This window comes from Dyadobacter beijingensis DSM 21582 (assembly GCF_000382205.1).
Classification (GTDB): Bacteria; Bacteroidota; Bacteroidia; order Cytophagales; family Spirosomataceae; genus Dyadobacter; species Dyadobacter beijingensis.
The window spans coordinates 865,074-922,744 of record NZ_KB907786.1 but is presented as its reverse complement, the minus strand read 5'-3'; the positions used below and the strand labels follow the sequence as shown (position 1 = coordinate 922,744).

Genomic DNA, 57,671 nt, shown 5'->3' with positions numbered 1-57,671 from the left:
GCCTGCATCGAAGCTTCGAGTTCCCGGCGGTTGGCGTAAGCCGAGCCGTGGTCCTCGTCGATCATCGCGAAATACTGGTCGATCCGGTTGCGCAGCACGAGCTCGCCCGGGTCCATCGCGCCCGATCCGAACTGTTTCAGGCTTTCCTCCTTGAAATGCAGCAGAAATGGGTGCGCTTCGTTTTCGAGGAAATCGCGGATTTTCATTTCGTCGTTATCCGTGCTTTCGTCGGAGATTTCCGCGATCCATTTCCGGCATTTGAAAATCATCTCGTCGGCCAGGCCGAACCCGAGCTTTTGTTTAAGAACAGTAAAGGTTTCTATCAATACATTGAATTGGAGGCGAAGGTCTTCCCGGAGTGCTGCATTCCTTTCGATGGTCGAATTCCGGATGTCGACCGCGCCGTAGAGCGGGTACACGTTCCTGAACTGAATGCCTTCGATTTCGGCCGTTTGCGGATTGAGTGCCTTGTCGCGGATGTAATGCCAGGCCGTTTCGCGAAAACGCCATTGAACGGCGGGCTGCAACGACGTAAACTTGTCGCGTATCACATTGTCGATCTGCACATTGAATTCATCGATGTAGTTGGTCATCATCTGCGCGATCCACGGCAATGCGATATCCAGCTTGGCCAGCAGCCGCTCATCGATCGATTTCTGCTCTTTGGAATACACTTCCAGCACGCCTACCACCTTGTTGTCGTGGTACACGGGCAGCAATGCATAAGCTTCCACGCCGTCGTTTTGCAGAATGCGGATAAAATCCTGCTTATTGGGATCTTCCACGCCCAGGTTACGGAGCAGCAGCGTTTTCGGCGACTCGAAATACTGGGTCGCCATATCGAGGTATGTCTGCTCGGCGAGGTCGTTTTCCGTCGCGGCGGTCATGAGCTTGCTGAACAGGATCGAGCTGCGGTCGAACACGAGCTTGTTGTTCACGCGCAGCACGGCCATGAGACCGAAATCGATCCGCGGGTTTTCCACGAGCATTTTCAATGCACCTGCCACGTAGTTGAAATACGTTTTGTGATCGTAGGAAGCCCGGTCGAGAATGGTATTCTTGATATTTTCCACCGCATGCTCGGCCGTTACGTCGTTCAGCGTGATTACCGAAAAGCCTTCGAAATGGAAGAGGCTATGCGGGAGCAGGGTGGAAAAAGTGTTGATATCGAAATTCTCCTGCAAGTCGGACCGCAGCGAATCCAGGTCGAGCTCGGGCAGGCTGCCTTTGGCATACACCTCGCAGAAGCGGTTGTCGATATGGGCACGGTAATATTTTTGCAGGCCGGATTTATCGTCTTTCAACGTAATGATCATATCCGGATGGTGCAGGGGCGGGAAATTGTAGAGCTTTTCCAGAATGAAGGAATAAAGCATCTGCATTTTCTGCTTGTAATTCACGCCCCGGTCCTCTATGAGTTCGCAGCGGATGTTGCCGTCCTGCTGGAATAGCAAACTGTAAAATCCCGATGTGCCGTAGAATACCACGGGACTGACGGGGGCACTCAACGCCCAGAAAACTTCCTTTTCGTTGGCGATAGGTGGCATGAGCATGCCATAGATCAAACTCAGTTCCTCCTTGTAGTTGGTGACTTCCGAGAGCGGAATATCCTGGCTGAAACCGGGATTGGCTTTCAACTTGTCAAGAACCAGCGAGAAAAATGTCTTTTTGACCGTTTCTTCCTGATCGATCTTACTTTCCAAAAAGCTGATGAAGCCTCGGAAAGAAATGGAAGAGTCAAGTTTCTGGAGACCGTATGGTGTGTTTTGAGTTACATCAATCGTGATCGGTTCCATTATTCGGTTTTTTGCACACTGAATGAATGCTCTATCGGCTTTCTGTACTAAAATTCAGTGTTTTTTGTCAAACTGCCAACGATAAACGTTGAATTACGGTTCCATCAGACCGATTCGACCTTTTCCTGCGTTACCGAGGGCTTAATGATCATTCGCAGGGACTGATCTTTGGTGAAATAAGCGATCATCCAGTTGTAAAGCGTTTTCATGCGGTTACGATGGTTGATCAAAGAGATAAGGTGGATGAAAAGCCACGCCAGCCAGGCGATGACGCCTTTGAAATGCACTTTCGGAGACGGCAGGTCCACCACTGCCTTGGCCCGGCCGATGATCGCCATAGAGCCTTTGTCGTTGTATTTGAATGCGTGCGGCGGCTGGTGCTCGGCAATGAGCCCGAAATTGCGGGCCAGGTTCTTGCCTTGCTGGATCGCCACCTGCGCTACCTGCGGGTGGCCGTTCGGGAAATGCTCATCGGCGGTTTGCAGGCAGCAGTCGCCGATGGCGTAGATATTGTAGGTACTGTTGACTTTGTTGTAGGCGTCCACGAGCATCCGGCGCCCGCGCCCGTAAGCTTCCGCGGGTATGCCGTCGAACACGCGTCCCGTCACGCCGGCCGCCCAGATGAGCGTTTTGGCTTCAATGCTATCCCCTTCCGAGAAGTAAACCTTGTCGTCGACGAAATCGGAGACGTGGGTATTCAGGCGAATTTTCACGCCGAGCTTGCTCAATGCGTCGTAAGTATCCTGCTGCGAATCCTTGCTCATGGGCGAGAGCAGTGCCTCGCTGCCGTCGACAAGGTAAATTTCGCTGCCTTTGCCGGCCAGTTCGGGGTATTCCTTTCGGAGGATGCCGTTGCGCATTTCGGCGAACATCCCGGAGATCTCCACGCCCGTAGGGCCGCCGCCGGCGATCACGACCGTCAGTAGCTTCTTGATCTCCGCCGGGTCGTTGCTGAGCGTGGCCTGTTCCATTTGCATGAGCAGCTTGTTGCGCATACTGATCGCATCTTCGAGGGTCTTCATGGGCGTCGAGTTGCGCTTCACATTCTCCATGCCGAAGAAATTGGTTTCCGCGCCCGTCGCGAACACGAGGAAATCGTAAGAAAGCTCTCCGTTATGCAGGATGATCTTATTTTCACCGGGCACCACTTTTTGTAACTCCCCTAACCGGAAGTGAAGGTTTCCTTTTCCCGAAAAAAGCTTTCTGAACGGGTAACTGATGCTGGATGGTTCCAGAAAGGCCGTAGCCACCTGGTAGATCAGCGGCGGAAAGAAGTTATAGTTGTTCTTATCGACCAGCGTTACCTCGAATGTCTTACTTTTTGCAAGGTCCAGCGCCAGGTTTACCCCGGCAAATCCTCCTCCTACGATTACAATGTTCATGGTGCTATTATTAGGGGGTTATTAAATGTGTGATCCGGTTCAGGAGGGTGCAACCAATAGCATGCCAAAACGGGTCGGCAGCGGTATTAAGCCATGCTGTCCGTCATCTTGCCGGATTTTTTCAGGTACCTCACGTAGGCGTACAATGCGCCGAGGATCAGCACGATCACCGCGAAGACGACAATGCGGCTGTCGGGCTGCGGTACGATTTGCGGGTATCTGAAAATCAGTATGGCTACGATGCCTATCAGCCACACCAGCAATGTGTTATATTCTTTCAAAAGCCAGCGCTTGTAGTTGAAACGCATGCCGCTCAGGGTTTCCGAAATGCCGGCCGGATTGATCAGCCAGCGGCTAACCCTGCTGCAATACGCATCGAACTGTGCGCCGAATTTGTTCCTTAAAAAATTCTCTTCTGCCAGCACGATCGCCTGATATATAAACAAAAATGCGGGCATTACGATTCCGACATAGATCAGCGAATTGGCCAGTACGCCCACACCGAGCAACATCAGGATATTGCCTACATACAGCGGGTTGCGGCAATGCCGGAATATGCCTTCCGTCACCAGCTGTTCGGCGTACACCTTCTTGTCGCGGCCGCCGCGGATAATGTACGCAAGCCCGATGGTAATGCCCCGGATGATCTCGCCCGAGAACGTGATCAGCAGGCCGAGTATGACAGGGTACAGGTAATAGTCCGGCCCGAACCGCTCCGGTGAAAACAGCTGCGGCGACGGCAAAAACAGCAGCAGGTACAGGACGATAAACAGGTTATTTCTGTATTTGAAAAAGAAGTTACCGATCGCGATCATGATTTTTTATAAGCTATCATTCCTGAAAAATTGTACCACTTGAAGAAAATTTCGCAGTCCGCGAAACCGGCCTCTTTCAGCAGAAGCATGTTTTCAGACAACTTGTAAGGGATCAGCACATTTTCGAGCGCTTCCCGTTTCTGGGAAATTTCGAGCTCGCTGTAATGGTTGCGCCGCTTGTAGTTGTAATAGTATTTGATAAAATCACGATTGAATACGCTGCTTTCCGCCAGCACTTTCTCCACCAGCAGCAGCACGCCGCCGGGGTTCAATCCGTCATATATGTTTTTCAGAAGCCGCTCGCGGTACAATGGCCTCACGAATTGCAGCGTCAGGCAAAGTATCACGACAGAACCGTTGGTAATGGGAAGCTGCTGGTGCAGGTCCCCGGCGACGAGGTCATAAGGCCTTACAAAACCCGCCTCTTTCAGCTTCAAGTCGCATTTGTCGAGCATTTCCTGCGACTCGTCGATGCCGATAAACCGGATGTCCGAGGGAATGAGCTGGTCCAGACCAATCATGGTAGTACCGGTTGAACACCCCAGGTCGTACACGAATCCCCCTTCTTTCACATGGTCGGCAGCGATCTCGGCGAGCATCCGCTGCATTTCATTGTAATAGGGTACTGACCTGCTGACCATGTCGTCAAAGACGCTGACCACCTTCGTCCCGAATTTGAAGTCGGATACCTTCGTGATTTCATCCTTGAAGACCTGGTCTGAATTCTCATTTCCAAGGTTCTTCATAAGTTAAAGTTACAGTTAGATTGAGTTAGATTTTGGGGCGCGATTTGCGTTCGAGTCAAAAACCCTGTCCCAAATATCTGAACTTACACCGTAACCTTTACTAGCATCTGAATAATGATGTTGCATATGATGCTTTTTTAATTTCTTCCAGAATGCGGATTTGAAATTAGCATGATGCAACGCGTAATGGCTCATATCATAAAAAAGATACCCCGCCATAAACCCCGAATAGAAGGCTGCCACATAGTATTCACTTAAAAAAACGGTGAACAGGAAGTAGAAGCCCGTCGCCAGCGGAATGCTCACCGAGGGTGGCATCACCAGTCTTTTGGCGTCGTTGGGGTAGTCATGATGCACGCCGTGGAAGATAAAATGGATACGCTCCATCAACTTGCCGCGGGGTGTAAAATGAAACACAAACCGGTGCATAAAGTATTCGGTGAATGTCCAGAAGAACAGTCCCGCGAATACTACGCCAACAAAAGTATACCAGGCCATCGCCCCCGGACCAAGCGCTTTCCAGGAGAAATAGGTGATAACCGGTACGAAAATAAAAAGGGGCACTGAGTAATGTACCTTCGAGAATGCTTCAAGGAAGCTGCTTTTAAACATCCTTGATGATTCCGTGGAATTGGAGACATAGTTCTTAGGCATGTCAGGATGGTTTTATTCGCTGAATAATCGTTTTACCGGTGGCGATCTCGGTGCCTTTCAACTCGATATAGAGCACATTCGGCGACCAGAACGTGCCGCCGTCGATGCGGATGAACACTCTTTTGAGAATGCACTCGCGCCGGTCTATGCTCGTGTACACATGGTATTCGTTGCGGTTGTCCCTGCGAAGGTAGAGCGGTAATTTGGAGTACGCTACCGACCGCAGTTCATAGCTTGCATTACCGATCGCCTTTGAATTGATACCGTATGCAAATTTACGCTGCAAATAATTTAAATCTTTCTTCACCCCGCCTTCCGGATACCTGATCCAGAATGTGTTAACGGGATTTTTCTCACTAAGTCTTCCCTGTTTGTCGACGTTAAGCTGATAACAAATTGTATTCGTATTCGGATCACGCTGAATGTAAAAAAGCAGATCGGGCACCTCGTTGGGGACCGGGAAATCGTCGGGGTCCGTGGCGGTCGTGCCGGCCTTTTTGCCGGTTAATCCTGCTGCATACGAAACAAGCGTCAGGCTGATCGCCATCAGAATGCTGAGTATGTATTTCATGACTTTGGTAAAAAAGGTACTATAACAAAATGGCCTGTGCGATCACTTCGCGGTCGCATTCGCCGTACTGCAACACTTCCTGCACGTTGTCGGCTTTGCCCGAGAACGGTCCGGAAGACTGGATTTTCAGGGTGGCCATCGCTGCCCCGAACTCCCCTGCTTCCTGCACGCCTGCGCCTTTGACGCGCTGGCTCAGGTAGCCGGCCATGTATGTATCCCCGCAGCCGGTAGCGTCCACGACGTCGGTGGGGCGGTAGGCCGGGATCTGGTAAAAATGATCATCCTTATAAATCAGTGAGCCTTTGCTGCCCAGGGTAATGATGACTTCTTTTACACCCAGATTGGCGAGATATTTCGCACCTTCGATGATGTCGCTCGTACCTGCCACCACTTCCATTTCGAATTCGTTGGCTTTGAGAATGTCGATGTAAGGCAATGCCTCTTTCTTGTCTTCCCAATCCTTGTACAGCACTTTCTGGTCTTTCACGTAACGCAGGTAACCCTGGATATCGAGGGAAACTTTGCCTTTCGCGGCCAGCGACTTGATCAGGTCTACGGTAATGTCGTCCGATAGCAAAGGTCCCAGGTGGAAATACCTGGCTTCGATGGCGGGCATTTGCGATACGGTGAACGGCGCTGCCTTATGCAGCACATTCTGCTCGCGGTGGTCCTGGTTGGCGCTGTAAATGTTTTCGAAATAGACTGTGTAGGGACTGTTCTGGGAAAATACTTCGATGTTCTCTTCCCGCAGGCCGGCAACGATATGGGCCTCCTTTTCAGCCAATGCCGTTACGAGCATATAGCGGACGTCGAACTGCCGCAGCGCCTTCGAAAAATAGAACGAAGTGCCTCCGGGCATATACTTGACAGACTGGGCAGTAACTACTTTATCCAAAGTGATATGCCCGATGGTACAAATGTCGTACATGGTACTTTTCATTTATTTTCACCCGGCATTTAAATGCCTGGCCAAAAGTTAATATTAGCCCAGGTTTTTAATGGTGTCAGCCACCTGGGCGAAATCTGTAATTTCCGCGTCGGCTACCGACGCGTGCGTTTTGGCTTCCTCTTCGAATCCCGCCACATTCAGCCAGATCGCCTTCGCGCCTGTCGCCTTTGCAGGCAGAATGTCTTTGGAATACGAATCGCCTACCGCCACGCATTCATGGGGAAGAAAGCCCTGCGCCTCTACGCCCAGCTGCCATATGGCGGGGTCGGGCTTCCGGACGCCGACCACTGCCGATTCGACGACAGACTGGAAATAATGCGCTATGCCAAATTCCTTTAAAACGCTGTTCAGGTTTCCGTAAAAGTTGGATACCATCACGAGGGGGTATTCGGCGGCCAGTTTTTCGAGAACGGGCGCGGCCTTTTCAACACTAGTGCGTGCGACGCGGTCACATTCGCGGGCGATGGCCTCGATGGCCTGGCCGTCCAGCTCGTATCCGTTTTCTTTCAGGTAGCCAAACTGCTGCTCTGCTTTGAGAAACAGCACATCATAAAACACATGATGCGGCTGGATGATCGGATGGATGGCCAATGCCCTCTCGCCAAACTTGTATGCACTCGCAAATGCTTCTTTGTCAACCTTTACCTGATTATTTTGATAAGCATCCCACAGCACATTGGCCCAATGCAAGCCATTGGTGTCGATTGTACCGCCATAATCAAATAATATTCCTTTAATCATTTTTCTATATCTGTTTCCAGGGATTGAAATCCCTGGCTGTTTGACAATGCTCCGTGCCTCCGGTACGCTTAGATCTTCCAGTGCCGGAGGCACGTCCGTCCCATCGCCCCGGATTTTAATCCAGGGAAGGAAGGATCAATTAATTAGTTTGATCTGACAGGAACTGGTTCCAGTTTTGGATCTGTATTGTCTATTTGATTGTCTTTTGTTTTTCTGTTAATCAAGGCCAATCCAATGATAATCCAGACTATCTCCCTGATCCTCAAAACCACTCCTATAAAAATCCCCTGCGCGGCGGGCAATCCTACACTTCTTAAAGCCAGCGCGAGGCCGCCTTCGCGGGTACCGAGCTGCATCGGGAAGAAGAAGATCAGGTTCGCGAAAAGCGACGAGCCGGAGCTCACGATCAGCGACTCCGCCAATGTCATTTCCATGCCGATGGCGTGGGCCGTGAAATAGATTTCCAGGCAGCCGATCACCCTGCCCGCAAATTCATAGAACAGCGAGGCATAGAATGCATTCCGGCGGTCGGAATACAGGACGCGGATCTGATCGTCTACCTCATACAGCGTTTCGGCATTCTTCAATGCGAACTCGCGGGCTTTATGTTTGATAAAAGGCACTTTTTCCAGCAAGCGGAACGTGCTTACCGTAAATCCTTTTTTATATACATTGATAAACCAATATCCCAGCACCAGCCCGACTACCAGCAATATCCCGCAACCAGCCAGCATGACATCGCTCAATGGAACCACCGCAACAATGAGTACAATGGACGCCAGCCAGAACAGCACGTGCGAAAACATGTGCATCAGACTGTACAGCAGCACCGAGGAAGTGGCCTTCTGGATGCCGAGCGTGGGTTTCAGCTCCATAATGCGGTATGGCTCTCCGCCCAGCGCCACGAATGGGGTAATGTAGTTGATCGCATAGCCCGAGATCGTCAACCGCAGGACGGCCCAGAACGACATGTTCGTTTCCGGCAATTGCGGCTCGCGGATGATCGCACGGAATGCAAGGGCATTCAGGATGTAAATCACCAGCCAGCTCCCGATCACCGGCGCGAACCAGATGCCCGTACGGTTGATATTCTCCCAAATCACAAGCAGCCCTGTGCCATAGATCATATAGCCCAGCGAAAAAATGCCGATTGCCATGAAAAGGGCCTTGTACAACTTGCTACCCATTGTATTTGCCGGAGGTTATCTCCTTGTAAAAATGATTGCTCACCTGCTCCTGCTTCACGATCATGTAGATCAGGATCGGGTTGAGAACGAAAATGTCGAAAAAGAAATAGATCCACGACTGGTCGAGGAACAGCCAGAGGAAGAGGAATATCACCCGTGTGTTGAACTGCACGATATTGGTATACTTCATCAAAGGCTTATTCTGCGCGCGGAAGTCGGTAATGAGCCTCGCAGGCAGGCCGTTCTGATACTTTTCCTTCACCACGGCCAGCAGTTTTTGCAGCTTAGGCGAAAAGAATTCCTGCTCTTTGGTATAATTCAAATAGAGCCGCGCCACGATTTTCATGCCAAACTGCCGCGTCCAGCTCATTTCATCGTATTCCTTTTGCAAATCGCGGCTGTTGTCGAGCTCGCTGCCGTTGGTGCCTTTGATGAAAAACAAATGCACGTTGCGGTAGTAATCCGCCATCGCCGACTGGATCATATGCGACACGCCCGCTACCACGCCCGGCACCCAAATCCACGCCGTCCAGCCCTCTTCCATACTGCGCAAACAGATCGCGATGTGAATGGCGATGAACCAGAAGTCACCGGCGACACCGTCGAGAATGCGGCCGAAGCGGCTTTTGTCGTTCGTCATGCGCGCGAGCTGGCCGTCGGCGCTGTCGAGCGAGTTGGCGAACATGAGCGACAGCATTCCGAGCACATTAATCCAGAGCTGCTGCGGGTAGAACAATATCCCCGCGGCCACCCCGAAGAAAATGCTGATGATCGTCACCGGGTTCGGGCGAAGGCCTACTTTGGCGCAAAACAATGCGATTTGGTAGCCGATCGGCCGGTAAAACCAGATATCGATCTTTTCCTCGGTATCGTTCGATTTCAACGAGTTTTCGAATGCCGAGGTCTTTTCAGGTTCTTCTGCCAATGGGCGGGGTGTGGTGGTTGTCTCCATTAATTGTTGTTCAAAAATCTTTCGTAAAGCCGGCCGGCAATGTGCCCGGCCGCCTGGTCACGGCACGGTGCGAAACTGGGCCAGTCGTTCAGGTCGATGATGCGGAAATCGCCGTCCTTCCCGATAATGGCATCGCCCCCGTAAATATCGATCCCCACTACCCCTGCCGCTTCATTCGCCGTGTTCTGCAAACCTTCCGCGCTGAACGGGTAATACACCGAGTTGCCGTTGATCTGCTGGTATTCCGCATATTTGTGGTGATTAGCATCGTACGGGTAGAACCAGAAAAAGAAATCCGTGCCCCTTACCCCGTAAAACTTCACCAGATCACCTACCAAATGCTGCGAGATCACCGCGTCGGGAATCTCGCGCAATGCGTACTCCCGCAAAATCTCCTTGGCTTCCTCGCGCGATGCGGCAAAAGACACATCTTCCTTATGGATGGCGTGGAAATCGCCGCGTTTGATCCAGTAACCCTTTCCTTTTATTTTGTCAAAAACTTCATCTCCCTGGTAATCGGTCGGTACGATGTAGCTATCCGCGACCGGGATATGGGCATTGTTCAATGCATTGGTCAGGTTGGTGCGGAAGCAGTTTTCGATGCCGAATGCAGAGTTCAAAACCTGCGTGCCGTTCCTTTCCAGTTCCTGTAACCGGGCCACGACCTGCTTTTGGCGTGCCATGGTAAAAATCTTGTCGTAATCCACTGTTTCCATCGCCAGGAACTCATCTTCGCAACAGATGGTAATGCGGCATCCCAGTTTTTCCAGCTCTTTGGCCGTCTGGGAAAAAATAGCATCGTCGTTCCCGATATGGTTGGGCGAAAACTTTTTGTTTCGGTGCACGCCCAGAATTTTCAATTCGTTCATCTATGGTGTTGACCGGCAAAACGCCCCGGTCTGTTAGTAAAAAATTGGTGTCAGTTCAGTGTGTGCTTGTGCTAGCAGACCGCCTCGCCGCTCAAAAACAGCTCCGCCGTCTGGATATCGCTCACATGGTCCACGTCCACGATCTTGGTAAATGGATATGCTTTCAAATGCAAGCCATCCGTCACGAGCTGCCGCTGGAAGTTCCGCATCCGGCTCACGCCGTTTTCCACCGCCACATTCACGATGTCGATCGCTTTCCTCCTGAGACAATAAATCCCGCCTGAAACAAACGGGGTGTCGGTGCTATTCTCATCGGTGAATGCGGTAATGCGATCGTCGTCGTCAACTGCCACGTAAAGAGGACTTTCGTCGTCAATGAATGCCGTCACGGCCATTTGCCCTTCCAAATCCTTGCTTTCGGCGAATTCGGAAATGAATGCGCTGAATTCCTCTTCCCGGAAAACGGTATCGGTCGTGGTAAGGCAAACTTCGCTTAACCCCGGTTCGCTTTTGAACAGCTCGTACACGCTGTGCAGCGAGCTCGGCGTCGATTTCTTCACGATCTGAATGGGCAGGTTTTCGCTCAGGCCCATCAAATGCATTTCCAGCAATGGTGATTCTTCGTTGATGATCACCAGGATCTTCTCCGCATTATTCCGAATGAAAATCCCGATCAGCCGGTCGATCAGCATTTCGCCATGCAGGCTTACCATTGGTTTGGGAAGTGTAAAACCTTCCTTAGCCAGTCGTGAACCCTCTCCTGCTGCTATGATTGCGTAATTCATGTCAATGTCTGTGTTAAACTAAAAATCCAGTCTGAACCGCGCCCGGATGCCCCATTCGGCCACATTCGGATTGTCGAGGTAAGTGAAACGTTTTACCAGGTCTACGCGCAACAGTTTGAAAATATTGGCGATCCCAACCGAACCTTCGATATAAGGCTCGCGCGACAACGTGTACGTGATCGGCCGGCCCTGGTCGTCGGTCGCGAAGCGGTACAGCGACGGGTTGAATGCCGGGTTGTTCTCATCGCGCAAGCCGCCCATTAAGCCTTTGAAACTCAAAACTTCACGAAGTTTCAGGCGTTTCAGCAATGGTATCTTATTGAAAATAAACCCATTGAGATAATACTGCACGTCCAGGCTCGCGTAGTGGTCGCTCGCGAATTCCAGGAAGTTCATGAGGTTGTATGAATTCAGCTGGTAAGCGTAGGTCTGGTTGGCGCGGTGAATCGTCAGCAGCGGAAACACGATTTGTTTACCAAAAATATAACCGCCTTCCGCCGTTATGTCCGCAAAGCCGAATTGCGACAGGTAAAAGCGTTTCTGAATGTTCAGCGCCAGGTTATGGTAGTTGTTCTCGCCTTCGAACACGCCTTTCAGACCTGCATTGTAGCGCAGCGTGAAAATCGGGTACTTGTTGATGATCGGCGTACGGTACAATTTGCCCTGGTAATACTGCTCGTGCGGTGCATAACGCAGCTCGATGTTTGCTTCGGTGTTATTCAATGTGAACGCGTTTTCGAGTTCGCCCCCTTCGTTCAGGCGCTCGTAACGGAGCACGCCCGCAGGGGTTTGCTTCCATTGGGTAAACCCGATTTTGTAGGAAAAGCGGCTTTCGAACTCGCGGACGTATTCCAGCTTGTAAATGTCGTTGTACAGCCAGCGGTTGTTATCCCCACGCTTGAACGACAACAGGAAGTTATCCTCCTGTACAAATTGCAATTCCTGGCCCGGGATCTTGGTGTCGCGCTGGAAACTCGCCCGGATGTAATGCAGCGGGAAGTGGTACACCGATTTGTTATTAAATGAATAGGTACCGCTCAAAAAGTACTTCCATTTCCGGTCTTTGAAACCATAAGCCGCGTAGGTTTCGAAATACACCCGCTTGCTCAAATCGGTCGTAGTACGGCCGCCGAACCGGAGGCGGAAACCTTCGACGGGGTTGAAGCTGTAAAATGTATTCACCGGGCCTACTTCTACGGCGCCGAACGATTTGTAGCCCGAGAGGAAGAGCGTCGCAATGTCCATCGTCCGCTTGAAAGACGGGATCGTTTGCAGCGTGTCGATATTATGGTAAATGTCCTGCTCGGTGCGTTCCAGGGGGATATGCCGCGCACTGGCCCAGAACGACTCCCCGGTTTTGACCTCCGGATTATACACGATCTCTTCTCCCGGACCGCGGTAAGTGCTGTCTGGCTGGGCCTTATTAATGGTATAATCCTTAAAATTCACCGTCCGCTGACCATACAACCCACCGTTCTTTTCGCCTAATGCGAACTCCATGGCGAGGGTCGATTTGTTCATGAAATAGCGGCCGTCGGCGCCTTTCTCAAATTCCAGGCGTGCTTCGAGGTCACGCATGAAGTTGAGGTTAATGTCCTTGTTGACGGTCAGGTAGGCGTTCTGCACACCGTATTTACCGTCGAGGGTAACGAAGAGTTTCCCTTCAAAAAGCATATCCGTTTTGTTCCGCGGAACGAAGCCCAGCTCTATCAGCCACGGCGTGCTCGTCTTCACGGTGTCCCGGATGAAGAATTTATAGAATGTCGGTGCGGCGTTCGCGATCGGGCTTAGCAGCAGGTTGGTGGCAATGGAAATATCGTTGTCATAAATGTTGATATCTTCATACAACCGGTTGAAATAGGCGCTCAAACCATCGTTATCGACAAACTTCGCGTCGAATTCCGCGCGGCGGTTCGCCAGTACGTATTGTTTCTTGTTGTAGGGGCTTTTGCGGAAATATACTTTCGAGAGTTTTTCCTGAATGTAGGCCGGCAGCATATTCTTGCCGCCCATCGAAGCCGAATCCTGGCTTTTAAACAAAAACTGGTAATTCCTGAAAATACGCTTCTCCTTGAACTGGTCGGAAAGATTGCTCAATGCGAGCGAGATCTTCTCGTATTGCTCGTATTCCAGGTAGTCGTTGCTGGAAGGCTTGTTTTCGTCTTTGTGCGCGATCACCTCGCGGATCAGCTGCACAGCAGGATTGTCCTTGTTGCGGTAACGCGCCTTCGTTTTCACGGTCACCTCTTTCAGCATCGAGGCGTCCACGGCCATTTTCACGTCGATCGTCTGGCTCACGCCCGGCTTGATCGGCTTTTCAATGGCCATATACCCTACGTAGGTAAATTTGATCGTGGCGTGGTCCTCGCGCAAAGTAAGCGCGTAGCGGCCTTCCGCGTCGGAAGCGGTCCCCATCGTTGTTCCCGGGATCAGGATCGACACGAACGGCAGGGTTTCACCTGTCCGGGCGTCGGTAACGGTACCTTTTATCGTGGTAGTATTCTGCGCTATGGCCAGACCCGCGCCGATCTGCACAAGGCTGATCACCAGGAGTAATTGTAACCATATCGACTTGCTGATTGCTTTCATGTTGGAACGTTCGAACGTGTTTTGGCTGCCCTCTGCTTGTGTTCAGTCATGTACGCTGCATACTTACCGCCGGATGTGAAGCCGGCGACAGCGCATGATCAAGCGGGTTAGATAGTTAAAGCCACTTATTCTCCTTATACCAGGTCAATGTTTCTGCCAGGCCTCGGTGCAGATTATATTGCGGTTGGTAGTGCAGGCGACTTCGGGCCGCATCTATGCTACAGATCCAGTTAGGGGCGGTGAGTTCTTTTAGTTTTTCTTGGTTTAAAACCGGTGTTGTTGATGAATTTGCATAAACAAGATCCAGGAACCGGGCAATCGTTTCGACGAGCACCAGCGGCAGATGCGTGCGGAAAATGTGCTTCCCGCTGATCTCCCTGAACTGGTCTGCCAATGCGTAACGGTCGTATGCCTGTCCGTCCGAGATATTGTAAACCGTCATTTCCTTCTCCGTTTCCCTCAATGCGGCCATGGTAGCCGTCACGAGGTCTGTTACATATACGAAACTCAACCGTTGCGGTCCTTTGCCAATGTAGGCATCGAGGCCTTTGCTGAGTGTCTTAAAAAGGACGAACAAGTCCTTTTCGCCGGGGCCATACACTGCTGTCGGGCGGATAATGCTCAGCGGCAGGCCATTTACTTGTTTCAGGTATTGCTCGGCCAGCAGCTTGCTTCTTCCGTAATCCGTCACCGGAACAGGCAAGGTTTCTTCCGTAATCGGCTGGGCCGCATGGTACGCCGCGGGGCCTAATGCCGCGAGGCTACTCAAAAACACGAACCGCTTCAACGGAATATCCGCGGCTATCGCGGCCTGCGCCAGGTTCAGCGCGTATTCCGCATTCACCGTATTATAGGCGGCGGCGGTTTTGGCTTTGGTCACTCCCGCCGCGTGGATGATATAGGAATATCCCCCATCTTCCAGCAGCTTCGTCAATTTATCTTTTGAAGTAAAATCCGCATTCACATACACCAGGTCCTTTGGGTCGGCATTCAGCTTTTTAAGGAACCCCAGGTCGCTGCTCGGCCTCACCGCCGCATGGATCTCCATGCCTGCTTCGAGTGCCGCCGCTACCAGGTGGTAACCTATAAATCCGCTGGCCCCGGTGATGAATACTTTTTCCTTCATATCGGTTTCTCAAACAATCTGTACCGTTTGTACAGCTTCCCGTTGATCTGCTCGATGGCGTGGTTCATCAGATAATTATCTTCGAGCATCCACGAGCATTCCCCGCCGGTCACTTTGGTGCCGTAGGTGTTCTTGATAATACGGCCATATAAACAGGCTTCGATACCCATTTTCCGGTACCCGTCGATCACCCCGAGCGTGAGCACGCGGATGCGTGTGATGTTCTTTTTGCCAAACAGCAATTTGAAAATCCCGGTAGGCAACAAACGTCCGCGCTTGATTTTGATCAGAATCTGGTTGATATCCGGAATACCGAGTATAAATCCGACCAGTTCGTTATCTTTTTCAGCGACCAGGCAGTACCTCGGATCAAGGATCATTTTCAGGTCTTTGGCCAGGTATTCAAATTCCGCCTCGGTTGTCGGTACAAAACCCAGGTTCTTGTCCCAGGCCTTGTTGTACACTTCCCGGATCTTCACAACCTCGTTTTTGAAGTCTTTCAGATTCACCTGCCGGATGGTGATACCGCTCCGCTGAAGCCTCCCTTCCAATGCGTCGATCATCCGTACCGATTTGTCATTCGAATCCGCCACATTGATTTCGTAGGCCAGCAAATCGGTTTTCTTCGTCAAACCGGCCTTTTCCAGCAATGGCAGATAGTACGGCGCATTGTAGGGCATCATGGCCATCGGCGGGCGGTCATACCCTTCGATCAGCAGCCCGCAGGTTTCGTTGGTCGACAAATTGACCGGCCCTACGAGCGTGTCTGCCCCTTTTTGCTTTACCCAGGCAGTGGCTTCCTTCAAAAGCGCATCCACCACCTGCTGGTCATTTACCGTATCGAAAAAGCCGAAAAAGCCGTCCTTCCGATTGGTAAATTCGTTATGGTTCGTATTATAAATCGCCGCTATCCTTCCGTTCACTTTCTCCCCATCGTAGGAAAGAAACAATTTCACCTCCGAATGCTCGTGAAACGGGTGCTTACCCGGTGAGAGCATGTCTTTTTGAGCAATGAACAATTCCGGTACATAATTCGGATCGTGCTGATACAGATCATGCGGAAAATCAATGAACTTGCCCAATTCCTTCGGAGAGCTTACGGGGGCTATGCGGGTCATAGTCTTTGTCTTTCGATAATTGCGTCAGGACAAACCTCACGGTAAATGCGGGACATTTTATCCACTGCCTCCTCGATCTGGCTGAATGTATGCGTAGCCATCAGCGAGAAACGGATCAGCGATTGTTCCGGGCGTACACCTGGTGAAACCACCGGGTTCACGAAAATCCCCTCGTCCTGCAATCTGCGTGTCATGATGAAAGTCTTCTCGTTGTCGCGGATATACAGCGGCAGGATCGGGCTTTCCGTTGCGCCCAGGTCGAAACCGTTTACGAGCAGCAACTCTTTGGCGTATCTTGTATTGGCCCAAAGACGCTCCATGTGGTGCGGCTCGGTTTCGATGATATCCAAAGCGGCCAATGTACTTCCTACGGATGCGGGCGTCATGCTCGCGCTGAACATGAGCGAACGCGCGCGGTGTTTCAGGTAATCGATCGTGGCGGCATCGCCGGCGATGAACCCGCCCAGGGAAGCCAGCGATTTGCTGAATGTTCCCATAATGAGATCGGTCGTTTCGGTCAGGCCGAAATAGGAAGCAGTTCCCGCTCCTTTATCACCAATCACCCCAAGACTGTGCGCGTCGTCCACGAGCACGGTCGCATCAAATTCCTGTGCGATGGCATTCAGTTCAGGGAGTTTGACAATATCCCCTTCCATACTAAAAATACCGTCGGTCGCGATCAGTTTCACGGCTTCCTCAGGCAGCAGGGCCAGCTTTTTGCGCAGGTCCTCCATGTCGTTGTGCTTGTACTTGATCACTTTCGAGAACGACAGGCGGCTTCCGTCTATAATGGAAGCGTGATCGCTTTCGTCGAGGATCAGGTAGTCGTTACGACCTGTGAGGCACGACAATGCGCCGAGGTTGGCCTGGTAACCGGTGCTGAACAGCACCGCGCCTTCTTTGCCTACATATTTGGCCAGGCGGCGTTCCAGTTCTTCGTGGATGTCGAGGGTCCCGTTCAGGAAGCGCGAACCGGCGCAGCCTGTTCCATATTTCTGCGCTGCTTTCTGCGACGCTTCGATGATGTAAGGATGGGATGTTAAACCCAGATAGGAGTTGGACCCGAACATCAGGACCGGCTTCCCGTTAATGATAACCTCTGTGTCCTGTCCGGACTCGATCGGTCTGAAAAAAGGATATACACCTTTTGCTCTTGCAATCGCCGGGTCTTTGAATTCAGCGATGCGATTATTTAAGATTTTACCCATAGATAATTTGTGTCAGAATCAACAGCTTGTTTTAGTGGGGTGCCTACCGGCATCAGGCTGCGGCCTGATAGAGACATCAGGCAAGTCAGTTGGTATTGTAGCTTTTATTTCCCATGTTTCGTACAATTAGATCGTGAGTCTGGATATTGATTTTTTCGCTTGTTGACCCGTCATCTATTGCCTTTGAATAATCAGTTTCTACCATTGAGAAACTACTATTTTGATTCGGCAATAATTCGGGTTAAGAGGTAAACCCAATACCGGGCGGACTAGTTCATTAAAATACCCGTTCATTTTGTATTTTTCGGGTAAAAAGAAAAAAAATGTTTTGTCCCGTTTCCGTGCCCGGACCTGTAACCACCAAGCTCTGACCGACTTTGCGTTTGCAGGACGAATTTAAAGTAGCCGGACAAAACATTAATTTTTTCATGTTACCAGACTCAGTTTCCTTAAAATTCTTCCGCTACAACGCTTTCCTGCACCCTGCCGGACTTCGTGCGCCAGGTATTCCATTTTTCACCGAGGCGGTCTACCAAATAGTATGCCATCGGCACGAGGTAGATCGTGAGGAGCATCGAGCTCGTCAAACCGCCGATCAGCACCCAGGCCAGCGAGTTCTTCCATTCAGCCCCGGCACCCGTCGCCGTAGCGATCGGCACCATCCCGATCACCATCGCGATGGTCGTCATCAGGATCGGCCGGAGACGCTCTTCGCCGGCAATAAGGATCGCCTTGCGGAACGGTACCCCGTCGGCTTTTTGCTGGTTGGCGAAGTCGACGATCAGGATCGCATTCTTGACCACCAGGCCGATCAGCATCAGCATCCCGAGCATCGCGAATATCCCGATGTTCGACGAGGATAATGCCAGCGCGAGCAACGCCCCGATCACCGCTACCGGGATCGAGAAAAGCACCACGAACGGATACACAAAGCTGTCGTAGAGCAATACCATGATGAAATACACCAGCATGAGCCCCGCCAGCATCGCCAGCCCGAGTGAACCGAAGCCTTCGCTCTGGTTCTTCGCGTCGCCGCCCCAGGTGAGTATAATGTCGTCCGGGAGCGGATTTTCCTTTAAACCGGCCTGAATATTACTCACCAAAGTTCCCGATCCAATCCCTAATGTATTGGCGGTGACTGTGACGGATGAACGACGGTTCTTGCGCTCTACAATACTTGGGCCATTGCTCAGTGTTACATCGGCAAATTGTGCCAGCTGCACGGGCTGCTTGGCCAGCGGGCTGTAAAATGTGATCGCCTTTACGTCTTCAGGGTTTTTGCGGTCGAATGCATCCAGCATAATGCGGATATCGTAATCTTCTCCCCCGTCGCGGAATTTGGAGTCGTCGTTCCCGGCAAATGCGTTCTGCATCGTCGCGCCCACCGTTTGAATGTCCAGGCCGAGTTTTGCCATTTTTTCACGGTCGATATCCACGCGCACTTCGGGGTTACCTGCTTCTACGGACACATTCACGTCATTCGCGCCGGGTGTCTTCCGGAGGCGGTTCGCGAGGTCGTTGGCGGCTGCGAGGATTTTGTCGAGATTGTCGCCGCTAAGGAATACCTCGATGGGCGCCGTGCCCGAGTTCACCATCCCGATAGCTGCCGAGTTGAATTCGACGCCTGCGAATTTTTGTTCCAGCTCCTTGCGTACCGAAAGCATATAATCTTCCGTCGGCTGTGCATTCTTCCGTTCTTCCACGGGAATGAGTTCTACGGTCAATTCGGTACGGTTGGTTTCGCCCCGGCCCGAGCTGTTCAGGCCCGTGCTGGCGCCGCCCACGTTCGCGAAAATCGTTTTCACTTCCGGTTTTTTACGTAAATAGTCTTCGATGCTCCGCGCCGTCAGGTTGTTCTGCTGCAACGAGGCACTTTTGTCGAGCTTCATGGTGAGCAGGAATTTACCCTGATCCCCCTCGGCTACAAACTCCGATCCGATAATGCCCAGGCCCATTACCCAGCCCGTCATGACGACGATCGCCACCAGTATCCCCGAGAATGCCAGTTTGTGCCCCAGCACCCATTCCAGGGAGCCGTGGTACCATTTTGTGATTGCCGTCAAACCTTTTTCAAACCAGATCAGGAATGCCTGCGCCGGACTTTTAGGGTCAAGGTGTTCGACCTTCGCCATTTTGGACGTCATCCAGGGAGTTAATGTAAAACTCACGAGCAAACTGACCATCGTGGCAAATGCGACCGTGAGCGAAAACTGTCGCAGCAAGTCGGCAATCACCGAGTTCACCATCGTAATAGGCACGAAAACGACCACGATCACGAGCGTAATGGCCAATGCGGCGAAACCGATTTCTGTGACACCGTCCACCGTCGCGCGCCAGCGGTCCTTACCCATTTCCAAATGCCGCTGGATGTTTTCCAGGATCACAATGGAGTCGTCGACAAGGATACCAATCACGAGCGAGAGCGCGAGGAGTGTCATCAGGTTGAGCGAATAGCCCATAACGTACATAAACAGGAATGCGGCAATGAGCGACGCCGGTACCGACACCATGACGATGAATGCATTCCGGAAGCTGTGCAGGAAGAGCAGCATTACCACGGCCACGAGGATTACCGCAATCACCAAATCGTGCGTCACCGCTTCCACAGATTCCAGCGTGAATATCGAACTGTCGTACGCGATCGCAAATTTGATATGGTCCTTTGCATTGGCTTTCTCAATCGAAGCCAGTTTCTGCTGGACGATCTTACTGATCTCGACGGCATTCGCGTCGGACTGTTTTTTGATAAACAAACCAATACCATTCACGCCGTTGTACCGGCTGATGCTCTCGGCGTCGGTCAGGCCGTCGGTGATTTCGGCCACATCCCCCACGCGGATGGAGCTGCCGGTGACCGGCGAGGCGATCACCAGGTTACGGATATCGTCCAGCGAGGCAAATTTACCCGCCAGCCGCAGCGTCATGTTTTCGGACGTGTTTTTCACTTTCCCGGTCGGGAAATCGAGGTTCGCCTGGTTGATAGCCTGGGTTACCTGCAAAAGCGACAAACCGTAGAACCGGAGTTTATCATTATTGACATTAATACGGATCTCGCGCTGGTCGCCGCCGGTCATCGTAATCTCGGCCACGCCTTCGATCTGCTGCAACATGGGCAGGTACTTGTCTTCCACCTGCTGGTAAAAAACTTCATTAGGCAGGCTCGAAGTCGCCAGGAGCTGCATAATAGGCTGGTCACTCGGCGAAATCTTGGACAACGACGGCGTTTCCGCATCGTCGGGCAGGTCGCTCAGCATATTGTTCACATCGCGCTGCGCGTCTTCCAATGCCTTGTCAATGTCGGTACCGGCTTTAAACTGCACGATCACGAGCGACGCGCTCTCCATCGACTTGGAAGTCACGTCTTCAATATTATCCAGGCCGGACACCGCATCCTCGATCTTCTTGCTGACCTCCGCCTCTACCTCCGTGGGCGCCGCGCCTGGATATAATGTTGTAATGGTAATGGTGGGAACCGAAAACTCCGGCAGCAGCACATAGCTGAGCTGGTTATAGGAAGCCAAACCGCCGATGAACAGGATCGCGAACAGCACGATGATCATCGAAGGGCGCTTCAATATGGTTTCAATGAATTTCATGAGTTTGTTGATGAAGTGTTACTGCGCTACTACCGATGTGCCGTCCTGCAAATTGATCTGCCCGCTGGTCACGACGCGGTCGCCGGCTTTGAGGCCTTTCGTGATCTCGTAATATTCGTTGGTCGTCGAGCCGATGGCCACGTCGCGCAATGCGGCCTTGCCATTTTCGACGACATACAATTGCGGCTGCTTCGCTGAACCCATGATGGCCTGGCGCGGTACCGCCAGTGCCTCGCCTTTCACTTTCGAAGCGCTTGCAATGGAGCCGTACATGCCTGCTTTCAATGGGTTGGCAGTTGAATTCTGCACGGTAATTTCCACCGGGTAGTTATGCGCCTCGTCGCCCTGCGCGGCCACCATCGTCACACGGCCGCTGAAATTCGCGTGCGGGTACACATCCGTATGCACGGGAATGCTTTTCCCGTTTTTAAACTCGTTCACCGATTTCTCAGGGATATTGACCACGAGTTTCAGCGAAGAAATATCGGTAATCTCGGCGATCGGCGTTCCCTGACTTACTACCGAGCCTTTTTCCACCATTTTGGCCGTGATAATGCCGCCGAATGGCGCGATAATGCTCGTAGTTTTAATCTGTTTGTTCAATTGTTTGATCTGGGCCTGCGTGCTGCGAATGCTCAGCTGCGTACGCTCGACATTCACTGCCGGTACCGCGTCGCCTTTGACCAATGCTTCGTAACGTTTCAAGTCGTTTTGGTAACCTTCCAATGTTACTTGTAATGCTTCCACCTGGTAATGCAGTTGCTCGTCGTCGATCTTCGCGATCAGCTGCCCGGCCGCTACGTACTGGCCTACTTCCACATTCAGTTTCACGATCTCGCCGCCGGCCTGCGGGCGGATTTCCACTTTGCGATTTGGATTAAAAGATCCCAGGAAGCCCGATTCCTGCGACAAATCGCGCACTTCCGCTACCGCTACCTTCACCCCCACTTTCGGGTCAGGATCGGGGATGTATACTTTCTGCTCCGTTTTTTCCTTGTTGCTCAGCAACTTCGCCGCCGTAAGCCCCAGCGCGGCAATGATTCCCAGGAAGATGAATAGTCGTTTCATAATGGTTATGGTGTTGAAAAGTGTTGTCGGAAATGGTCAGGGGTGGTCATTGGTTGTCAGGAGTGGTCAGGCATTGTCAAGTGTTGTCAGGCATTGTCAAGTGTGGTCAGGCATTGTCAAGTGTCGTCAGGCATTGTCAAGTGTGGTCAGGCATTGTCATATGCGGTCAGGTATTGGAGTGAAAACGATAAGTAACTACACCGGACCACGAATGACTACACCTGACAATACCTGACTTACTTGTTTTTAGTTGTTGATGAATATGGCAAGATTGATGAAGTATAACGTTATTTCTGAACCAGTTGCCCGGTTGCTTTTTTCCATTCCAGCTCGGCTTTCAGGAGTTGGACGAGCGAGGTGAGGTAGTTGCTCTGGGCGTCGAGGAGGCTGTTTTCTGCCTGGATCACGTCCGTAAGCGAGACGGTACCTTCCTTGAATTGCAGCTGGATCTGCTTGTAAACCTTTTCGGCCAATGCTACCTGGTCCTTCCGCGCACTAATGTTCTTCTGCTCCACGCCAAACTTGTTCCGCGCATTGTTTTCTTCCATTTGAATGGCTTCCTTCACCTGTTTCAGCTGGACATCGAGCTTCTGCTTGTCGATCATATTCTGACTGCGTTTCGCCCTTCGCGCCAGGCCGTCGAAGACATTCCAGTTGAGCTGCAAACCCGCCCAGTAACCCGGCACATCCTGAAACGTGGAGTTCTCGCCGCCTTGCGCATAGAAGGCCATATTCGCCACCCCGTAGGCATTTACCGTAGGAATAACTCCCGACCGTATATTCCTGTCCTGCAATTCGTTAAGATCCTTTTGCTTTTGCAGCAATGCCACATCCGTGCGCCGCGTTTTGTCCCAATCGGCGTAGACAGGCAGCGCCACATCTCTAACGCTTAATGATATACGTACCGAATCGGTTTGCGGAATGCCCGCGTAGTATTTCAACAGGTTAACCAACTGATTATAATTGTCTTTCAAAGTAGCCTGCTGCGTTTCGGTGCTCGTTTTGTTGATCAATATCCTGTCCACATCCACGCGCTGGCCCAGTTTGTTCTGGTAAAGGAGGTCCGAAACCTTGTAAAGCCTATCCAGGGAAATGAGGTTACTATCCAGAAACGCCATTTGCTGCGACACCGTCACGAGGCTGTAATAGGCGTCGGTCACGCTGTATGCAACATCCTCCTTTGTTTTCGTCGTGCTGAGCGAGGTCAGCTCGCGGTTCAGGCCGGCGGCTTTCAAGGCATATTTCAGCGACGGATTGTACAGTGCCTGCGTCACCTGCGCTGTCGTGGACAAATTATACGGCAACCCGAATGCGAGTGTGGTAAACTGTCCCTCCGGCCCGCCGAACGCGCTTGCAGGCACTACCTGGCCGGGAATTTTGAAATACCGCTTATAATCGCCCGACACATTCAGCGTCGGCAGCATGCCTGCTTTCACCTCGCTGAGCTGCGCATTCACCCGGGCCTCGTCGAGCCGTGCCGCCTGCACGCTGAAATCGTTTTTCATGGCCAGATCGAGCAATTGATTAAGGTCGTATTCCTGCGCCTGTGCTCGCTGAAAAAGCATGAGGCATAGCAATCCCGTGACATGGAACAGGTGTTTCATGGCTTGAACAAATGTTTATTTTAAATGTTTGTTTAATGAAGCGGCAAAAAAAAATGACTATCCGATCACGAGGTAGTTGCACACCATTGCCTTAATGTGCTCTTTCTGCTCCTGTGCGTAGTTTGCAAACTCCGCGTCGCTCATCTGGAACAGTTCCTTGTGAATTTCTCTGCCCATGAAAATGAATTCCACCCCGCATTTGATCAACGGAAGGATGTTTTCGAGCTGCATCGGCCGCAATGTGCCGTTCGCTACGCCTTCTTCCAGCTGCTTTTTGAGGTAGGTCTCGCGAACCTGCCGGAAAATCGACATATCCGGAAACAACCGCTGCGGCGACTTGTGGATTTCGTTCATGATGAAAATGATGAGATCCGGCTCTCTTTTCATCATCTCGAAGTCATGATCGATGAGCTCCGAGATCTTGGCTTTTATATCAATATCCTTGTTCAGGATGGCGAGCATGTTCTGGAAATACTCTTCCAGCACATCTTTGAAAATTTCAAGAAACAACTTCTCCTTGCTTCTGAAATAGTAGTTGGTCAACGCAATATTCATATCGGCCTCCTTGGCGATATCACGCGAGGTAGTGCCGTCAAACCCCTTTTTCAGAAAAACACGCTTCGCCGCTTCCCTTATCTTATCCTCACTTTTTTCTGAAACGCACTTCACGGTGTGTTAGGTTTTGTTAATGATTGCAGCTGCCTGTTGAATCAACGGTTCAAAGTTGAACAATTGAAATAACAATGCCAAATGTTTTAAATGATAAATTTAAACAAGCATTTAAAATATACATTTGAAACTAATATTTATCGGATTTGTGCAAATTCGGAGCTGCGGTCCTATTTCAGCATATTCCACTCCGCCACGCGGTCGCCCTGCTTTTCGACGAGCCACACACGGCTTCCCTTGAAGCTTTTCAGGTACTTTTTACTCTTTTCGATCCCGGCCACGCTAAATGCAGTGGCTAAGGCATCTGCTACCGTGCCGTCCGGCGAAATGACCGTCGTGCGCACGTGAAAAAGCAGGCCGATGCCGGTTTTCGGGTCGACGATGTGCGAATACCGCACGCCATTGTGCTCCATGTAGCGGTAGGTGGGCCCGGAGGTCGCCAGCGATACGTTCGAGAGCTGCATCGCCTTGAGCGAATCGCTGCCGTTGGAGACATTGATATTCCAGCCTGCGGTACCCGGAGGCGGGTTGGTAAGCACGATTTTACCACCCGCGTCCATCATCGCCGAAGTAATGCCGAGCTTCCTGACCTCCTTAATGGCCTCTTCGGCCGCATAGCCCTTGCCCAAACCGCCGATGTCCAGCCGCATTCCTTTTTGCGTGAGCAGTATGCTTTGTGTTTTGGCATTCATTTTCAGCTTCGCGTAACCCGTGCGGGCCAGCGTTTCCCGGATTTCTTCTTCGGGCGGAAATATGCCTTTGCGCGTGGCATGGCGCCACATTTGCACGACCGGGCCCAGGGTAGCATCGAAAACGCCGCCGGTTTTGGCGCTGATATCCTGCGAAACGGCCAGTATATCGAACAAATCCTTGCTCACTTTCACCCATTGCCCGCTCCCCGACGTCGCCGAGAGGCGGTTGATTTCACTGCCGTCGCGGTAGTCGCTCATGATCTCGTTCAGTTGCTCCACCCTTTTGAATGCATTGTCGGCGGCCACTTTGGCCACCGAATCGTTCGGGGCGTACAGCACCAGCTTGAACGGCGAGCCCATCATGCCTTTCTCGTACGTGTAGCGCTTGTCCTGTGCGCGGACAGGCAGGAATGATAAAGCGAGGCAGCAGCAAAGGAAAGTTCGGGCGGTATTTGAAAATGAGGTCATTGCAAAATTACATGGGTAATCGGGCGGCAAATTACGCGATTGCCGGCAAACGAGAGGCAGCGTTTCCGACATTATTTGTGATGATAATTATAAACACAACGAGGGTACGGACATCCCGTCCATACCCTCGCCGCTTCCGGAAGTCATATATTTAGTATTCGCTATACTCGTCTATCAAACTATTGTCCTCAGCGTGATGATGATGTGCATTAATAACATCTTTGATCATTCCTGCACCTATAAACGGCAGGGAAACGACAGTCGAAATAATCATTGCGAAAAACATAATAGTTGCAAAAAATAACTTCCCGGAATATCCAACTACGTTCGATAAGAAGTTCATACTAATGCAATTATTTATATAATAAATTTCACTATTAAAGTTAGGCAAATAACCGTGCCACTCCAATAAAATGTGCTTACTTTTGGATGCAATTCAATGATTTATAGACATTTATCGACACAACCGAAATCAGATAGTAGCATCGGTTCTACAAAACCTAGAATCTTTTTCCACTATTTGTAACCCTTAGTAAAAATTATTTTACACGACCTCTCCTCTCCGTTTTCATGAATAATTTTTTTACCTCTTTTTTACGAATTGTCTTTGCCGGCATTCTCGGGATCGCGACCGTACTTACCACGCTGATCATGTCGCCGCTGCTCTTGCTGATGTGGATCTGGAAAAAACTCAGCGGTCCGCCGCCCCGGAAGTAACAGCGGAGTTTTTATATTGCAGGTAATCCCAACCTGTACATTCACTCCCATGAACCGCAGAACCTTCATCCGCCTGAATGCAGCCGGCGGGCTGTTTACCGTACTGCCTGCATTCGGCGAAACCCGCCGCCGTACGGTCGTCGGCGAATACGCGGAAATGACGGTCGCCGAAATGCAGCAGCGCATGAAAGCGGGCCGCCTCACTTCCACGGCACTCACCCAATATTACCTCAACGAAATCGCCCGGATCGACAAGGCCGGGCCTAAGCTCTCGTCCGTCATCGAACTCAATCCCGACGCGCTCCGCATTGCCGCAGCGCTCGATAAAGAGCGCAAAGCCGGCAGGGTACGCGGGCCGATGCACGGCATTCCGGTCCTGCTCAAAGATAATATCGACACCGGCGACAAAATGAAAACCACCGCAGGCTCGTTGGCACTGGCCGATAATGTGGCTTCCAAAGATGCATTTCTCGTGGAACGTCTGCGCGAGGCCGGCGCGGTGATCCTCGGCAAAACCAACCTGAGCGAATGGGCGAATTTCCGGTCGACCAGGTCGTCGAGTGGGTGGAGCAGCCGGGGCGGGCAAACGCGCAACCCCTACGTACTGGATCGCTCTCCGTGCGGGTCGAGCTCCGGCTCGGCGGTGGCCGTCGCGGCCAACCTGTGCGCCGTAGCCGTGGGCACCGAAACGAATGGCTCCATTGCCTGCCCGGCGTCGATGAACGGCATTGTGGGCATTAAGCCGACGGTCGGGCTCGTGAGCCGGAGCGGCGTCATACCCATTTCCAAAACGCAGGATACCGCCGGCCCTTTCGGCCGCACCGTGGCCGATGCCGCCGCATTACTCGGCGCGATTGCCAGCCCGGACCCGGCCGATCCGCCCTACCATAAAGCGCCGCAGCTTCCGGCCGATTATACCCGGTTCCTGGATGCCAATGGCTTGAAAGGCAAACGCATCGGCGTGGAAAAGAGCCTGTTGAAAGTGCATGAAGGCATTGACCAGCTGTTGGGCAAGGCACTGGAACAGCTCAAAGCGGCCGGTGCGGAGATCGTCGAAGTGGAATATATGAAAACGCAGCGGCTGCCGGGCGCGGAATCGCTCGTGCTGCAATATGAGTTCAAAGATGGCCTGAACCGCTACCTGGGCACTTCCAATGCGAAAATCAAGTCGCTGGAAGGGCTCATTGCATTCAATAAGGCGAACAAGGAGAAAACGATGCCCTACTTCGGGCAGGAGCTTTTCGAAACCTCGCAGGCGAAAGGCGATCTGGATTCGAAGGAATATAAGGAGGCATTGGAAAAAATCACCGGCGTGGCCGGTTCGCTGAACGACCTGTTCGAAAAGCACAACCTCGACGCATTATGCGGCCCATCCACGGGCCCATCCTGGTGCATTGACCTCGTAAACGGGGATTTCTGGACGGGTTACGGCTCCTACGGCCCGGCCGCATTGTCGGGCTTCCCGTCGATTACCATGCCGATGGGCTTGCAAAACGGCCTCCCGATCGGCATTTCGTTTCTGGGAAAAGCATTTCAGGAACCCGGGCTCATACGCATTGCCTACGCATACGAGCAGGTATCCAAGAACCGGACAGCACCGAAGTTTATTAAGAGTGTGGGGATTTGATGGCTGACCGCCGACCGATGACCGCCGAACGTCATAGATGATTCGGCGGTCACCCGTCGGCAGTCGGCGGTCGTCGCCCCCCCCTTACGGCTGGCTCCCCACCGTAGCCTTGCTTCCTGCCATTGCCGAGCCGTCGTTGTCGGTCGGGCGTGCGAGGTAGAGCTCGTAGAACGATCCTTTCTGGCCGACAAATTGGTTGGCTTCCTGCTGGGAGTAAATGGCTTTACCCAGTTGGTAAAAATCCTCGTACTGATCGTATGGATACGGCGTAAACTTCACCTTGTCGGGAAACAGGCTGTGCGTGACCACGTTTTCGCTCAATGCACGTTTGATGTGCGAGATCGGGACGACGAGGCCAAGCAGGAGAAAAATGACGATCGGGTACGCCACGCGCATTTTGTACCAGCCGGGATGCTCCTTCACCCATGCGGCGAAGCGGTGCAGAATAAACAGCGACAGCAGCGTGAGTACGGGCGTGCTCCCGCGCAGGAACCAGTCGTTCCATTTGCCCATGCGAAAAAGCGAAATGGCGATCAGGAGCAGAAACAGGCTATGAATGACGCCCGAATACTGGCTTCTGTGCAATTTGAGAATGAGTACAATGCCGTAAAGCACCGCGAGGTCGATCACGACGCCGAAAAAGTAATGGAAGGCGATCTCGTTCAGCGGGTTAAACTGCCAGATAAAGCCGGATACCACCGAATTTTTCCCCTGTAAGAAGAAGAAAAACGTCGGAATAAACAGCAACCCGGGCACGAAAAGGTCGAGCATCGGCCGGGGTTTGAGAAAGTATTGCGGCTCCCTGTAATACCGCAGGATAATGAGCAATCCGAAAATGACTACGAAGACAATGGACGGAAAAATGCCCCAGATGAATATCGAAATGACTGCCAGAAAGCTCTTTTCTGGCTTTTTGATGTACACATAGTCATTGAAAAGAATACAGGAGACGATGATGATCGGAATGAGCTGGTTGGGCGCCCATTGTGTCTGGTACAGCACCGGCCATATTTCCGTGAAGAACGGCGGGACGTGGTAATTCAGCCCGATCGCCCTCAGGAACAGCACTTTGGTAACGTGGCCGATCCCGCCCAGCGACAGGAAGAAGATCAGCGACAGGTAACTTTTTTGGGTAAAAATAAATATCCAGCAAATGCCGATGAACAGCCCCACCGAAGCCCACAAATACAACGCAATGCCCGACGGCTGCCCCAATCCCTTCGAAATCAACGCAGGAACGAGGAAAAAACCGAAGTAATGGCAGGCATAGCGGCCATTTTCCTTGAAAAGCACCGGCCACGACTGGTTGTACAGCGTGTAATATTTAGAGTTATGCGCCCAGAAATCGAAGGCCTGGAAGCAGAACCCTCCGATACCCGAAAATGCGATGATAGCCAGTGAAATGAATGCGATTTCAACCATATGACGCGTCGCGAGGTCGGTGCGAAGCGTTTTTTCGCGCTGGTAACTGATGCCGTACATAAACAGCAGCCCGATCACCAGACACAATGAAATAGGCATTCTGAACCAGCTGATCGAGAAAATCAGGTTTGGCAGCAGCAAATAACCCAGACTTAAATTACGAAGTACAGTTGTTTTCATTCAATAACCGGCATTCCGTTAATCTCCTCTCAAAACGTGTTCCCCAAAAATCCGACAAAAATAGCAGAAATATTTCGCCTCTTATTACCGGACAATCACTCGGATGTAACCGTTGCAAACCTGGTGTCATTTTATGATTGAATATACGAAAATCCCCAAAATGACGCGCAATGCATTGTACAAACGGATATGAATGCCTAGGCAACATTCGGGTCCCTGCAAGTAACCCGCGGCGGTTTGCTCCTTTTTTGCCCAAAGTACCTAACCCGACCTTCATGGACAGAAGACATTTCGTCAAAACTGGCGCGCTTGCATTGTGTGCCGCGCCCGTAATGCCGGCGGCAGGCCTCGGCCTCGTTCGCCAATCCGCCGATCAAATGCCCGAATGGCTCAGAGCGATGGTGGGCCAGGCCGACAAAGGCATCGAATCATTGCGGACTTTCCAGGTAAAGGACGCGAAAAGCCCCGATCTGGGCGGCGTACGTGACGGTTTCGATCTGCTCAACCCGCACAGTACGGCGGCATTGATCCAGTACGGCGCCTGCGGGCTGGCCTCGCCGTCGTCGAAGTTTTACAAATCGAAGGACCTGCTCGCGGACATGGACCTGGCGGCATTATACCTGGTAAAAACCCAGCACCCGGATGGCACGATCGACCTCCTTTCGACGAATTTCCATTCCACGCCGGACACGGGCTTTTTGGTCAAAAGGCTGACCATGTCGTACAAACTGATCCGGCAATCGGGCACAGAAGGTACCGAGAAAATGCTCGCGAACCTGAAAACTTTCCTCCTGCGCGCGGGCGACGCGCTGAGCGTGGGAGGCATTCATACCCCGAACCACCGGTGGGTGGTATCGGCCGCGTTGACCAAACTGAACGAACTTTGGCCTAACCCCAAATACATGGCCCGCGCCGAACAATGGTTGGGCGAGCACATCGACATAGACCGCGACGGTCAGTTCAACGAAAAAAGTACGTTCATTTACTCCTCCCTCACCGACCGCCTGCTCATTACCATCGGCAAGGGGCTCAACAAACCCGAGCTTTTCGACGCCGTCCGCAAAAACCTCGACATGACGATGTACTACGTGCACCCGAACGGCGAAATCGTCACCGACGCGTCGGGCAGGCAGGACAAGGCCATTGTCGGCACGCTGGAAAACTACTATTATCCCTACCGATATTTCGCGATCAAGGACGGGAACGGGCAGTATGCCGCCATATGCAAGCTGATCGAAAAGACCGCCGGCCTGAAAACGGCGGGATTCCTGGATTACTTCCTCACCGATCCTTCGCTATGGGTGGAGTTGCCGACGGAGAAGCCGGTTCCGGTCGATTATGTAAAAACCTTCCCGAACTCGGGCCTCGTGCGCATTCGCAGGGACCGCCGGGATAGCACACTGATCGCCAATAACCCGGTCTGGTTTACATTCATGAAGGGCAACGCGGTGCTGCAAGGTGTGCGGTTTGCTTCTTCTTTTTTTGGAAAAGGACAATTTCAATCAGAGAAGATCGGCGAGAACGGAAAGGAATGGGTGCTCACGCAAAAGCTCGACGGCCCCTATTTTCAGCCTTATCCCAAAGAATCCATCGCGCCGGACGGCGATTGGGAGAAAATGCCGCGCACTTTCCGCCCGCAGAGCGAAGTGCAGCTATTGGAAACCAAAGTCATGATCCGCGAAACCTCCGGCGGCATGGAAATCGAAGTGGTAACGAACGGTACCGAACGGGTACCAGCCGCAATGGAACTGATCTTCAGGCCGGGCGGAACGCTCAAAGGTGTTTCCAAAATTGAAAACACCAAAGATGCGTGGCTGTTGAAAGAGGCCACGGGCTCTTATGAATTGGGCGGAGATACGATCACGTTCGGTCCGGGGCTTGCGCTGCACAAGAACATTGCATTGCGGGGCGCCTTGCCGGCGATGGAAGCGCCTACTGTGTTCCTGACGGGCTTCACGCCATTCAGGCATGTGATCCGCTTTTCGTAACGGCGCCTTTTAGTGTTTGCTGATCCATTCGAGAATGTAATCGGCGTCTTCTTTCCAGGTCGGCTGGCCCAGCACGAAGTGGTTGCGACCTGGAAACTCTTTATAGTCCGTCACGGAGCCGTTTTGTTTGTAGGCTTTGAAATTGCGCAGGTTCAGCGAGGCGGGGATAATGTTATCGAACTCGCCCGAAGTGATCAGCAATGGCGCATGTGCTTTTTTGAAATCCACGGCTGCCGCGGATGTGATACCGCCGCGTGCTACGGTTTTGGATTCGGGAATCACGTTTTCTTCCCAGGTCTTCATCTGTTCTTCCAGCGTCATGCCGTTGGTGAAGGCGTACTGCCAGTCGGCGAGCGACATCAGGTAAGTTTTTTTCAATGAAGTAAACAACCCGAACACTTTGTAACCCGCTTTCAGGAACGAGAATTCGTAAGGGATCACGCCTTGCGGTGGTACGGGGTGGATAGCGATACCGGCAACGCCCAGGTCGCGGTTAATCAAAATCTGGGTGATCAATCCACCCAGCGAGTGGCCGATGATGATCGGTTTTTCAGGTAATGATTTGACAAAATCGGCATAATGGTCGATCAGCTCTTTGAACGTCAGGCCGGCCAGGGCGGTATCGTTGGGTTGCCTGTCTCTCAGCTCTGCCGCAGGGGCGTCCTTGTGGGGCCAGGCAGGTGCGTAAGTGGTGTAGCCCTTATTTTCGAAATAGGTTTTCCATTGGTCCCAGCCATTGTGGCTTACGAATGCACCTGTTACAAATACGACGGTTTTGGTGTTATTGGCTTTCATGATTTCTATCGGTTAAAAGTTGATTTTTGGTCTCGTTCAATCTTTGAACATGACAAAATTCAGCACGTTAGCCGACTATATTCTTAACTCAGGTTAAGATCGTCATTTACCCACCATTCTTTTTCTGATCCGGCTCAAAGAAGGTGCCTGAATGCCTAAATATGAGGCGATATGGTACAACGGGACATTGTTAAAAATGTCGGGATGGTTCTGGATCAGTTCCAGGTAGCGCTGCTCGGGCGTGCGGAACATGAACTCTTCGGCACGGTTCATCGCGAGGTTAAATGCCGTCTCCGCCACCAGCCGCCCGAAGCGCTCCCAATGATGCGATTTGGCATATAATTCGTTCAAATGATTGACATGGATGTATAACACCGTCGATTCCGTCATGGATTCGGTGTAATAGCTGCACGGCGTTTGCGTCACAAAACTTTTGTAAGCCACCACGACCTGGTTTTTGGAAAAGAAAAAGACATTCTTTTCCTCGGCCGACACGTCGTCGATGTAATACGTGCGGAACACGCCGTCGATGATAAAGCCCAGGTATTTGCATACATTCTTGTATTCGTTATAAAACTCGCCTTTGCCGTAGGTTTTCCGCTGCCAGTACGACGACGATAATTCGAACGCGTCGGCATCGATCCCCGCGAACTGGTTCAGGGCGTAGTTCAGGATTTGTGTTTCGGTCATGGGAAGCAGTGAGTAGAGGTATGTTCCAAAAATAGGCAGTGACCCCACAAAAACCTCATTTCCAGCTATCTAAATTGATGTTATTTATTTAAATTTGATACACCTCCCCTGACGATGCAGCTTCGGACCTCAAACGTATCTTACTATGCCGAGAAAGATTCTACCGCTCCTGATGGTTTTCCTGTGCCAAATCTGCCTCGCAAACCAGATCCTGATCCCGATGGACAACACCCAGACGAACCATTTGAAGGCTTACGGACTGGCCTATATGCTGCTGAAAGGGGATATTGAAGTGGAATGGCTGCTCAATTACCGGGGCGGGAGTTTCAAGGTACAGTATTCCAAATCCATCGAAAATGAATGCAAGCTCCGGGCGGTTTCCTATGAGGTACTGTCGGAAGCGGCCTCGGCCCAGATCGTCGCCGAAATCAGCAATCCGAATGTGAATATGGACGTGGTGAAGCTGTTTAAAGCGGCCAAAATCGCCGTTTATTCGCCGATCAAGATCAGTCCGGCCGAATTCGAGAATACCGACGCCGTGCTGCTGGTGTTGAAATATGCCGAAATCCCTTTCGAAGTGATTTACGACGAAGAAATCATGCGCGGCGACCTGCCGAAATACGACTGGCTGCATTTGCACCACGAGGATTTCACGGGGCAATTCGGCAAAAACCTGCGGCGAACCAGCGAAGCCGATATCAAGGCCCAGGAGGCCATTGCCAGCCGGTTTGGATTCGCCAAGGTGCCGCAGCTGAAACTGGCCGTGGCGAAGGCGATCAAGGAATTTTGTGCCGGCGGCGGCTTTCTGTTTGCGATGTGCTCGGGCGCGGAAACATTCGACATTGCATTGGCCGCCGAGGGTGTGGACATTGTCGATAACCTCGACGGCGACGGCATCGACCCGGAAGCGCAGTCGAAGCTCGATTTCGACAAGACATTCGCATTTTACAATTTCAAACTGCAACTCGACGAATACGACGGGATGAATTTCTCGGACATCAATTCTTCTGCCGGCCGGTACCGCGGCTGGGGCGAGAACGATGCCTACTTCTCCCTTTTCGACTTTTCGGCCAAATGGGACGTCATCCCGGCCATGCTCGTACAAAACCATGAAAACCTGATCCGCGAATTTTTCGGGCAGACGACGGCTTTCTCCAAATACACCGTCAAACCCAGCTCGCTCATCATGGGTACCAGCGCCAGCTCCGACCGTTACATTTACGGCGAACTCGGCCGCGGGCAATGGACCTTCTACGGCGGCCACGACCCCGAAGGTCGCGGCGGAGGCGGCCGCCGCATGCCCACCGACCTGAACCTCTACCCCAATTCGCCGGGATACAGGCTGATTTTAAACAATGTGCTGTTTCCTTCAGCGCGTAAGAAGAAGCGGAAGACTTGATTAGCTCAAACCGGGTTGCCCCTATTCGTTTTGCACTGCATTGCAAAGCAAGTCGTTGACTTGCGGCAGGATTTTGGGTAGATTTACTCAAAACTGAAAGCCATGTCCGCAATTATCACCGACATCAACGACCTGGACCCAAACGGCACATACACTTATGCCGATTATTTACTTTGGCAATTTGAGGAACGTCTTGAACTGATTAAGGGAAAGATTTTTAAGATGTCGCCGGCACCAAATACGCGGCATCAACTCATTTCAACGAATTTGCAAGGCAACCTTTTTATTTATTTAATGGACCATCCCTGCAAATTGTTCAGCGCACCATTTGACGTAAGATTGTTTGACAGCAAAAGATCTGCCATTGCGAATCGTGATATTTATACTGTGGTCCAACCCGACCTTTGTGTCATATGCGACAGAAACAAGCTCGACGAAAAAGGTTGTCTTGGAGCTCCCGATCTTGTGATTGAAATTCTTTCGCCTGGAAATTCCCAGAAAGAGATGTACAATAAATTTTTGTTGTATCAAGAATGCGGAGTTCGCGAATATTGGCTTGTAGATTCAGATCGCGATGCTGTTTTCCCTTATGTCTTGAATGATACCGGCAAATATGTCGGATTACAACCGGCTGTAAAGACGCTGCAATCCAACATATTTCCTGAATTGACCATACATTTGGAAAAGGTATTCACCTAGCTCAATCCCAATTCCATCTTGATATCAGCCCGCTTGAAGTTATGTCCCGTCAAGGGTACTTCTTCAAAGCCTAGCTTCTTATACAGGTTAATGCCCGCAGCCGAGCCTTTCCGGTTGGAATAGAGGATGACTTTTGATGCGCCGAGTTCCCGTGCCTTTTCGATGACCGCATTCCCCAGCAAATCGCCGATCCTCTTGCCCCGCATGCTTTTTGAAACGGTCATTTTGCTCATTTCTACAATGTCGCCGTCGCGTTTCAATGCGCAGGTACCCACGGGCTCGTCGCCATACAATGCGATGAGGATCGCGCCGCCGTCTTTGAGATAATAGGTCTCGGGATCGGACAATGTCTTTTCGTCTTCGGGCTCGACCTCGTAAGTCTCGGAAATCCAGGCGTAGTTCAGGTCGTAAAATGCTTTTGCATAAGCCGGCTGGTAATCCACAATGCGGATCGCAGCATTTGTTTCTTCTTGCTCCATTCTTTTGTAGCGTTCAAAAAAACCTTCTTTTTTCAATTGATATTCCGTCTCGTCCATAGCTTGCAGCAGGTTATTGGCGTTATCGATAATGTCCTCGGCTGTTTTCCGGATCTTCTCCCATACGGGCTGCATTTGCGCTACCAGCTCCGTCGCTTTGGGCGAAAGCCGCACCATCCGTTTCCGCTCGTCGCGCTGGTCCTTGAACGACTCCACGAGCCCTTCCTTTTCCAGCTCCTTCAACAGGCTGATCGTCGAAGGATGCGCATATCCGATTTCTTCCGAGAGTTCCATGATGCCCAGCGCCTGCTTCAAATGCAAAGCATAAATCACCGGAAACCATTTTGGCTCGAAACTGATCCCGTTGTGCTGGTAAATGAGCACGCCATCCTTCCTGAATTGGTCGCTCAGCCGCTGCAACCGCGTCGAAATCGCAAGGGCACCTACGTCGTTGAAAATGTTCATAGCGCTTTCATATTGTATTTAAGTTCAAATATACGTAGATGACTACATATATTTTTCAGAGAACGGGGTATTTAGCTAAACTTTTTTGTTTTTTGTAAATGTCAATACCCTACGATTCCGTACGCAACGATTTGGCAAGACTTCGCATGGAAATGATTCCCATTAAGTTTATCAAACCGCATTTGTGAAGAAGCTCCCCCATTACCACAAAGACCCGCTCGATCGCATGATTGTATCTCAGGCAGTTTGTGAAAGCCTCGATTTGCTCAATTGTGAAGACCAGTTCGATGCATACCTGTCTGTCAGCAATCAGAAACGGTTTTGGTGAATCAGCGTAAATACTTAACTATCAAGCCCCCCGTCCTTTCAGAAGCTCCCGCGCCGCCCACCAGCTCTGCGAGGTGGTTGTAGTCCTGCATTTGCCGATCGTGCTTGGTACCGCCGGGAAGGATTTGCTTCAATTCGGCGACCAGGTTACCCTCATTCAATTCATGCTGGATCAGCTCCCGCACCGCTTCTTTTTCCAAAATTAAGTTCACAAGCGAAATGAAGGGAATACGGATGAGCCGCCTGGCCAATGCATAGGAAATCGCGCTCGTGCGGTAGCACACCACCTCAGGAACTTTCAGTAACGCCGTTTCCAGGGTGGCCGTACCCGAAGTAACGAGCGCGGCTTCGGCGACGGAGAGCAGGTCGTAGGTGCTCTCGTACACTATTTTAGCCTGGCCGCTGGATAAATACTGTTCGTACAGTGCGGCAGGTAGATTCTTCACGCCTGCAATCACATATTGATGATCGGGGAAATGCTTTTGGGTAGTGAGCATCGTATCGAGCATGCCGATGATTTCCTGCTTGCGGCTGCCGGGAAGTAATGCGATAATCGGGCGGTCGTCGAGGCTGTGTTTGGCGCGGAAACCCGGATCGGGGCGGAATGCGGCGATGGCGTCCATGAGCGGGTTGCCCACGTAATCGACGGGGTAGTCGTATTTTTTGTAAAAATCTACTTCAAATGGGAAGATCACGAACATGTGATCGACGTTGGCCTTGATCTTCCAGGCGCGCTTCTGGTTCCAGGCCCACACTTTCGGTGAAATGTAGTAGAACACTTTCAAGCCTTTGGCCTTCGCAAACGAGGCCATGCGGAGGTTGAAACCCGGATAATCGATGAGGATCAATGCATCCGGCTGATAATGTGTGATGTCGGCCTTGCATTTTTTGAGAAAGCCAGTGATGGTGCGCAGGTTCATCACTACTTCCAGGAAGCCCATAAAAGCCGTGTCCTTGTAGTGCGTCACGAGCTGCATTCCTTCCGCCTCCATCATATCGCCGCCCCAGCCACGAAACTCCGCGTCCGGATCATTCGCCCGAATCCCCTTAATCAGATTAGAGCCATGCAAATCCCCCGAGCGTTCGCCCGCGATCAAGTAGTATTTCATAAGCAATCGGTGGCCGGCAATCCGGCGGTCAGCGGTCGGCCGTCGGCGGTCAACCTATTCCCCATAATACTCCACGAAGTTCTTGGGCGTTTCTATCAGCTTGATATAATGCAGTTTTGCGTGCGGAGCGGCATGGGCGATGGCCGGCGCCAGAATGTTCCAGATTTCCATCACGAATATCTCGCAGGAAGCCATTTTGCCTTGCATGAAATCCACGTCAAGGTTCAGGTTTTTATGATCGACCTTATCCACCACCTCTTTTTTCACAATATCCCCCAGCACTTTCAGATCGATCACGAAACCGGTGTCGGGGTCCGGCTTGCCTTTTACCGTAACAATCAGCTCAAAATTATGCCCATGCCAGTTGTTGTTGGCGCACGGGCCAAACACCTCCTGGTTTTTCTCGTCACTCCACGCCGGGTTGTAAAGCCGGTGCGCCGCATTGAAATGCTCTTTTCTTGTTACGTAAATCATAAAACTTCCTGCCACTTGATAATTCTGGTGCAAAATTACACCTTGTATCCGTAGTTTTGCTTTACAACAAGAGGATAACTAAAAAAAATCCTATTTCGCCCTTTAAATTTAAGAGTAGATCGGCACAGTCCGCTGCTCTTATCTGGCATTCTTTTTACAGTTAAACATATAATCTCCATGATTATCGTAACAGGAGCAGCCGGCTTCATCGGCAGCGGGCTCATTGGCCGGCTCAATCAGGACGGCTTTAAAAACATTATCGCAGTAGATGATTTTTCCAAAATCGAGAAGGCTGAAAACCTCGAAGGAAAGACCATCAAGGAAAAAGTAGAAAGGAATGCACTTTTTGAATGGCTGGACGCCAACAGCCGCGATGTCGAATTCATTTTTCACATCGGCGCGCGCACCGACACGACGGAGTTCGATAAGGAAATTTTCGATGAACTGAATGTAAATTATTCCAAAGCGATCTGGGAGAAATGCGTGGCATACCAGATTCCCCTCGTGTACGCGTCGTCCGCGGCAACGTACGGGCTGGGCGAGTACGGGTACGACGACAATGAGAGCACCCTCGGCCAGCTGAAACCGCTCAATCCTTACGGCGATTCCAAAAACGAATTCGATAAATGGGCATTGGCGCAGGAGAAAAAGCCGTTTTTCTGGGCCGGATTGAAGTTTTTCAATGTGTATGGCCCCAACGAATACCACAAAGGCCGCATGGCATCGGTAATTTTCCATGCCTATAACCAGATCAAAGCGACGGAAAAAATGAAGCTTTTCCGCTCACATAACCCCGACTTCAAGGACGGCGAGCAAATGCGCGACTTCATTTATGTCAAAGACCTGATCGACGTTTGCATTTACTTCATGCACCACCGCAAGAACTCGGGCATCTACAATCTTGGCAGCGGTAAAGCGCGCACATTCAAAGACCTGGTAACGAACACGTTCCATGCGATGGGCAAAACGCCGGACATTTCGTTCATCGACACGCCGGAGGACATTCGCGACAAATACCAATACTTTACCCAGGCCAATATGAGCAAGTTACGCGCCATCGGATATACCCGTCCGTTCAGCACGCTGGAAGAGGGTATTGATGATTATGTCAAAAATTACCTTTCCGCAAAGGCTTACCTGTAAAGTTTTTGTGCATAAACGCGTTGAAAGACCTGCCCCGGCGGGTCTTTTCGCTTTTTACCGGACAAAAGCCCATTTTAGCCGCCAGCTGCCGGATTCTCCACATTTTTCCGTAATTTTGACCCTCTGATTAAACTCAATCCCACTTCTCTGTGTTAGGATATTACCAACCACAGTGTGACTTTATTACGACTATGAGCAAAGAAGAAGAATTGTTGGAGGAAATCACCAGTTCGGAATACAAGTATGGCTTTGTGACTGATATTGAGGCAGATGAGGCTCCCGCGGGCCTTAATGACGATATTGTCAGGTTCATTTCAGCCAAAAAGAACGAGCCCGAATGGATGCTGCAATGGCGCCTCAAAGCGTACCATCTGTGGCTTACCATGGAGGAGCCGAAATGGCCGAATGTGCATTATCCGCCCATCGACTTCCAGGCTATCAAATATTACTCGGCGCCCAAAAAGAAGAAAGCTGTTGAAAGCATCGACGACATCGATCCCGAGCTGCGCAACACCTTCGAAAGACTGGGTATTTCGCTGAACGAACAAAAAAGGATCTCCGGCATCGCGGTCGACGCGGTAATGGACTCCGAATCCGTGTTCACTACCTTCAAGGATACGCTCAAAGAAAAAGGCATTATTTTCTGTTCCATCAGCGAGGCGATCCGCGAGCATCCCGACCTGGTGAAGAAGTACCTCGGCTCGGTGGTACCGCCGAAAGATAACTATTATGCTGCCCTGAACTCCGCGGTATTTTCCGACGGGTCATTTGTATACATCCCGAAAGGCGTGCGTTGCCCGATGGAACTCTCGACCTACTTCCGTATCAATGCGGCAGGAACAGGCCAGTTCGAAAGAACGCTGATCATCGGCGACGAAGACAGCCACGTGAGTTACCTCGAAGGTTGTACAGCCCCGATGCGCGATGAAAACCAGCTGCACGCTGCCGTGGTGGAAATCTTCGCACACGATAATGCAAATGTCAAATATTCGACCGTACAAAACTGGTATCCAGGTGATAAGGACGGGAAAGGCGGTATTTACAACTTCGTAACGAAACGCGGCCTTTGCGACGGCCCTAACTCGAAAATCTCGTGGACACAGGTGGAAACCGGTTCGGCAATCACCTGGAAATACCCTTCGGTGATCTTGAAAGGCGACAATTCTATCGGTGAGTTTTACTCCGTGGCAGTGACCAATAATATGCAGCAGGCCGATACCGGCACCAAAATGATCCACATCGGTAAAAACACGAAAAGCCGGATCGTTTCGAAAGGTATTTCTGCCGGCAAGAGCCAAAACTCTTACCGCGGGCTTGTGCAGGTGTTCAAAAAGGCTGAAAAGGCGCGTAACTTCTCGCAGTGCGACTCCCTGTTGCTCGGCGACAAATGCGGCGCGCACACTTTCCCTTATATTGAAGTGAACAACCCGTCGGCCACGGTAGAGCACGAAGCGACTACTTCGAAGATCGGCGAGGACATTCTTTTTTATTGCAACCAGCGCGGTATCCCAACGGAACAAGCGGTTGCTTTGATCGTGAATGGCTATGCTAAAGAAGTATTAAACCAGCTTCCGATGGAGTTTGCCGTGGAAGCGCAGAAATTACTGGAAATCAGCCTGGAAGGAAGTGTAGGTTAAAGTTTCCGATTAGATAAAACACAGAAAGCCTTTGATTCGTCGAAGGCTTTTTGTATTTTATTGATCTAAGTAAATTTTTTCCATCAACACCCACCCTTCATGACTCACGTTCCACAATTAATTGTCGACCTATCTTTAATCCTTGCGATGGCGGGTGTAATTACCCTTATCGTCAAGAAATTGAAGCAGCCCATTGTGCTGGGCTACATATTGGCCGGGTTACTTGTGGGTCCAAATTTCCATTTGTTCCCTACCATTACCGACATTAAAACGATCGAGATCTGGGGTGAAATAGGGGTAATCTTCCTCCTGTTCAACCTCGGTCTGGAATTCAGTTTCAAAAAACTGGTCAAAGTCGGTAATACCGCCGCCATAACGGGTCTTTTTGAAGTATTTATGATGCTCGTCACGGGTTTTGTGACGGGGCAGCTCCTGGGTTGGAGCAAAACCGACAGCCTTTTTCTCGGCGGTATCATCGCCATTTCCTCCACCACCATCATTTTCCGGGCGTTCGACGAACTGGGACTGAAAACGCAAAAGTTCACCCGCGTCGTGATGGGCATTCTCGTGATCGAGGATTTGACGGCCGTCTTGCTGATGGTTTTGCTCTCGACGTTGTCTCTGAGCCAGCAGTTTGCCGGTTACGAGCTCATTCAGTCGAGTTTGAAGCTCTTCTTTTTCCTCACGCTCTGGTTCCTGGGCGGGATTTTCCTCTTCCCTACCCTGCTGCGCCGCTACCGACACCTGATGAACGACGAAAGCGTGCTCATCACTTCCGTCGCATTGTGTTTCGGAATGGTATTCCTCGTAACCCAGGCCGGGTTTTCGGCAGCATTGGGAGCGTTTATCATGGGATCTATCCTGGCCGAAACCACGCACGCAGAGAAGATCGAGCATTTGCTCAAACCGGTGAAAGACCTTTTCGGAGCCGTTTTCTTCATCTCGGTAGGGATGCTGATTAATCCAAGCCTGCTGCTGGAATACGCCGTACCGACGGCCATTCTCGTGCTGGTTGTCATTTTGGGTAAAACCACCTTCGTCACGCTCGGCGCCGTCATTTCCGGTCAGCCTTTGAAAAAATCGCTGCAATCGGGGATGAGTTTGTCGCAAATCGGGGAATTCTCATTCATTATAGCCAACCTGGGACTTTCATTAAAAGTTACCAGCGGCTTCCTCTACCCGATCGCGGTGGGTGTTTCGGTCATCACGACCTTCGCTACGCCGTACATGATGAAGGCCTCCGAGCCGCTGTACGATTGGTTTGACAGAAACCTGCCCGAAAAATGGCGGAATTACCTCAATCGGTACAGTACCAGCACCGAAACCATCGTGCAGACTACCCAGTGGAACGAAATCCTGAAATCGTACGCGCAAACGGTCATTCTGAACTCCGTCGTGGTGGTGGGCATCATCCTCGCGTCCTCGCGCTGGCTCGCAGACCAGCTGCATACGCGCGTACCCGAGACATTCGTGACCAATTCGGTCATTTTCGGCATCACATTCCTGCTCATTTCGCCTTTCCTCTGGGCATTGGTTTTCAAAAGAGGGAATCGAAAAGCATATTCGGCCATCTGGCTCAGCCGGAAATACAGCCGTGGCCCACTGCTGCTGCTTGAATTTTCGAGGGTAGTGATCGCCATTTTACTCATGGCATTCCTGCTCAACTCGTTCTTCTCGACGCAAACCGCATTCATGATAGCAGGCGGGATCATGGTGCTGGGCCTCGCTATTTTTTATCAAATGCTCCAAAGGTTTTATCACAAAATCGAGGACCGTTTTCTGCAAAACCTCAATGCACGCCAGCTGGAAGGCAGCGGCAAATCCAGGAAGATCCTCCTGCCGTGGGATGCGCATTTCGCATTCCTGGAAGTAAGCGCCGACTCGAACCTGATCGGCAAAACCTTGCAGGAACTGAAAATCCGGGAGAATTTCGGGATAAATGTCGTGCTGATCGAGCGCGGCAGTAAAACCATCCATCTTCCCCGGCCCACGGAAGTGCTTTACCCCTGTGACCGCATCGAGGTAATCGGTACCGACGACCAGCTGGACGTCTTCCGCAGCCATATCGAAATCAGTACCAATGGAGATGTTTACATGGCGCACGAGGACTACGTCGTGCTGGAACGCGTCGAGATCAAACCGCAGCACAATATCCGCGGCAAAACGATCCGCAACAGCCAGATCCGCGAAATGACGCACGGGATGATCGTCGGGCTGGAACGCAATGGCGAGCGCATCCTCAACCCCGACTCCTCGATGATCATCGAAAACCACGATGTACTCTGGATTGCGGGCGACAAAGAGCTCATCAAGGAGTTTTTTGCCAACAAACCCGCGAATAGCGAGGAGGAAGTGGAGGAAGTTACGCCTTGACTAACCCTTGCAACCCGCCCGTATGTACGGCCACAATGCTGGCTCCGGGCTGGAAATAACCTTTTTTGATCAAATCGAGCAGGCCGTAGAACATTTTGGCAGTATAAACCTGCTCCAATGGGATATCAAATTCAGCCCGGAAATCTTGCATGAATGTCAGCAGTTCATCATTCCATTTGGCATAGCCGCCAAAATGATAATCTGTGAACAATGTAAGGTTTCCGGGCCCGTTGTTTTCATGCAGCAATGCGGCAATGTCCTCGCGCAGGAAATCGCCGCCTTTTAATGCGGAAAAAGCCAATACAGCGGCTCCGGCGGAAAGTATGCCCGCCGCGGTGCCGCCCGTGCCGGCTGCCGTGGCAAAATAGTCGGGTCGGTAACCCAGCTGGCCCGTCACCTCGGCCGCCATTTCGGCAACGCCTTTTAACGCAAGTTCCGTGCTGCCGCCTTCCGGAATCATATAGGGATGCCCAAACTGCGCCGCGATCTGTTCCAGATACGTTTCCGAATGGCGCTGCCGGTATTCCTCCCGCGACACATAATGCAGCATCATCCCATTTGTCCGACAGAAGTGCAGCGTCGAATTCTCCTGACCTTCGAGTTCAAGCCCGCGCACAATGCCGATCGTTTTTAACCCCAATGCATTTCCGGCCGCCGCGGTGGCGTACAAATGGTTGGAATAAGCTCCGCCGAATGTCAGGATCGTTGTCGCACCTTGTTCCAGCGCGTCGCGCAAACTGTATTTCAGCTTCCGCCATTTGTTGCCCGAAACGGTCGGGTGAATGAGGTCGTCGCGCTTGATATGGAGCTGTATCCCCGCGCGATCAGTGTCCGCATTCGAGAGGCGTTGCAGGGGCGTGGGCGGGGCCGGACTTAGTAAATCCACTTATTTTGGTAATTTTGCCGATTGTAAATGAAAACAGAATGTCCGAAGAACTAGTTGATATTGCCTCTGACGAGGACGATTTATTTGAACATTACCGCATTGTGGCCGACAAAGGCCAGACTCTGATGCGGCTCGATAAATACCTGAATCTTCACGTCGCGAACGCTTCCAGGACAAAAATACAAAACGGCATCGAAGCCGAAGCAGTACGGGTGAACGGGCAGCCTACGAAGGCCAGCTACAAAGTGAAACCGTTCGACGTCGTTACCCTTTCATTGCCCCAGCCGCCACGCGATACCGAGATCATTCCGGAAGATCTTCCGCTCAATATCATTTATGAGGACGATGTGCTGATGATCGTCAACAAAGCCGCCGGAATGGTCGTCCACCCGGCATATGGCAACTGGACGGGCACATTGATCAACGGCCTCGTGTACCATTTCCAGCAGCTGCCCACCGGCCGCAACGGCGAAGGCCGGCCGGGACTGGTGCACCGCATTGATAAGGATACTTCCGGATTGCTGGTCATCGCCAAAACCGAGTTTGCGATGACTTTCCTCGCGAACCAGTTTGCCGATCATTCAATAGAACGAACCTATCACGCATTGATATGGGGCGAACCCAAGGCCGAAAAAGGCACCGTTACTGGCCACATCGGACGCAGCGCCCGTGACAGGCGGGTAATGGATGTGTTTGTCGACGGCAGCCAGGGAAAGCACGCCGTTACGCATTATGAGGTAATCAAGTCGCTGCGCTATGTGTCGCTCATCAAATGCAACCTCGAAACCGGACGCACGCACCAGATACGGGCGCATATGAAGCACATCGGGCACCCGATCTTCAACGATCCGATGTATGGCGGCGATAAGATCCTTCGCGGCGGATCGGCCGGGAGCTACAAGGCTATGGTGGAGAATCTGTTCGGCTTCATTCCCGGGCAGGCATTGCACGCCAAATCACTCGGTTTCATACATCCTACTACCCGCCAATGGGTGCAGTTCGATACCGATTTACCCGAAAATTTCCAGGCCATCCTCGAAAAGTGGGAAAACTATGTGAACTATCAGTAGGAAATAGTATATTCTCGATTCTTAACCTTTCTAATTAATAAACCGTTATCATGAATATTTCGACCAGGCAGGGGACAGCAGAGGATATACCCGCAATTTTTGAGTTGGTAAAAGAGCTTGCGATCTACGAGAGGGCTTTGAACCAGGTTACCAATAATGTCGATAAAATGACCCGCGATTACAATGAAAAGCTGTTCGACTTCTTCGTGGCAGAAGTGGATGCTAAAATCATCGGGCTTTGCTTATACTATTACCGCTACTCCACCTGGAAGGGAAAGCGGCTTTATATGGAAGACATTATCGTCACCGAATCGATGCGCGGCAATGGCATCGGAAAGATCCTGTTCGACGCCACGGTAACGGCCGCCAAGCAGGTAGGATGTACAGGGATGATGTGGCAGGTGCTCGACTGGAATACGTCGGCGGTGAATTTTTACCGCAAATACGGCACCAACTTCGATAACGAATGGATCAACTGCAACCTGGATTTTTAGGATTACAGGCAACAATATTCGTCGGAAGTACAACTTCCGGCGAACAAAGGCCGGACCGCTGTTATTGCAACAGGTCCGGCCTTCTTTCTTTGGTACGTTTCAACGACTGTTCATAACGCCACTCCTCGATCTTTGCCTCGTGCCCCGACATCAGGATTTCCGGCACCTTATGGCCTTCGAAATCGGCCGGGCGGGAATATACCGGCGGCGCCAGCAGGTTATCCTGGAATGAATCGGTCAATGCGGAAGTTTCGTCGTTCAGCACGCCGGGAATGAGGCGGATAATGGCGTCGGCCAGTACCGCCGCGGCCAGTTCGCCTCCCGAAAGTACGTAGTCGCCGATACTGAGTTCCTTCGTCACGAACATATCGCGCACACGCTGGTCCACGCCCTTGTAATGCCCGCAGAGCATCATCAGGTTGCCTTTGAGCGAAAGCTGGTTCACCATCCGTTGCTGCATTTGCGCACCGTCGGGCGTGAGGTAAATGATCTCGTCGTACGTGCGCTCGCTTTGTAATGCACGAATGCACCGCGCGATCGGCTCGATTTGCAATACCATCCCTGCACCGCCGCCGAACGCGTAGTCGTCGATCGTGCGATGTTTGTTGGTGGAATAATCGCGGATATCATGGATCACCACCTGGACGTGATTGGCCTGCTGCGCCCGCTTCAATATCGAATGCGCAAAAAAGCTGTCGAGCAGGCTGGGAACACAGCTCAAAATATCAATCCGCATCATCGTCGGGAATGTTTTCGGATGAATTGTCGAGGTAAACTTCGAGCAGGCCCTCGGGAAGATTGACCAAAAGCGATTTTGCTTCCTTATCCGCTTTGATCACAATGTCGTTCGCAGTCGGAATGAGGACTTCGGAGCCCTGGTAATCCATCGCGATCAGATCCTGGCCATTCAGCGAATATACCTCCCGCACGATGCCCAGCTCCCCTTTTGTTTCGTCCACTACCGTGAAGCCTTTGATTTCGTGGTAATAAAACTCACCTTCTTCCAGCTCCTGCAAATCTTCCAGCGGCAGGTACAGCGAACTTCCTACGAGCGCCTGTGCTTTCACAATAGTGTCGACATCCTCAAAAGTCACGATTGCATTGCTTTGCTTCTGCAAGTTGATGTCTTCGATAAAATAAGGCACGAGTTCGCCTTTGATTTCGATATAAACCGTTTCCAGGTCTTCGTAATCATCCGGATAATCCACATCCAGGTAAATTACCACATTGCCGGCGGTCCCGTGGGTCCGCACGATATAGCCCAATAAATAACAGTTATCCTGTGTCATTTGCGGGATTTAAAATTTAGGTTCTATATAAAACAATATGAGTCTGTGCGGAGAACCGACAGACCCATAAAGGATGTATGTAACATCAAATTATTCTGCTGACTCTTCCGCAGGAGCGTCGGCTGCCGGAGCTTCTGCTGCTGCATCTGTTGCGTCAGCGGCTTCGTCAACCACTTCCTCAGTTGCAACCTCTTCCGCAGGAGGAGTGTTTTTCTTAGCGATTGCCTCAGCACGAGCTTCGTTAACTTTACGTTCTGCGTCCAGTTTCGCTTTTTTGTCAGCGTCTTTCTTCTGAGCCAAAGTATCGGCAGCAGTAGTTTTACGGTCTGTTTTCGAACCTTTCCACTCTTCGAAACGCGCGTCAGCAACTTCCTGCGTGATCGCACCTTTCAAAACACCTACTTGCAAGTGCTTGCGGAGCAATACACCTTCATGTTGCAGGATTGAACGGGCTGTGTCAGTTGGCTGAGCACCTTTCAAAAGCCAGTCAACTGCTTTGTCTGATTCCAACACGATGGAAGCAGGGTTGGTACCTGGGTTATAAAGACCCAATTTTTCGATGAAGCGACCATCACGTGGTGCTCTGGCATCTGCGACTACGATATCATAGATCGCTTTCTTTTTGCGTCCCCGACGCGCTAATCTGATTTTAACTGCCATTTTAGAATTTGTTATGGTTGGGAACTCGTCCCAGTAATTAAACAGGGTGCAAAGGTACGCAAAACTTTCCTGTTTTTTGACATGTGTCAATAAAAAAGGGAGACAATTGCTTGTCTCCCTTCTCCGTGTATTTCCCGAAACTACTAGCGGCGGAAACCAGCCGGGTAAGTAGAGCGGATTGTGTTGTTAGGCAGGATCTTGATCTCAACACGACGGTTGGATTGCAGACCTTCTACCGTAGTGTTTTCCGCGATTGGGCGATATTCACCGTAGTATTCAGCGATGATACGGCTAGGATCTGTCAGACCGGCGCGAACCAGGAAGCGTTTCGCTGCATCAACACGGCGGCGTGACAGCGCTACGTTGTAAGAATCCGAAGCACGGGCATCCGTGTGACCTACGAGTACGATGCGGCAGTTGGTACGCATGTTCAGAAGTTCAACCACTTTGCTGAGTGTTTCTTTCGAAGCATTGCGGATGATCGCTTTGTCGGTATCGAATTCGATGTTGCTGAACAACGCTTCACATTCGTCTTTCGGCAGGTTGTTTTTGATTGCGTCGCGGATGATCTTGTCGATATCCAACGCCACACCACCACCGGAAACAATGCTACCTGCCGGTGTGTTTGCCTCTTTATCGAACAGGTCGGCTACGCCGTCACCGTCGGAGTCAGTGTAAAGACGTGGGTCAACGGGCTTAGGCATGTTTGCTTTCGCGATTGAATCCGCATCGTTCATCGTCGGGTTGTAAGGTACGGGGATCAGCTGCTGTGGGTTAGCCCAACGCAGGTGGTAACGTCCTGATGCTGCATCGTATTTGCCGTCTTTCGCTCTCACTGCGTTTTTGCCCAGTTTGTAGGTCAATGCAAGTGAAACGAATCCGTAAGCATCTTTTCTTGAATCTCCTTTCGCGAACGTCCAGATTCCCTGTTGTGAATCGTAATCGCTCAGGTCGCCAACGGTTGCATCCAGCTTCTCGGTATTCACGAAGTTATGCGTGTAATCGATACCGAGGTCGAAGCGTGACGATAGTTCATAATGAACTGTCAAACCAGTTGGAACAACCCATTCGCGTGTGTAAGTGGATCCGTTGCGTTCCCATTTACCAGCCGTTTTCGAGCTGGCGTCGGTGTTCGTCGAGAAGCTCTTCGAAACGCCTGTTCTCAGGTTGGTGTAATCGATGTCTGTGTGATAATAAATGATACCACCTCCAAGGTGCGCATCAACCTTCCAGCGGCGGAGCTTGTTAAAGCCGAACAGCAGGCGGTTCACGTTCAAGGTTCCGTCCAATGTCAACTGTACGAAAGACGGGCTGTTGAAAGTAGCGCTGTAAGTCTCGCCGGTCAGGGAGCTGTAATGATTGTCTTTGGCCCCTTGCAAACGGCCGTTAACGCCTGTCAGTTGGATACCAAAAAGCGGCGAAAGCTGCTTGTTAACTGAAAGCCCCCACGCGCCTGTCAATTCTTCCCGGTCTCCACGCTTGAAGCCATTGTACTGGGTCAAATCTCCGAAGAATTTTGTAATACCTCCGTAACCTGTGATCGACCAGGTGTTCATTTTATTTGGTCCTTCATACGTACGATTTTGAGCGTGCGTATTGTAACTCAGGAGGGTAGAACAAAGTAAAGCAACGTAAAGATTCTTTTTCTTCATGGGAAACACGCGTTATGTGATTCAATTCAATATAGCATTATACATAAATTCAAAAATCAGAAAAAAGGCAAGCCTGTAAGCCGGATTCTGTAACGTCGATCAGGAAACCCGATCTCCGCTCCTGCCATTTATCCAGGATTCCGGTCACCCGGAACCTCTAACGATCTACCCGTATCGGCGCCCCGAAGAGCAGGGACGAGCAGCCCCGTGAACCAATACCTATTTGATCTTTCAGCCCGTAAGGTTTACCATGCATTCCCTGTCACCAGGGAACCGGTGGGCTCTTACTCCACCTTTTCACCCTTACCGAGGCATACAAAAAATATGCCAGGGCGGTATTTTCTCTGTGGCACTTGCTGTCAACGGGCCGTCTCCGATCCGTCGCCTTCCCGTTAGGAAGTACGGCACTCTGTGCTGCCCGGACTTTCCTCCCCGGTTAAAAAACCGCAGCGGCAGGACAGCTTAGACCTTTCCTCTGACCACAAAGCTAACAAATACTTTCTTTCCATCAGCAGTCAATATACCATAAAAAGTAAAAAATTATGGCACTTACGCTGATTATTGTACAAATTTTCTTTCAGATTCCTTTCAATCCGTCGACTTTCAAATTCACTTTTCCAGTCGCAAATACAACAGAATAAAGATGTTTCGGAGTGAGGTAAACCTTGTCGGGCACAATATCGGAAAGTATTCCTTTTACAACTACACCTTCGGTGACTTTATAATTGGCGAGCGTCTTCTGAATCGTGTTTTTGGCATCGGCGATCTGTCCGCCGACCGGGAATACCATCCGCTTTTCCATCATCCGGCTGAACTGCCCCTGCAAGAGCCAGCCCGCCGTGCGCACGATGGAATTCTTCGTGTCCAGGTCATAATCAAGGCCTTTCAGTGACAACTGCTGCGTGGCGGGATCGTAATACGGCACGCCTTTGAGATAAATATCCCCGCTGATGCTCCCTTTCAAACCCGCCTTGATCACCAGCCGGTCGTTCTGCCCGTACATTTCAATGGACGTTACTTCCACATTGTACTTACCGCCCAAAAACGAAAATTTCTCGCCCGCAAACTGTTTGGTAGCCAGCCGCGCAGCATCCTCGTACGACACCAGACTGATGAGCCCGATCTTGAAATCGTCCCTGACCTTATCCACAATACGCAGGTCCGGAAGCTTCTGCGCAGGCGCCGGAGCAGGCTTCGCGGCCGACGTAACCGTTTGAGTGTAACCTTTAATTCCAATTACCGAACGGAGTATATTACTTTTTGAAAGTAACGGCGTCATCTCGATGCCCGTCGGCACGATCACGAGCCAGGTATCGTATTCCTTCGCCAGCAGCACCGGCTGCCGGGCTATGTTCCACGCCAGCTCCGCATTCTTTTTCAGGGCAAGGTTAGCCGCGACCTGCTGGTCGATGGCGTCCGTGATTTTGTCGAAATTCTTATTCAGCATCCGGCTTACCATGCCTTTGATGGGAATATTGATACCCGCCACCCGGATATTCGGCTCGCTGATCCAGTCGTAACTGTCCACATAAGTCTCCGATTTCACCTGCCACGACGGCGTAAGGCCGATTTTGGAGATCAGCCGGATGCGGATCGAAAACTCGGTGTCCTTGTAGCCCGACATCGTCATACCCAGCGGGCTGATCTTGTACCCTGCGCTCACCCAGATTTTCAGCGGCACTTCAAACAGAAAGGAAGAATCGATCGCCACCACTTTAATGGGGCTGATCTTCCAGACCTTCGCTTTCAGGTTATCGTTGTTTTCGTCCTCGTAGCTGTTGTCCTCGTAAATCAACCCCTTGATCTGGTTATTGATCTGCGATTCGATTTCTGCGATCGGTATTTCCACCGGCACATTCAGCACCGACAAATGTTTCTCATTCTGGATCTCCTTATCCGAATATTTATATTCTTCCATAGGGGCCTTAGGGGAGGTTTTTTTAGAACCGCAGCTCCAAAAAACGAATGCTGCCAGAACGATTATTCCAAAATAACCGCGCCTGACGTATACTTTACTTGATTTTGACGAGGGTAGCACCGTATCCGAATTTCTCTTTTAATGCGTCTTTAAAAAAATGCACATGCTGGTTCTTGCCGAGCCGACGGTGCAGCTCGTTTTTCAAAACACCGCTGCCCGCGCCATGGATGAACGTAATTTCCTCCATTCCATTGGCAATCGCCGATTCGAGGTTGCTCTCGAAAACGTCCAGCTGCTTTTTCAAAATGGCGTCGCTCGACAGGCTTTTATGGTTGTTCACCAGCTTTTCAATGTGCAGGTCGATCACCTGCTCCGGCTTGGGAAGCGAGTTCTGCTCCGGCACCGACTGGCCCAGCATGCGGGCCTTGATTTCACCGGCTACATCTTCCGAAATACCGGGCGTCTCGCGTTTCAGGTTTTCTTCATCGAGCTGATATACAAAGCCATCCTTTGCCAGCACCGGTACTTTGCCTTTGTTTTTATAAAACGATTGCGCCCGGCAGCGAATGCGCTTGTGCAATGCCACCGGCAACTGGTGGTTCCCCTCGCGGAAGTACAACGCCTGCACATCGAACAGCGGCCACGATTCGAAATCCTTCATCAACACTTCCGTCAGCTTGTGCGACGTGCGCGGCTGCAATACGCCCGCGGCCAAACCCGTAGTCACTGATTCCGAAGCGGCTGCGGCCGTAAACGGCAACGTCCAGTCGGTGTTGTTGATCACATGCACGGTCAGCGCGCGGTCGTTCACCGAGATGAATGCGAGGTAAATGCCTTTCTCCGCAAACGGGGCATTGCGCGGTAAGATCACATCCGCCCGTGCAGCCGCTGCTTTGGGCTCCTCCGGCTTCACCATCCGCTGCGATTCCACCGGCGAAATGGTCACGATTTCATTTTTCAGGACCGGAATCCGAAACCCGTCCTCAATCTCGATTTCAACGACATTGCCCGACAGGAATGCATAAATAACGCCTTCCTCGCGGCCATGTACCAATCGTACTCTATCTCCTATATTCATATCAAATACTGCTAAACTGTCTTTGACCCGTTGCGGGTTATACTCTTTCAAAAATAAAACGGCTTGAAATCGACGCCGTGCTTGCTGATTTGCAATGCCGGCGCCGGGATTTTTACCGAGTTGGCCAGGAAACCCAGCGTCTTAACAAACTTGCTCTTCGTTTTGATCTTCGTCAGATCGATATCCAGCGATAAATAAAACTGCCGGTAAGGCCGGTAACCCATTTCAATACTTTTTTCAGGATCGGCCGACACCATATTCTGGATGCCATAACCTACTGAGAAACAAAGCCACGCTGGCCATCTGGAACCTTTAAAAAACGATTTAGGACTGGCCGAAAACCAATAAGTCTGTCCGTTATAATCTTTCAGCCACCGCTCCGACCAGCTACTGCCCAGCAACTCCGGCCGCACCCGTGCAAGCGACGTAAAATGGAACGAGAACTTGGGCTGTATACGCACCTCGTCCCACAATGCCACCTGCCCGAGATAAATGGCCGAGCCCGCGATATTCGCGATCATATCTCCCGGCGAAAAACCATAGTCAGGGGAAAAGCCGTCGAGGATTTCAATCGGTGTTTGAAAAATAACCCCTGAAATCGCCCCGTACACGAGCATTTGCCGCTTCGAAATTCCTGTTTTTTTGTACAAAGCCGCGGTGTGGCGCGCGATCTGGTACGATGTGTAAAGGTGCCCCATTTTGTCCATTTGTAACCACTCGTAGGTATCGTCCTGGATGGTAAAATTGGTCAGCGGGTTTTTATACCAGGATCTGCTGAGTCCATACAGGCTACCCAGGTAAATGGCCGACTGCGCCGCGAAAATGCCGCGCAAAAGCTTGTAGTTAGGTCTGACCGCCGCCGAATCGGCAGCCAGCGTATCGGCCGGGACAATGGCACCCTGCGCATAGGCACCGCGCAGGCTTCCGGCCAGGAGAAAAATCAGTAAGCAATGAAGAGTAAAACGCATTCGATCATACCGGGACCCATTAATAACCGCCATGGTATTTCCGAAGTCCCCATTCCGCCCCCAGCAACAACACGATCAGGAAAAACAGCCATTTCAGATAGATCAGTTCAACCATTTCCTCGGAGCTGTCCAGCCGGTCGGCCGGGCGGTCAGTTTTTAGTTTTTGAATAAATTGTTGCAGCGACGCGGGCACCAGGAACGTCCCGCCCGACCTGCCTGCCAAGTCGCGGAGCATGCCGAAATCCGCCGTGGTATTGCTCAGTTCGAGGTCGGCATTGCGGATCACAAACTGGCCCGATACCCTTTCCTGATTGCCTTTCAAAGTGGTCGAGGCCGCATAACGGTACACCCCGTCGCCCAGCCCGCTTACATTGAAACGCGGCGTCTCTTTCGTGTGTGTGTACGTAAATTGCTTGCTTTTACCTTTCTCGTCCACCAGTTCCAGCTTCACTTCCTGCCCGAAGATCGGCTCGTAAATGTCGTTGTAAATCTCCGTTTGAAATGACACCTGCTCCCCGGCCTCAAACTCGTTGCTGATCGGGTAAACGCGGAACTTCCGGCGATCTTCCTTCACAGACAGCAGCTGAATAAGTTTTTGGAACAGGTTGTCCACCACTTCCTGCTTGCTGGTTTGCGCAAATTCTTCCTGCCGCCATTGCCAGATCCCCTCTCCGGCCAAAACCGCCGTTTTCTGGTCGCCATTGGTATTCAGCACGAGCAGCGGCTTGCTCGTATTGAGCGTGCCCACCTTCTGGTAAAGGATCGTTTCGGTACCCGCCGAAATGTTGTATTCCCCGAATGGCACCGATAATGGCGGCAGCCTTTCGAGCAGTTTCAGGCTTTCGGCATCGAGGTTCAGCTGCTGAAACGCAGGATTGAAACGCGCCGTCACCTTGTCCACCTGGTTATTGGCAGCCGCGTTAATAAATAGCGACCGGTTCAGCGAGCTCGCCAGCGGCACGGCCGACTGGTTTCCCAAGATAAAGAACAGCGGCATTTTCGCATCGAGGAACTTCCGCACCTGCGCATTGCCAAGCCCCAGTACATTGGGAATCTGGTGCAGGATCACAAGATCATAAGGCTTGGTACTGGCCGGCGGGTTGTTGGCTATGGATAAAATATTGATATCCAGCTCATAATTATCGTTCGCTTCGATCACGCTCCGGATGCTTTTGATATCGGGATGCGGCGCGAGCGCCATCAGCAGTATCTTCTGGCGGCCGTCGATAATGTCGATATACACATCCTTGCGGTTGTTGCGGCCCGAAGTTTCGCCCGAAACCGCCCCCAGCTCAATGGTATAATGCTGAACGCCTTTCTGCTCGGAAGTCGTTTTGAAATCAAATGCCTTGAAAAAGTCGCGGCGGTCGATGATCACCGGCTGGCTCTGGATCACACGGCCATTCTGTTTGAGCGTCACCGTCGTGCTTTTGCCCTGCAAGCCATTCGCCGCGATTTCGGCCCTGATCGGAAACTCATTACCCAGGTAAGCAATGCGGTTGCTGACGACATCCTTCACCCGGATATCCAGCTTGGGCACCGAATCACCCACCGCCAACGCATTCACCCTGAAAGGGTAACGGTTATAGGCCGGCGAAACACCCTGGTTCACGATCCCGTCCGAAAGCAGCACCACGTCCGTCACATTCCTTCCTTCGAAGTTGCTGCGGACATTTTGGAGCAGTCCGGCCAGGTTGGTTTTGTTTTGATTAAATGCAAGGGAATCGGTATTCGTTTCGGTGCCTTCGAGCGTCTCTACACCCACCTCGAAACCGGCGTCGTTCAGGTCGCGGACGGCCGCATTCACCTGCGCCATCGCCGCCTGGCCGTATTTACCCACCGATTCGGAGTTGTCGATCGCGAAAACGATCTTGGCCTTGTCGACCGACGTTTGCGTACGCCGCACGAGCGGACTCAGGAGGAGAAAACAGATGATCGCAACGACAATTCCCCGCGCGGCAGCGAGCAGATAATTCAATTTTTTTCCCCACGACGGTTGCGGCTGATACAGCAGCCATGCATAGCCAACGCCTGCAAGCACACAGAATATGAGGAACCAGTAAGGGGTTTGGAATATGAGTTCTGACCGCATGAGTTGGGATGCAATAGCTGGCGACGTTACAATATACAACGAAACCGCCAGCTATTCACTAACGAAGAAAGACGCTATGTTAACATACCACCGTCCACCTGGATTACCTGGCCGGTGATGTAGCTCGACATATCCGAAGCGAGGAATACGCAGGCATTTGCCACGTCCTCAGGCTGTCCGCCTCGCTTCATCGGGATAGATTGTTTCCAGTCTTCCACCGCTTTGGCGTCTACCGCGTCGGTCATTTCAGTTTCGATAAAACCGGGGGCAACGGCATTGGAGCGGATATTTCTCGAACCCAGTTCCAAAGCGATAGATTTGGTAAAGCCGATAATACCGGATTTCGAAGCAGCGTAATTCGATTGCCCCGCATTACCGCGTATACCCACTACCGATGTAATATTGATGATCGACCCGCTTTTGGCGCGGATCATGGATTTCGTAGCGGCTTTGGTCAGGTTGAAAACCGATTTCAGGTTGATATTGATCACCGTGTCCCATTGCTCCTCGCTCATACGCATGAGCAGGCCGTCGCGGGTGACGCCGGCATTGTTAATGAGCACGTCGAGCTTGCCGAAATCGGCGATCACGTCGGTCACGAGCTGGTCCGCGGCCTGAAAATCAGAAGCATCCGAACGGTAACCTTTGGCTTTAACGCCGTAGGATTCCAGTTCTTTGGCCAGTGCTTCGCCTTTTTCAACGCTGGACAGGTATGTAAATGCGACATCAGCACCTTCCTGAGCCAGGCGCAACGCGATCGAACGTCCGATACCCCGCGAAGCCCCTGTTACCAATGCAACTTTATTTGCTACTAACTTCATAAATAGGATTAGAATCTGTCAAAATGTATACTGCCGGCAAAAATAGGATATTGGGCAGAGACCGGCAAATAAACGGAGTATGGTACTTTACCTTAAAATGATGTAATATTCAGGTAAAAATACCTTTCTCCAACATTAAACAAACACTATCATGAGTACTGCAAATGCCCAGAAAACCTCGGGAGCCTTCATTGCCGCGTCGTGGATCGCATTGGGTGTGGGAATGGCCGGCTTCATCATCGGCTTGTGGCGGTCGGAAATGCTGCTGAGCGAAAAGGGCTACTACTTTACGGTATTAATGTACGGCCTCTTCGCCGCGGTATCCGTGCAAAAGAGCGTCCGCGACCGGCTGGAAGGCATTCCGGTAACCGCCATTTATTACGGTATCAGCTGGTTTTCGACGATACTGGCCATTGTGCTGCTCGTGGTCGGGCTGTGGAATGCGACATTATTACCAAGCGAAAAAGGATTTTACGCATTCGCCTATCTGCTAGGCATTTTCGGTGCGATAGCGGTGCAGAAAAACACCCGCGACATGCAGATTTTCGAAACCGGCAGCTCATTTTCCAAACCTTCTGATCATTGACGCTGTTAAGCCGTTACGAATGTTTTTTGAAACCAAATAACAAGTAATGGCAGAAATCACAAAAACGGCCCTGATCACCGGCGGTTCCAAAGGCATCGGCTACGGTATCGCCGAAGCGCTCATCCGCGACGGCATCCGCGTGGCGATCACCAGCCGCTCCGAAAGTAATGCAAGCCAGGCCGCCGCGGCCCTGAACAAGATCAAAGACGGTTACGCCCTCGGTATCGCCTCCGATGTGCGCGACCTCGCTTCCCAGGAAAAAGCGGTGCAAACCGTGCTCGACCAATGGGGACGCCTCGATTATTTCATCGCCAACGCAGGCGTAGGACATTTCGCACCGATCCAGGAGCTGACGCCCGAAATCTGGAAAGAAACGATCGACATTAACCTGACCGGCGTGTTTTTCAGTGCCAAGGCTTCTATCGCGGCGCTGACCGAAACGCAGGGCTACTTTATCAATATCGCGAGCCTCGCCGGCACCAATTTCTTCGCAGGCGGTACAGCCTACAATGCCAGCAAATTCGGTTTGGTGGGCTTTTCACAGGCTATGATGCTCGATGTGCGCAATGCAGGTGTGAAAGTGACTACGATCATGCCGGGTTCCGTTGCGACGGAATTCAACGACCATCAGCCGTCTGAAAAAGATGCCTGGAAAATCCAGCCGGAAGATATCGGCCAGATCGTATCGGACCTGATTAAAATGCCTGCCCGGACATTGCCGAGCAAAATCGAGGTGCGGCCTACGACGCCCCGCTAGTCAACCGGCCATGAAGCCGGGAATCGCAGCCCGGCTTCATATTTTGCACCATTTCTGAAATGCATACGCCGAAAACAGCAGTCCCGCAATCGCGATCAGGAGAATGGGTATCTTGTATAAAATCAATAAGGTAAGCCCTACAAACCCGAATAGCAGCACCTGCATGGCATTTTCCGGCAATCCCGCTTTTTTGTAAAAATACAGGTGCGTCATGATAAGGCACGCCAGCCCGAGCGTGTACAGCTGGACTATTTCTATTATGCTCAATGCGCCGCTTCGCAAAACGACGAGCGT

51 protein-coding genes and 1 other RNA gene (2 of these 52 cut by a window edge) are annotated in these 57,671 nt (G+C 51.4%); 13 read left to right on the top strand and 39 right to left on the bottom strand.

What is annotated here, in order from left to right; all coding sequences use genetic code 11:
• From H144_RS0103905 to H144_RS0103805, 21 genes are all read right to left on the bottom strand, one after another.
• On the bottom strand, nucleotides 1–1,796 hold the 5' portion of the coding sequence (locus H144_RS0103905) for a GAF domain-containing protein (protein ID WP_019940728.1). The gene continues 601 nt to the left of window position 1, outside the view; 1,796 of the gene's 2,397 nt are visible here — the first part of the coding sequence; the start codon lies at nucleotides 1,794–1,796; the stop codon falls past the left edge of the window.
• 104 nt (nucleotides 1,797–1,900) lie between these two features.
• A complete protein-coding gene (locus H144_RS0103900) occupies nucleotides 1,901–3,178 on the bottom strand; it encodes an NAD(P)/FAD-dependent oxidoreductase (protein ID WP_019940727.1) in 1,278 nt (425 codons plus the stop codon).
• 86 nt (nucleotides 3,179–3,264) lie between these two features.
• The gene (locus tag H144_RS0103895) at nucleotides 3,265–3,993 is read right to left on the bottom strand and encodes a methyltransferase family protein (protein WP_019940726.1); all 729 of its coding nucleotides are present in this window, start codon (nucleotides 3,991–3,993) and stop codon (nucleotides 3,265–3,267) included.
• Nucleotides 3,990–4,739 (bottom strand): carboxy-S-adenosyl-L-methionine synthase CmoA, encoded by a 750-nt coding sequence (gene cmoA, locus H144_RS0103890; RefSeq protein ID WP_019940725.1) that lies wholly within the window; start codon nucleotides 4,737–4,739, stop codon nucleotides 3,990–3,992. The genes H144_RS0103895 and cmoA overlap by 4 nt, the downstream gene beginning before the upstream one ends.
• Before the next feature lie 15 nt (nucleotides 4,740–4,754).
• Nucleotides 4,755–5,393: a sterol desaturase family protein gene (locus H144_RS0103885; protein WP_026350398.1), complete on the bottom strand. Its 639-nt coding sequence runs from the start codon at nucleotides 5,391–5,393 to the stop codon at nucleotides 4,755–4,757.
• A gap of 1 nt (nucleotide 5,394) precedes the next feature.
• Nucleotides 5,395–5,964 (bottom strand): DUF4833 domain-containing protein, encoded by a 570-nt coding sequence (locus tag H144_RS0103880; RefSeq protein ID WP_019940723.1) that lies wholly within the window; start codon nucleotides 5,962–5,964, stop codon nucleotides 5,395–5,397.
• 19 nt (nucleotides 5,965–5,983) lie between these two features.
• Nucleotides 5,984–6,904, bottom strand: a complete 921-nt coding sequence (locus H144_RS0103875) for a PfkB family carbohydrate kinase (RefSeq protein WP_019940722.1) — start codon at nucleotides 6,902–6,904, stop codon at nucleotides 5,984–5,986.
• A 42-nt stretch (nucleotides 6,905–6,946) separates the two neighbouring features.
• Nucleotides 6,947–7,654, bottom strand: a complete 708-nt coding sequence (locus H144_RS0103870) for an HAD family hydrolase (protein WP_019940721.1) — start codon at nucleotides 7,652–7,654, stop codon at nucleotides 6,947–6,949.
• A 143-nt stretch (nucleotides 7,655–7,797) separates the two neighbouring features.
• Nucleotides 7,798–8,811, bottom strand: coding sequence for a lysylphosphatidylglycerol synthase transmembrane domain-containing protein (locus tag H144_RS0103865; RefSeq protein WP_229207834.1), 1,014 nt, complete (start codon nucleotides 8,809–8,811; stop codon nucleotides 7,798–7,800).
• A 22-nt stretch (nucleotides 8,812–8,833) separates the two neighbouring features.
• Nucleotides 8,834–9,793, bottom strand: coding sequence for a CDP-alcohol phosphatidyltransferase family protein (locus H144_RS0103860; protein WP_019940719.1), 960 nt, complete (start codon nucleotides 9,791–9,793; stop codon nucleotides 8,834–8,836).
• Complete coding sequence (locus tag H144_RS0103855; RefSeq protein ID WP_019940718.1) at nucleotides 9,793–10,662, bottom strand: hypothetical protein; 870 nt, start codon at nucleotides 10,660–10,662, stop codon at nucleotides 9,793–9,795. The genes H144_RS0103860 and H144_RS0103855 overlap by 1 nt, the downstream gene beginning before the upstream one ends.
• A gap of 71 nt (nucleotides 10,663–10,733) precedes the next feature.
• The gene (locus tag H144_RS0103850; RefSeq protein WP_026350396.1) at nucleotides 10,734–11,447 is read right to left on the bottom strand and encodes a nucleotidyltransferase family protein; all 714 of its coding nucleotides are present in this window, start codon (nucleotides 11,445–11,447) and stop codon (nucleotides 10,734–10,736) included.
• 18 nt (nucleotides 11,448–11,465) lie between these two features.
• Complete coding sequence (locus H144_RS0103845; RefSeq protein WP_019940716.1) at nucleotides 11,466–14,036, bottom strand: DUF5686 and carboxypeptidase-like regulatory domain-containing protein; 2,571 nt, start codon at nucleotides 14,034–14,036, stop codon at nucleotides 11,466–11,468.
• A 115-nt stretch (nucleotides 14,037–14,151) separates the two neighbouring features.
• Nucleotides 14,152–15,162, bottom strand: a complete 1,011-nt coding sequence (locus H144_RS0103840) for an NAD-dependent epimerase/dehydratase family protein (RefSeq protein ID WP_019940715.1) — start codon at nucleotides 15,160–15,162, stop codon at nucleotides 14,152–14,154.
• Nucleotides 15,159–16,280, bottom strand: a complete 1,122-nt coding sequence (locus H144_RS0103835; RefSeq protein WP_019940714.1) for a GNAT family N-acetyltransferase — start codon at nucleotides 16,278–16,280, stop codon at nucleotides 15,159–15,161. The genes H144_RS0103840 and H144_RS0103835 overlap by 4 nt, the downstream gene beginning before the upstream one ends.
• Entirely contained in the window at nucleotides 16,277–17,488 is a 1,212-nt protein-coding gene (gene spt, locus H144_RS0103830; RefSeq protein ID WP_019940713.1) for a serine palmitoyltransferase, read from the bottom strand. The genes H144_RS0103835 and spt overlap by 4 nt, the downstream gene beginning before the upstream one ends.
• 449 nt (nucleotides 17,489–17,937) lie before the next feature.
• A complete protein-coding gene (locus tag H144_RS0103825; protein ID WP_019940712.1) occupies nucleotides 17,938–21,084 on the bottom strand; it encodes an efflux RND transporter permease subunit in 3,147 nt (1,048 codons plus the stop codon).
• Between the two features lie 18 nt (nucleotides 21,085–21,102).
• Complete coding sequence (locus H144_RS0103820; RefSeq protein WP_019940711.1) at nucleotides 21,103–22,152, bottom strand: efflux RND transporter periplasmic adaptor subunit; 1,050 nt, start codon at nucleotides 22,150–22,152, stop codon at nucleotides 21,103–21,105.
• Nucleotides 22,153–22,439: 287 nt separating this feature from the next.
• The gene (locus H144_RS0103815) at nucleotides 22,440–23,756 is read right to left on the bottom strand and encodes a TolC family protein (RefSeq protein ID WP_019940710.1); all 1,317 of its coding nucleotides are present in this window, start codon (nucleotides 23,754–23,756) and stop codon (nucleotides 22,440–22,442) included.
• 57 nt (nucleotides 23,757–23,813) lie between these two features.
• Nucleotides 23,814–24,425 carry a TetR/AcrR family transcriptional regulator gene (locus tag H144_RS0103810; RefSeq protein WP_019940709.1) on the bottom strand — a complete coding sequence of 204 codons (612 nt, stop codon included), beginning with the start codon at nucleotides 24,423–24,425 and terminating at the stop codon, nucleotides 23,814–23,816.
• A gap of 170 nt (nucleotides 24,426–24,595) precedes the next feature.
• Nucleotides 24,596–25,585: an FAD:protein FMN transferase gene (locus H144_RS0103805; protein WP_019940708.1), complete on the bottom strand. Its 990-nt coding sequence runs from the start codon at nucleotides 25,583–25,585 to the stop codon at nucleotides 24,596–24,598.
• Between the two features lie 570 nt (nucleotides 25,586–26,155).
• Here H144_RS0103805 and H144_RS34550 point away from each other — a divergent pair.
• Together H144_RS34550 and H144_RS0103790 are read left to right on the top strand one after the other, a co-directional pair.
• Entirely contained in the window at nucleotides 26,156–26,302 is a 147-nt protein-coding gene (locus H144_RS34550; protein WP_019940706.1) for a hypothetical protein, read from the top strand.
• A 49-nt stretch (nucleotides 26,303–26,351) separates the two neighbouring features.
• On the top strand, nucleotides 26,352–27,929 hold the full coding sequence (locus H144_RS0103790; protein WP_019940705.1) for an amidase: 1,578 nt from the start codon (nucleotides 26,352–26,354) through the stop codon (nucleotides 27,927–27,929).
• 84 nt (nucleotides 27,930–28,013) lie between these two features.
• Here the strand turns inward: H144_RS0103790 and H144_RS0103785 are convergent, their stop codons facing one another.
• On the bottom strand, nucleotides 28,014–29,531 hold the full coding sequence (locus tag H144_RS0103785; RefSeq protein ID WP_051100035.1) for a hypothetical protein: 1,518 nt from the start codon (nucleotides 29,529–29,531) through the stop codon (nucleotides 28,014–28,016).
• A 275-nt stretch (nucleotides 29,532–29,806) separates the two neighbouring features.
• On the opposite strand from H144_RS0103785, the gene H144_RS0103780 reads away from it, so the two are divergent.
• A complete protein-coding gene (locus tag H144_RS0103780; protein ID WP_019940703.1) occupies nucleotides 29,807–31,519 on the top strand; it encodes a hypothetical protein in 1,713 nt (570 codons plus the stop codon).
• Nucleotides 31,520–31,528: 9 nt separating this feature from the next.
• Here the strand turns inward: H144_RS0103780 and H144_RS0103775 are convergent, their stop codons facing one another.
• Nucleotides 31,529–32,314, bottom strand: a complete 786-nt coding sequence (locus H144_RS0103775; RefSeq protein WP_019940702.1) for an alpha/beta hydrolase — start codon at nucleotides 32,312–32,314, stop codon at nucleotides 31,529–31,531.
• Nucleotides 32,315–32,416: 102 nt separating this feature from the next.
• Nucleotides 32,417–33,004, bottom strand: coding sequence for a Crp/Fnr family transcriptional regulator (locus H144_RS0103770; protein WP_019940701.1), 588 nt, complete (start codon nucleotides 33,002–33,004; stop codon nucleotides 32,417–32,419).
• A 145-nt stretch (nucleotides 33,005–33,149) separates the two neighbouring features.
• Here H144_RS0103770 and H144_RS0103765 point away from each other — a divergent pair, with 145 nt between their 5' ends.
• Nucleotides 33,150–34,403 (top strand): hypothetical protein, encoded by a 1,254-nt coding sequence (locus H144_RS0103765; protein ID WP_026350395.1) that lies wholly within the window; start codon nucleotides 33,150–33,152, stop codon nucleotides 34,401–34,403.
• A 102-nt stretch (nucleotides 34,404–34,505) separates the two neighbouring features.
• Nucleotides 34,506–35,102 (top strand): Uma2 family endonuclease, encoded by a 597-nt coding sequence (locus H144_RS0103760; protein WP_019940699.1) that lies wholly within the window; start codon nucleotides 34,506–34,508, stop codon nucleotides 35,100–35,102.
• Here the strand turns inward: H144_RS0103760 and H144_RS0103755 are convergent.
• Nucleotides 35,099–36,043, bottom strand: coding sequence for a bifunctional helix-turn-helix transcriptional regulator/GNAT family N-acetyltransferase (locus H144_RS0103755; RefSeq protein ID WP_019940698.1), 945 nt, complete (start codon nucleotides 36,041–36,043; stop codon nucleotides 35,099–35,101). The genes H144_RS0103760 and H144_RS0103755 overlap by 4 nt on opposite strands.
• Nucleotides 36,044–36,227: 184 nt before the next feature.
• Between H144_RS0103755 and H144_RS34205 the strand changes: the two genes are divergently transcribed.
• Nucleotides 36,228–36,371 (top strand): PIN domain-containing protein, encoded by a 144-nt coding sequence (locus H144_RS34205; RefSeq protein ID WP_157504425.1) that lies wholly within the window; start codon nucleotides 36,228–36,230, stop codon nucleotides 36,369–36,371.
• Nucleotide 36,372: 1 nt separating this feature from the next.
• Here the strand turns inward: H144_RS34205 and lpxB are convergent, their stop codons facing one another.
• Together lpxB and H144_RS0103745 are read right to left on the bottom strand one after the other, a co-directional pair.
• Nucleotides 36,373–37,479 carry a lipid-A-disaccharide synthase gene (gene lpxB / locus H144_RS0103750; protein ID WP_019940697.1) on the bottom strand — a complete coding sequence of 369 codons (1,107 nt, stop codon included), beginning with the start codon at nucleotides 37,477–37,479 and terminating at the stop codon, nucleotides 36,373–36,375.
• Nucleotides 37,480–37,533: 54 nt separating this feature from the next.
• On the bottom strand, nucleotides 37,534–37,953 hold the full coding sequence (locus H144_RS0103745) for a 6-pyruvoyl trahydropterin synthase family protein (RefSeq protein ID WP_019940696.1): 420 nt from the start codon (nucleotides 37,951–37,953) through the stop codon (nucleotides 37,534–37,536).
• A 177-nt stretch (nucleotides 37,954–38,130) separates the two neighbouring features.
• Here H144_RS0103745 and rfaD point away from each other — a divergent pair, with 177 nt between their 5' ends.
• The 3 genes from rfaD (at nucleotide 38,131) to H144_RS0103730 (ending at nucleotide 43,106) form a co-directional block, all read left to right on the top strand.
• Nucleotides 38,131–39,096, top strand: coding sequence for an ADP-glyceromanno-heptose 6-epimerase (rfaD, locus tag H144_RS0103740; protein WP_019940695.1), 966 nt, complete (start codon nucleotides 38,131–38,133; stop codon nucleotides 39,094–39,096).
• A gap of 191 nt (nucleotides 39,097–39,287) precedes the next feature.
• On the top strand, nucleotides 39,288–40,733 hold the full coding sequence (gene sufB, locus H144_RS0103735; protein ID WP_019940694.1) for a Fe-S cluster assembly protein SufB: 1,446 nt from the start codon (nucleotides 39,288–39,290) through the stop codon (nucleotides 40,731–40,733).
• 99 nt (nucleotides 40,734–40,832) lie between these two features.
• Complete coding sequence (locus H144_RS0103730) at nucleotides 40,833–43,106, top strand: monovalent cation:proton antiporter family protein (protein WP_033402356.1); 2,274 nt, start codon at nucleotides 40,833–40,835, stop codon at nucleotides 43,104–43,106.
• Here the strand turns inward: H144_RS0103730 and H144_RS0103725 are convergent.
• Entirely contained in the window at nucleotides 43,096–43,992 is an 897-nt protein-coding gene (locus tag H144_RS0103725) for a 1-aminocyclopropane-1-carboxylate deaminase/D-cysteine desulfhydrase (RefSeq protein ID WP_019940692.1), read from the bottom strand. The two genes, H144_RS0103730 and H144_RS0103725, sit on opposite strands and share 11 nt — an antisense overlap.
• Nucleotides 43,993–44,030: 38 nt before the next feature.
• On the opposite strand from H144_RS0103725, the gene H144_RS0103720 reads away from it, so the two are divergent.
• On the top strand, nucleotides 44,031–45,062 hold the full coding sequence (locus H144_RS0103720; RefSeq protein WP_019940691.1) for an RluA family pseudouridine synthase: 1,032 nt from the start codon (nucleotides 44,031–44,033) through the stop codon (nucleotides 45,060–45,062).
• Between the two features lie 50 nt (nucleotides 45,063–45,112).
• Nucleotides 45,113–45,556 carry a GNAT family N-acetyltransferase gene (locus H144_RS0103715; protein WP_019940690.1) on the top strand — a complete coding sequence of 148 codons (444 nt, stop codon included), beginning with the start codon at nucleotides 45,113–45,115 and terminating at the stop codon, nucleotides 45,554–45,556.
• Nucleotides 45,557–45,617: 61 nt separating this feature from the next.
• Here the strand turns inward: H144_RS0103715 and trmD are convergent, their stop codons facing one another.
• From trmD to fabG, 10 genes are all read right to left on the bottom strand, one after another.
• Nucleotides 45,618–46,292, bottom strand: a complete 675-nt coding sequence (gene trmD / locus H144_RS0103710; protein ID WP_026350394.1) for a tRNA (guanosine(37)-N1)-methyltransferase TrmD — start codon at nucleotides 46,290–46,292, stop codon at nucleotides 45,618–45,620.
• Nucleotides 46,282–46,845: a ribosome maturation factor RimM gene (gene rimM, locus H144_RS0103705; RefSeq protein ID WP_019940688.1), complete on the bottom strand. Its 564-nt coding sequence runs from the start codon at nucleotides 46,843–46,845 to the stop codon at nucleotides 46,282–46,284. Before rimM ends, trmD begins: the two co-directional genes overlap by 11 nt.
• Nucleotides 46,846–46,935: 90 nt before the next feature.
• Entirely contained in the window at nucleotides 46,936–47,505 is a 570-nt protein-coding gene (locus H144_RS0103700; protein ID WP_026350393.1) for a 30S ribosomal protein S16, read from the bottom strand.
• 143 nt (nucleotides 47,506–47,648) lie between these two features.
• Entirely contained in the window at nucleotides 47,649–49,061 is a 1,413-nt protein-coding gene (locus tag H144_RS0103695; protein ID WP_019940686.1) for an OmpA family protein, read from the bottom strand.
• Between the two features lie 156 nt (nucleotides 49,062–49,217).
• Nucleotides 49,218–49,628: RNase P RNA component class A (gene rnpB, locus H144_RS33220), an RNA gene on the bottom strand.
• Between the two features lie 106 nt (nucleotides 49,629–49,734).
• A complete protein-coding gene (locus H144_RS0103685) occupies nucleotides 49,735–51,075 on the bottom strand; it encodes a DUF4403 family protein (protein WP_019940685.1) in 1,341 nt (446 codons plus the stop codon).
• A gap of 94 nt (nucleotides 51,076–51,169) precedes the next feature.
• Nucleotides 51,170–52,153, bottom strand: a complete 984-nt coding sequence (locus tag H144_RS0103680) for a Smr/MutS family protein (protein WP_026350391.1) — start codon at nucleotides 52,151–52,153, stop codon at nucleotides 51,170–51,172.
• A 47-nt stretch (nucleotides 52,154–52,200) separates the two neighbouring features.
• Complete coding sequence (locus H144_RS0103675; protein ID WP_019940683.1) at nucleotides 52,201–53,121, bottom strand: DUF2279 domain-containing protein; 921 nt, start codon at nucleotides 53,119–53,121, stop codon at nucleotides 52,201–52,203.
• Between the two features lie 19 nt (nucleotides 53,122–53,140).
• Complete coding sequence (locus tag H144_RS0103670; RefSeq protein WP_019940682.1) at nucleotides 53,141–55,213, bottom strand: BTB/POZ domain-containing protein; 2,073 nt, start codon at nucleotides 55,211–55,213, stop codon at nucleotides 53,141–53,143.
• 74 nt (nucleotides 55,214–55,287) lie between these two features.
• Nucleotides 55,288–56,034 (bottom strand): 3-oxoacyl-[acyl-carrier-protein] reductase, encoded by a 747-nt coding sequence (gene fabG, locus H144_RS0103665; RefSeq protein ID WP_019940681.1) that lies wholly within the window; start codon nucleotides 56,032–56,034, stop codon nucleotides 55,288–55,290.
• 151 nt (nucleotides 56,035–56,185) lie between these two features.
• Between fabG and yiaA the strand changes: the two genes are divergently transcribed.
• Both yiaA and H144_RS0103655 read left to right on the top strand, forming a co-directional pair.
• Nucleotides 56,186–56,620, top strand: a complete 435-nt coding sequence (gene yiaA, locus H144_RS0103660) for an inner membrane protein YiaA (protein ID WP_019940680.1) — start codon at nucleotides 56,186–56,188, stop codon at nucleotides 56,618–56,620.
• Nucleotides 56,621–56,666: 46 nt separating this feature from the next.
• The gene (locus H144_RS0103655) at nucleotides 56,667–57,377 is read left to right on the top strand and encodes an SDR family oxidoreductase (protein ID WP_019940679.1); all 711 of its coding nucleotides are present in this window, start codon (nucleotides 56,667–56,669) and stop codon (nucleotides 57,375–57,377) included.
• 36 nt (nucleotides 57,378–57,413) lie between these two features.
• Here H144_RS0103655 and H144_RS0103650 read toward each other — a convergent pair whose 3' ends face one another.
• A protein-coding gene (locus H144_RS0103650; protein ID WP_019940678.1) for a hypothetical protein crosses the window boundary here: on the bottom strand, nucleotides 57,414–57,671 show its 3' end. It continues 813 nt past the right edge of the window; the window shows 258 of its 1,071 coding nt (coding positions 814–1,071); its start codon lies beyond the right edge, outside the window — the gene reads right to left on this strand; its stop codon occupies nucleotides 57,414–57,416.

Bases quoted from the DNA above. Each gene is read 5' to 3' on its own strand.
- H144_RS0103900 (WP_019940727.1), bottom strand. From the start codon at position 3,178: ATGAACATTGTAATCGTAGGAGGAGGATTTGCCGGGGTAAACCTGGCG.
- H144_RS0103895 (WP_019940726.1), bottom strand. From the start codon at position 3,993: ATGATCGCGATCGGTAACTTCTTTTTCAAATACAGAAATAACCTGTTT.
- cmoA (WP_019940725.1), bottom strand. From the start codon at position 4,739: ATGAAGAACCTTGGAAATGAGAATTCAGACCAGGTCTTCAAGGATGAA.
- H144_RS0103885 (WP_026350398.1), bottom strand. From the start codon at position 5,393: ATGCCTAAGAACTATGTCTCCAATTCCACGGAATCATCAAGGATGTTT.
- H144_RS0103880 (WP_019940723.1), bottom strand. From the start codon at position 5,964: ATGAAATACATACTCAGCATTCTGATGGCGATCAGCCTGACGCTTGTT.
- H144_RS0103875 (WP_019940722.1), bottom strand. From the start codon at position 6,904: ATGAAAAGTACCATGTACGACATTTGTACCATCGGGCATATCACTTTG.
- H144_RS0103870 (WP_019940721.1), bottom strand. From the start codon at position 7,654: ATGATTAAAGGAATATTATTTGATTATGGCGGTACAATCGACACCAAT.
- H144_RS0103865 (WP_229207834.1), bottom strand. From the start codon at position 8,811: ATGGCAATCGGCATTTTTTCGCTGGGCTATATGATCTATGGCACAGGG.
- H144_RS0103860 (WP_019940719.1), bottom strand. From the start codon at position 9,793: ATGGAGACAACCACCACACCCCGCCCATTGGCAGAAGAACCTGAAAAG.
- H144_RS0103855 (WP_019940718.1), bottom strand. From the start codon at position 10,662: ATGAACGAATTGAAAATTCTGGGCGTGCACCGAAACAAAAAGTTTTCG.
- H144_RS0103850 (WP_026350396.1), bottom strand. From the start codon at position 11,447: ATGAATTACGCAATCATAGCAGCAGGAGAGGGTTCACGACTGGCTAAG.
- H144_RS0103845 (WP_019940716.1), bottom strand. From the start codon at position 14,036: ATGAAAGCAATCAGCAAGTCGATATGGTTACAATTACTCCTGGTGATC.
- H144_RS0103840 (WP_019940715.1), bottom strand. From the start codon at position 15,162: ATGAAGGAAAAAGTATTCATCACCGGGGCCAGCGGATTTATAGGTTAC.
- H144_RS0103835 (WP_019940714.1), bottom strand. From the start codon at position 16,280: ATGACCCGCATAGCCCCCGTAAGCTCTCCGAAGGAATTGGGCAAGTTC.
- spt (WP_019940713.1), bottom strand. From the start codon at position 17,488: ATGGGTAAAATCTTAAATAATCGCATCGCTGAATTCAAAGACCCGGCG.
- H144_RS0103825 (WP_019940712.1), bottom strand. From the start codon at position 21,084: ATGAAATTCATTGAAACCATATTGAAGCGCCCTTCGATGATCATCGTG.
- H144_RS0103820 (WP_019940711.1), bottom strand. From the start codon at position 22,152: ATGAAACGACTATTCATCTTCCTGGGAATCATTGCCGCGCTGGGGCTT.
- H144_RS0103815 (WP_019940710.1), bottom strand. From the start codon at position 23,756: ATGAAACACCTGTTCCATGTCACGGGATTGCTATGCCTCATGCTTTTT.
- H144_RS0103805 (WP_019940708.1), bottom strand. From the start codon at position 25,585: ATGACCTCATTTTCAAATACCGCCCGAACTTTCCTTTGCTGCTGCCTC.
- H144_RS34550 (WP_019940706.1), top strand. From the start codon at position 26,156: ATGAATAATTTTTTTACCTCTTTTTTACGAATTGTCTTTGCCGGCATT.
- H144_RS0103790 (WP_019940705.1), top strand. From the start codon at position 26,352: ATGAACCGCAGAACCTTCATCCGCCTGAATGCAGCCGGCGGGCTGTTT.
- H144_RS0103785 (WP_051100035.1), bottom strand. From the start codon at position 29,531: ATGAAAACAACTGTACTTCGTAATTTAAGTCTGGGTTATTTGCTGCTG.
- H144_RS0103780 (WP_019940703.1), top strand. From the start codon at position 29,807: ATGGACAGAAGACATTTCGTCAAAACTGGCGCGCTTGCATTGTGTGCC.
- H144_RS0103775 (WP_019940702.1), bottom strand. From the start codon at position 32,314: ATGAAAGCCAATAACACCAAAACCGTCGTATTTGTAACAGGTGCATTC.
- H144_RS0103770 (WP_019940701.1), bottom strand. From the start codon at position 33,004: ATGACCGAAACACAAATCCTGAACTACGCCCTGAACCAGTTCGCGGGG.
- H144_RS0103765 (WP_026350395.1), top strand. From the start codon at position 33,150: ATGCCGAGAAAGATTCTACCGCTCCTGATGGTTTTCCTGTGCCAAATC.
- H144_RS0103760 (WP_019940699.1), top strand. From the start codon at position 34,506: ATGTCCGCAATTATCACCGACATCAACGACCTGGACCCAAACGGCACA.
- H144_RS0103755 (WP_019940698.1), bottom strand. From the start codon at position 36,043: ATGAACATTTTCAACGACGTAGGTGCCCTTGCGATTTCGACGCGGTTG.
- lpxB (WP_019940697.1), bottom strand. From the start codon at position 37,479: ATGAAATACTACTTGATCGCGGGCGAACGCTCGGGGGATTTGCATGGC.
- H144_RS0103745 (WP_019940696.1), bottom strand. From the start codon at position 37,953: ATGATTTACGTAACAAGAAAAGAGCATTTCAATGCGGCGCACCGGCTT.
- rfaD (WP_019940695.1), top strand. From the start codon at position 38,131: ATGATTATCGTAACAGGAGCAGCCGGCTTCATCGGCAGCGGGCTCATT.
- sufB (WP_019940694.1), top strand. From the start codon at position 39,288: ATGAGCAAAGAAGAAGAATTGTTGGAGGAAATCACCAGTTCGGAATAC.
- H144_RS0103730 (WP_033402356.1), top strand. From the start codon at position 40,833: ATGACTCACGTTCCACAATTAATTGTCGACCTATCTTTAATCCTTGCG.
- H144_RS0103720 (WP_019940691.1), top strand. From the start codon at position 44,031: ATGTCCGAAGAACTAGTTGATATTGCCTCTGACGAGGACGATTTATTT.
- H144_RS0103715 (WP_019940690.1), top strand. From the start codon at position 45,113: ATGAATATTTCGACCAGGCAGGGGACAGCAGAGGATATACCCGCAATT.
- trmD (WP_026350394.1), bottom strand. From the start codon at position 46,292: ATGCGGATTGATATTTTGAGCTGTGTTCCCAGCCTGCTCGACAGCTTT.
- rimM (WP_019940688.1), bottom strand. From the start codon at position 46,845: ATGACACAGGATAACTGTTATTTATTGGGCTATATCGTGCGGACCCAC.
- H144_RS0103700 (WP_026350393.1), bottom strand. From the start codon at position 47,505: ATGGCAGTTAAAATCAGATTAGCGCGTCGGGGACGCAAAAAGAAAGCG.
- H144_RS0103695 (WP_019940686.1), bottom strand. From the start codon at position 49,061: ATGAACACCTGGTCGATCACAGGTTACGGAGGTATTACAAAATTCTTC.
- H144_RS0103685 (WP_019940685.1), bottom strand. From the start codon at position 51,075: ATGGAAGAATATAAATATTCGGATAAGGAGATCCAGAATGAGAAACAT.
- H144_RS0103680 (WP_026350391.1), bottom strand. From the start codon at position 52,153: ATGAATATAGGAGATAGAGTACGATTGGTACATGGCCGCGAGGAAGGC.
- H144_RS0103675 (WP_019940683.1), bottom strand. From the start codon at position 53,121: ATGCGTTTTACTCTTCATTGCTTACTGATTTTTCTCCTGGCCGGAAGC.
- H144_RS0103670 (WP_019940682.1), bottom strand. From the start codon at position 55,213: ATGCGGTCAGAACTCATATTCCAAACCCCTTACTGGTTCCTCATATTC.
- fabG (WP_019940681.1), bottom strand. From the start codon at position 56,034: ATGAAGTTAGTAGCAAATAAAGTTGCATTGGTAACAGGGGCTTCGCGG.
- yiaA (WP_019940680.1), top strand. From the start codon at position 56,186: ATGAGTACTGCAAATGCCCAGAAAACCTCGGGAGCCTTCATTGCCGCG.
- H144_RS0103655 (WP_019940679.1), top strand. From the start codon at position 56,667: ATGGCAGAAATCACAAAAACGGCCCTGATCACCGGCGGTTCCAAAGGC.